Source organism: Parafrigoribacterium humi, assembly GCF_040227205.1.
In the GTDB taxonomy this organism is placed as follows: Bacteria; Actinomycetota; Actinomycetes; order Actinomycetales; family Microbacteriaceae; genus Parafrigoribacterium_A; species Parafrigoribacterium_A humi.
Map to the genome: position 1 here is coordinate 1 of NZ_JBELOA010000012.1, position 57,671 is coordinate 57,671.

Genomic DNA, 57,671 nt, shown 5'->3' on the forward strand with positions numbered 1-57,671 from the left:
GCCGTTTGACACCCATCGAGTTCGAGACCATCATGACCACAACGACCGCAAACGCGGCCTAAGAATACGAGTAACCGAAACCCTCAGCAGTCCCATCCGACCCGGTTTCATGCCGCCTTGGATTGTCGGCGGCTTGGGCGGCTCACCAAAACGACTCTCCCGACGCCCATACACCCCTCAGGATGCCTTACGGAGCTTCTTCCTCTGTGTGACGATCCGCAGTCCTGTGTAGGCGGCTATCACCAAAAGCGTCCAAAAAAGGCCGTGGTCGTAAAATATTGGGCCCTCTCCCGGCAACTGCGAAAATTGATATCCGGCCAACGCTCCCGTGATAGCCAGCGCCCCGATGGTCGCGCTCGCGGTTAGTGGCATACAGGCAAGCAGAGCAAGGATAAGCGAAGCAAGCACCAGCGCAATTATCGCTAGCGGCCACCCCCCAAGCGAATAAGCAGAAATATGCACCGCCTGTGGGGAGGTCCCCTGGCCTTGGAATCCGTCCTGCCCGAAGATCTGCGTGTAGATATAAGTGCTTGGGCGGCATTCTGGGCCCACTCTGAGCTGCGCGATGAGCCCTCCACAGAGCGGCCCCTGCTTGTCATAACTCTCGTAGTAGTAGGGGTAAATCAGCGCCATTCTGTACACGGCGAACAGCCCAAGTCGTGGCCCATACTCGACAGCTGCCGCGGGAATTCCTAAGAGGCCAGAGGAGCCGCTTTGGCGCGCGGGGACCGGCTGCGAAGTGGGTTGGGCCGTCTCACCATCCGAGGGAACTGCAGCACCGGAGTGGACGGGGGCTGGCTGCGTTGTTCCAACTTCGGGAACGGCAACATTCTGCGTCGGCTGTGCCCTCAATACGTGCACAGAAATCAGCAAGAACAACATGCAGAGCAAAACCAATGTCACTAATGCCTTGAGGTATGGACGCTTTCGAGAAAAAGTGAATATGGTCAGACCGAGCCCGATATAAAAGAGCAAGATCGGCCATTTCATGTTCAATGCGATCAGCAGTACGGACATCAGGGCCACATTCACGACCGTAACTATTGCCCAAAATTTTTCGCCAGACTTTAGCCAGCGCACAAGCGAATAAATGGAGAGAAAGACAAGAACTGACTGCAGAGTGGCCATCGGGGCAAAACCGAGGTTTGACAGCAAAAGAAATCTGGCTTGTACGGAAGAAAGTGCGTTAGTACCTGCGAAGGCCAGGTCTAGGGCACCGGCTTGCCAAAACGAAAAGAGCACATAACCAAAGCACACCGACGTGAGAACCAGGTAATCAACGCGTCGAAAATCCGGAATATGACTCGACACTCGAGACACCCAAGTCGACGCTAGTTTCCGGACTCCGACGACAACAACTGGGACAACGACGAATGGCATAGCGAGGAGTAACCAATACCCTGGTGAAAACAGCGTACTGAAACGAAATACAGCCGTGGGTAGCGCCAACCACTTCAGGGACGCCTCCCCGAAAGGCAACGCCAGGAAGAGGTTGCCAAGAACAATTGTGAAGAAATATGCGACCAAAAATGCCAGCGGCTGCAGATTCCTAACGATCCACGCTCGAGAAATCTCGCTAAAGCCCCTTTTCACGGATGCGCTATCAGGGCCTGGTTTCAAATCAAGGGATCGGCTCATAGTCAATCTAGGACTTTCGGCTAGCTATGTACGACACGAGGGCTTTCCCCTGTGCCCCTGCAGTCTTACACGACGCCAGATACTCGCGACCTTCACTCGCCCTGGATCGAGTGAGTGTTCTGTTCACGTGTGCGAATCTCAACGCGGCCGCAAGCGCCTCAACTGTGCCATCTCCACCATCAACAAGAAAGGCGAAATACTCATCCGGGATCGCAGGCATTCGAGTACAGATGACGGGAACGGCGGTCATCATTGTTTCGTGTATTTTTGACGGGAAAACGAAGTGCGACTCGACTAACTTTGGATTTCGTGGTGCAACGAGGAGATCTGCCTCAAGATACTTCTCCAGGATCTGATCTCTATCAATCCTGCCTCCGAAATATATGCCATCACTTTCTGAAGCTGCGCGCTTTGCCAAATCTTCAAAATGGCCAGCTCCGTAGATCTCCAGTCTGAGATTGAGCTCGCTTAGCTCTTCGACCGCCGCGATCAGGGTATTCACGCCCGAATTCTCATCAAGCGTTCCCGCATACATGATTCGAAACGGCGATACAGAGTGTGCTTCTTTTGACCAGTCACTTTTCCAAGGCTGCGAGTCATCGACAAACCCGTTGAGCACAAAAGAATTTCTCCCTTTGAAGAATTCCTTCTGAATGAACCCGCTCACGACGATTTGACCCGAGAATCCGGACAGGAGGAGCCGGACAAATTGGCGGTCAAGCTTCTTCAACCATCGACGGACAAAACCATCAGATTCCAACACGACACCGGGAGGGTCCGTGAAAATGACGATCGGCACAAGACCGTAAGCAAACCGAGCGAGAACTCCATAAAGCAGAAGAGCGGAATTGACTGAATAGACCAAAACATGGCTTGCACCGAAACTGCGAATGGCCGGAGTGGACCGAAACACAAGAGAAACAAATCGAGAGAGGTGCTTGATGACAGGCAAATTAATGAACCCACGCGTAGACCCGGCACTGGCGTATTGGGAGAATGTTTGTCCTCTAACCAAGACGCGCGGCGACAGGGGGTAATCCCGTATCGGTAGGAACGATTCGAGCCGCACCGAGGCACCAGCAGATTCAAGGCTCTTGAGCAGGCTCGATGAAAATACTTGCGTTTGGATGGCGCCGCTCGAGCTCGTTGCCTCAAGCTGCGCCGATAGCTCATCGCTCAAAACAAAACCCACCATCGCCAGGCGAATCCGGTCGGAGTCAGGTTTCATTGCAGATCTCTTTGTGAACCATAGATAAGAGTGAATTCCTTGGCGATGCTTCAAAAAGTAAGCCCCGACTATTCCCGAGGCCACCGAGACGGTGACCATCAGGAATGAAATACCACTCGCCCCAAGCAATTGCCCAGCAGCAAAGCCCAAGAGTATCCAAACTCCCGCGCCCACAACTGCTATTTGCAGTGCCGTTCTTTCTTGCCCCGAGATCTGCAAGATGTGGAGTGACGTTCCCGTGAAAAGGGCAGCATAGAAACCGACTGCCAGAATTACGACACTTCCCATGGCTGGCTGGTAATTCGGGCCGTATGCAAGGTCCAATATCTGCCCAGGAAATATCACGAATAGGAGAAGCCCTGGGAGGACCACAACGAGAGAGAAGAGAATCTTCCGCTGAAGACTCAGGTTCAGCGAACTAATACTGCCTCCGTGGAGCGCACTCGCCACTTGCGGCCCGATTGACGTGATTTGCAAAGCAGGTAGGAGGAGGATCACTCCAGTTATTTTTTGTGCAACGGAGAAATAGGACACTTCTTCTGTGCCCGAGGTAACAGCAAGGATGAGCGGAGGTGCAAGCGCGCTGAAATAGAAAAGGCTCGATGCGGACCCCGTCGAAAACAACGCCTTCCCGTGACTCCGCAAAAACTGCGGGAAGGTCTGCGCCTTGCCAACTTGTGGCGGAGATGAGCCTCGAAGTGTTATCGCCACTGTGACGAGGGCAACAATCGCAACGCCCCACGACGCGGCAAAAAAATCGATGAGAACGGTCAGCGAATCGGGCTTACCACCCAGACCCTGGGCCAATAGAAGCAGCAGTGCAACAAATTGAACAAGCCCGGCTTCGAGTGTCGTCCCGATCACCAGTTTGCCGGTTCCTCGGAGGAACGCCCCCGCCGTCACTGACAGTGCCTGTGGTAGGACGCTAGCGACAAGGAAGAAAATTATGAGGCCTTCCGGCTCACTTCCATTTCTAAAAAGCTGAAATATCCAAAGTCCGATAGCAAGAGGCACGGCGGCGATAACGGACGCGAAGAGGACGACTAACGCAATGAAAGCAGCGTCCCGGTTTACATGCGTGCTGGATACGGCCAGCCTGAGCACCAGGAAATCAGTCCCGAGCCTTGAGACCGTAGCTCCACCCAATATGATCGCCAGCGCTAAGAAGAACACTCCAGATTCCGCCGGCGGCAGTATTCGCGCAACGGCTACCGCAAAAAGCAGGTTAATGCCCACAGCCATCAAGCGGACGACGGCAGCTAAAGACGATCTTCTCATCGCCGCACTAACCGCATAACTGCTCCCAAATTTGCCCCGTCCCAGACCACAGCCTGAACGTTGTGATCGTAGAACCTGTCACTTGCTCACTCGAAGCGCCAGACGGTGAGCATGGGTAGCAACTGTCGAGCGAATGAAACTCACCGCCCGTCGCGAAGCATCGGTACCGCGGTAGTCCACCGGAATAGAGGCAGGCCCATCGGTTTCGAACTGGCTCAGAGTCATCGCGACTGAATCCAGGACGCTTGCCGCTTCGACCCCCGCTGTCATCGTGACACCCGTGTCGATCGCCTCCGGGCGCTCGATGGCATCGCGAAGCGAAACCGCGGGAAATCCAAGCAGAGAAGACTCTTCGCTGATGGTTCCGCTATCGGAGAGCACGAGCTTCGCCGACTTCTGCAGGTGCACGTAATCGTTGAACCCAAAGGGCGCATGAAAGATCAGCTTGTTCTTGAGTTCATCCGACTGGTCTTCAAGGCGCTTACGAGTGCGTGGGTGAGTAGATACCAACACCGGCAGGGCATAATCATCCGCGAGTTGACCCAGTGCACCAAGCACCGAGGCAAGGCGCTCGGGATTGTCGACATTCTCTTCGCGGTGAAGACTAACGAGAAAATAGCCTCCCGCTTCGAGGTCCTGTCGCTCAAGAATGTCACTCGCGTCGATCGCATCCGCATTTGCTTCGAGCACCTCATGCATGGGCGAGCCGGTAAGCAAAATACGCGAAGGGTGCACACCCTCTGCCAACAAATTGCGACGCGCGTGCTCCGTGTAGACGAGGTTGTAGTCAGAGATGTGGTCGACCATTCGGCGGTTCGTCTCTTCTGGCACATTCTCATCGAAGGAACGGTTACCCGCCTCCATGTGGTACACGGGTATTTTCATCCGCTTCGCCATCAGCGCCGAGATGCAGCTATTGGTGTCGCCCAGAACGACCATCGCGTCTGGCGCCTCGGCCTTCAGCACTGCCTCGACCTTGGTCAGGATGGAACCCAGCACCGCCCCGAGAGAGCTGGTATCTGCGTTGAGAAAATGATCAGGCTTACGCAGCCCCAGGTCTTCGAAGAAGACCTCATTCAGCTCGTAGTCATAGTTCTGCCCCGTGTGCACGAGCACGTGGTCGGTGTATCGGTCGAGACGTTTGATCGTTGCCGCGAGGCGGATGATCTCCGGCCGCGTGCCAACAACGGTCATCACCTTCAGTCGATCAACCATAGTCACACTGTCTCCGCAATCGTGTCGGGTGCCAAAGGGTCAAAAATATCGTTGGTCCAGAACGAGGTGTAAAGAGCGCCTGAACCCGTGTTCGTGATCTTGTGTACCCACATGGTCGGCATGTCGACAGCCATGGGCTCATCACCAGTAACCGCGAACTCGTACAGGGTATCTGTGAAGAGTCGGCGGAGCGTTATCGTCGCCGATCCCGCCAGGACCGTGAAACGCTCGATCTTCCTTCGATGAAAGTGATCTCCACGGCTGATCGACGGCGAGGTCGTGGAAAAAGACGACTGGCCACTTCCCCCGTGCGAGCGAATGATCTCGAAGAACGATCCACGCGAATCGGCATGCCGCGTCAAACGGATGGGCGCTTGCTCGGGAAAGGTGTAGGAACGGAATGTATTGAACAGGTCGCGATCGAACTTGCCGGCCACGTCGGGGATTTCGCCGCGACGATAGACGGACGCAATTTCGCTGAGACGACCGAGCAGGCCACCGACTGTCTCGCGAACTGGGGCCGCCTCATCATCTGCCGTGCCCAAAAGTAAGTCCGCCGCGTCTTGGGCGTGCAGGAGTGTTAATTCCTTGTCGCGATCCACCGTCGGCACTTTGCCCTCGGAAAGCAACTGACAGAACGTAGAAGTGACCGCGTTGTAAAAAGGGCGCCCGTGCTCGCCAAACAGGTTCGGGAGGATCACATCGTGAAACTCAGCGCCAACGGCTCGCGCCGCGGCACCCAGTGTCGCGGCCGCCTCGGCCTTGGCATCACCGTAAATGCTCCCGTTGGTCGCCTGTGTGGAGTTCGCAAAGACCACAACGGCAGGAGGCTCCGGAGCGCGACGAAGCGCTTCAGCCATCTGGTCCGCAAAGCCCACATTCCCGTCCCGGACCTCGTCATCCGAGCCACGATTGACGCCCGCGATGTGAAGCAGTCGTGATGTGCCTGATATCGATGCCGTAGCTGAATCCAGGTCGAAGCCGGAACCAACCTTGACGGACCGAACCCCCGCGTTGCTCTCACGAAGCGCAGCACGAGTGTGCCAGCCGAGAAAACCGTTCGCCCCGGTCATGGCAACATCGGTCATCGGTTAGCTCATCCTGATAGTCGGAAGCCCCGCGCTGACGAGCTCAGCGCGCAGCTTCGGCAAGGTCAACAAGAGGTCTTCTACCTCGCCCACCGTCATTCGCTCAACCGTGTGCGAGTCGTAGTCCTTGTACTGCGTCTGAGTCACGTCACCCTCATCGACATAAGTGCTGTAATTAAGATCACGACTATCCGCGCGAATGCGGAAATAGTTGCCCATGTCTTCCGCGCGAGCCAACTCTTCACGACTCGCGAGCGCCTCGGAGAGCTTCTCGGCGTGCCGCGTACCGATCACGTCTACGGTGGCGGAAGAGTGGAAGAGATTGATAACGGCCTGGGCGAGATCGCCCACCGTGCATGCCCTTGCCTTGCGAATGAAAAGGTCGCCCTGATCAGCGTTGTGGAAGGCAAAATCGACAAGGTCGACCGAGTCTGCAAGCGACATCATGAACCGCGTCATCGCGGGGTTGGTAACCGTGAGGTTCTTGCCCTCCTTCAGTTGCCCGATGAACAGCGGAATGACGGATCCGCGCGAGTACATGACATTCCCATAACGAACGCACGAAACATTAGTCGTCGCGTTCGGGTTGTTCAGCCCGTGGGAGCGCGCAACTTTCTCCATCATTGCCTTTGTCATCCCCATAGCGTTGACCGGGTACACCGCCTTGTCCGTGCTCAAACACACGAGAGATTTCACCCCACAGTTCTCCGCGGCGCGCACGACGTTCTCGCTGCCGAGGATATTCGTGCGCACGGCCTCCATGGGGAAGAACTCGCACGATGGAACCTGCTTAAGTGCCGCTGCATGGAAGACGTAGTCCACGTCGCGCGTCGCTCTCTCCACACTGAGGTAATCACGAACGTCGCCAACGTAAAAGTGCAGACGTGGGTCGTGCATCTCATGCCGCATGAAGTCCTGCTTCGCTTCATCACGGCTCAGGATTCGAACCTGGTCCGCGCCCTGTGAAAGGAGCTTTGCGGCCACCGTGTGCCCGAAGGACCCGGTTCCTCCTGTGACGAGGATCTGCTTGCCTTTATAGGCTTCTGGCATTACTTTTCTTTCTGTTCGAGAGATGGACGGCAGACGCCAATATCCTCTCAATTTTGTCGACTCCACTCGACTTGGACATGACAGCGTTATAGTATGCGCGCGATTTCTCACCCATGCGGCTTCGCTCATCAAGCGATAATCCATAGGCGCGGGCGAACGTCGCGGCCAGGGCTGCAACGTCTCCTGGTGCGCTGACGAGCCCGAGACCTTGCTCGACGACGATATCGCTGACATCTCCTGCAACCGTCGTAATCACAGGAATCCCATTTGCGATGCTGTTTTGGAACTTCGACGGTATGGTTCCACGAAAAATGGCGAGATCCTGGAGCGGGATTATTTGAAAGTCCGACTCAGCGTAAATTTCACCCATTTCACTGGGCAACACGCGTCCACGAAACAGAACATTTGTCGCGCCAAGCTCTGCAACAAGGCGAACCAGTCTGCGACTGGCCACCCCAGCACCAACCAGGGTCAACGTGAACCCATCTAGATCTTTGGCCAAAGCCGCAGCTCGCACTACTGTTTCAAGATCCTGGAGCTCACCTAGGTTGCCCGCGTAGACTACCGAAAGTCGGTTCACCTGACGAGGCGGTTCTTCAGATGCTGATATCCCTCTTGGGGTGCTGTCTTCCTCAGCCCAGTTGAAAACCATGTGAAGCTTGCGCTCGTCCACGCCACGATCAACAAGCATCCCCCGCATCGTCGGCGCGATCGCAATAATTGCAGCTGAGCGGCGATAGATGGTCGAGAGCCAAGGCTTGAGAATCAAGTTGAGGGAATTCTTTAGGTGCTTGCCTTTAACCATTGACGATCCGGTAATGGAGTCGGGCCACAAGTCCTGAATGTGCAGAACGAAGGGAATCCCACGCGTTCTCGTCCATACGCTCGGGCCAAATGCTGCCGTCATTTGCGTGGCGTACACGTAGATGACATCAGCATTGCGTACGAAGCGTCCCGCTAAGAGTGTGCTGACCGCAAAAGATGCGTAGTTAGCGAACCGCGCAATGGAATTCTGAGAATGACTAATGACGAGAGGAACACGACGTACACGTACGCCGCCATCATTTTCATAGTGAACTAGGCGCTGACGAAAGCCAGCATAGAGTCTGCCCTCTGGATAGTTCGGGTAACCAGTGACAACTCGAACCTGATGCCCCCGCCGCGCGAGTTCCTGGGCGATCCCATTAGGGATCTTTGCGTCCTCCGGTTTGTAGTACTGAGTGACTATTGCAATTTGCAATTGCCCATCACCAGTTCTGGTTCGAGTCGGCACGCATTATCACCAATTGACTACCAATCCACCCCATGACAGACCCACCCCGAATCCAAGAAGCATTACTCTCATCCCTGGCTTCAGAATTCCCTGTCTGACGGCCTCGGTGATTGCGATGGGAATTGTCGAGGAGACTGTATTTCCGAAGTCAGCAAGCGAAACGAAGAATCGCTCTGCGCTAATGCCCAACTTCTTACGGAGGTGCTCAAGCATGAAAGCATTCGCCTGATGGAAGATAAAAAGATCAACCTGCTCCATTGTGAGCTGAGCTTTCTGCAGGATGTTCACAACAGTCTCGGGGACGACCTCCAACGTGAAGTTGAAGATTGCGGGACCATCCATGTACAAGTCGAATCCGTTTGAGACCAGTCCTCGAACATCTGCCGACGATCGAGGCGCAAGATCTTCCCCGGAGCGTATTCCTCCGTTTGGAACGACCAACGCCCCACCACGATTGCCATCCGTCCCATAACTAAAGGCGTAGAGACTCTCCGGGCCTTCAACTCCGCTCACAAGGGATGCCGATGCCCCGTCTCCGAAAATTGTACGAACCGACTTGTCCCCAGCATTCACAAACTTGCTATAGGTGTCGGCCGTGACAACGAGCACATTCCTGGCCATAAGGGACTCAACTAGTCCCTTGGCCAGCCCTAACGCGTAGATATAACCCGAACAACCCAGATTCATATCAGTGGCACCAATGCCCGCTCGAAGCCCAAGCCGACGCTGGACCTCTTGTGCCGTGGATTGCGTAGAGAAATCGGGACTCTGCGTGCAAAGAATGAGGAAATCAATCGACTCCACGTCGGCATTGCTGCTGGCAAACAGAGCGCGGGCAGCACCAACGGCTAGATCTGAGGAGAATTCATCTACACTTGCGATATGCCTAGTGTTGATGCCCGTTTTCCCTGCTATTTTTTCAACAGACCATTCGGGAAACTTTAAGGCCAGATCTTCATTCGTCAGCGTCATCGAGGGCACGAAATAATCTACTGCAACGATTTTTGCGGTCACCATGTGACTAAGGCCCCTCCCCAAGTGAAGTCGGCGCCGACACCCACCAGTATGAGCCTGTCGCCTGCCTTGATTCGAGCGCCTTGAACCGCGTCCGCCAGCGCTATAGGGATCGTGGACGACCCAACATCTCCATAGCCTTCAAACGGAACGATGAACTTCTCAGCCGGAACACTCATTTCCTTACTCAGGCGATCAATCGACCGACCGCTTGCGTCTTGCACTACAAACAAATCCACATCAGCCATTGCCAGTCCCGAAGTGCTGAGTACCTCATTCACGCAAGTGGAAACGAGCCGAGCTTCGACTTCGACTTCGACTTCGACTTCGAACAGCTCAACGCGATTCGCGTCCGCATCGTAACCGTTCGGCTGAATCTCACGAGTGCGTACCGAAGCCTCAGGAGACATAATTCCGCCGGGACGCAGTCCTCCGCTTGGGACGAGAGTGCCCGGCCCTACGTCGCTATACGCTCCAAACGCGACACCGTTGAGTCCGTCATGACTCGCATCTGCAACGATGAGTGTCGCTGCAGCGCCATCGCCGAATAACTCAGCGCTCCCTGAAGACGCAAACCTGCTATGCGTCTCGGCAGTGACTACCAAGACATTGCGAACTTGCTCCGATTCGATCAGACCTTTGGCGAGGCCCAGAGCATAAGCGAACCCAGGACCGCTTAATGTGATGTCGACTGCTCCAACATCCGTGCGCATCCCAATCTGGGCTTGTACGAGGCAAGCTGTGGTCGGTAAGAAGTAGTCAGGGCTCTGAGTGCACAGAATCAAGTAGTCAATACCGGTGGGGTCGATGTTGTGAGTTACCAACAGCTTGCGGGCAGCCGAAGTCGCCAGGCCCGAAGTAAATTCATTCTCGCTCGCGACCGGATGCATGCGAGTTCCAGCACCCTTCGTAAGCTCTTCCACCGCCGCATCCGCGCGATCATTTGTTGGCTTCCTGCGAGCAAGTACTGCTCTTGGCAGAACGTAGTCTGTTGCAGCTATTCGCGATCTGATGTGGGCCTCTTTCCAACGACTACGCTCGGGTTCCCGAACGTAGTCACACGTGTAGGAACGTCTTTTACGACGATGCTGCCCGCTCCGACTATTGAACCCGTGCCAATCCGCTTGCCAGGAATGACACTCACAGCAACTCCTAAAAACACGCCATTCTCCAAGACATCTTGGCCTGTGAGGTTGCAGGCTGGGCTCATAGTGACAAAGTCACCTATGTGAACGTCGTGACCGACCGAGCAACCAATGTTCACATGGACATGGCTACCAATCCGCACATCGCTCGTTATCACCACATCGGGGCATATAACCGAGCCCAGCCCGATCTCGACGTTGTCTCCTAATAATGCTCGATCATGGATAAAGGTCACCATGCGAGCATTCTTGGTCTCGAGCACGGCGACCACGTGCTCGCGCACGCTCGGCGACCCAATCGCGCAAACTACCAGGTCGCTCTCCTCGGGAACGTAGTCAAGCAGTGTCGAAACAATTGGGGCCTGCACCGCAACCTTCGGAACATTGTCATCGACAAAGACGATATCTTCGACACCAAGAGAATCCCGCCATCGCGGTGACGTATTCACCCAGCCGTGTACCTCGCGACCGAAGCCGCCTGCACCGATGATGACGAGTCGATTGTTCATTTGGCGGTGTACCCACCGTCAACGACCAACGAACTGCCAGTTATCCAGCGCGATGAATTTGAAAGGAGAAAGAGTATTGCGTTCGCGACATCACTAGGCTCTCCAAGCCCAAGCGGATGCGCGTCAGACACGGTCTGAAAGCTCTTTGCACCAATCTGCTCTTGTAGCCCCTTCGTCATTTCGGTGCGAACGATGCCTGGACAAACACAGTTGACGCGGATATCTTCGCGAGACAACTCAAGCGCCAGAGATTTCGTCACTGTAACTAGTGCGCCTTTCGCTGCGGAGTATGCACTTACCCCCGACTGCCCAACTAACCCCACAGCAGACGACAGAAAAACCAGGCTCGCTGACGGTTTTCTGACCTGTTTCTGCCTGAAACCTTTCGCCAACATAAGGGCTGCTGTGACGTTGAGGTCCAACATCCCCTGGATATCAGCCGTTCGAATCGATCGCAATGAAGAGACCTGGTGAGTGCCTGCGGAATGCACCAAACCATCGAGGCCGCCTAGATCTTGCGCAACTCCACGAACCACACCCGAAATGCCCTCTGTGTTGGACAGGTCATAGGGGACAACGAGATGCCCTGAACCATGCAGTTCAGTTACAACCTCCTCCAAAACGGTGGCCCGTCTAGCTAGCAATGCGACCCGCGCACCGTACCTGCTCGCACGGATTGCGGTTTCTTTACCGATACCCGAAGACGCTCCAGTGATTAAGAGAGTTTTCTGGCCAAGACCCAGAAAGTCCTCGGAAATCACGCGACGGCGACCGAGTCCGCGAATAGCTTGTATAGATCTGAGACGACTTGGCCTTGGCCGAGTCGATCAGCGTCCAGAGTTACACCAAACCTCGTGTCGACCTCTGCGATAAATGTAATGTTCGCGAGAGAGTCCCAATCAATGTCCTCGAGCCTGTCCGAAAGGGCCAGCGTGCTGGCATCGACCTCAAGGATCTCCGCTACGAAACTGATGAACTCTTCCTTTTCCATTTCAACCACTCCGTCTATCGATTTGGGTTTAGTCAGATCATGCATTGTCACCGGAGTGTTTTACTACTGCAACCGAAGTCGCTGGATCCTGCTCCCCAGTAAATTCGGTCATTGTCGCCTCTCCAGCCGCACTGATTCCTTGACGTCGGATCGTAGACCCAACTGTAAGCCAGAGAATTTTTGCATCCAACACGAAACTACGGCCCTGAACGTATTGGACATCAAGCGCGAGCTTTTCACCCCAAGAAAGGGAATTCCGGCCCATCACCTGGGCAAGCCCGGTAACACCCGGGCGTACTTCATGCCTCCGAGCCTGCTCCGCCGTGTAACGGTCGAGATACTTCACGAGCAACGGCCGCGGTCCCACCAAGCTCATGTCCCCTTTTAATACGTTTACGAGGGTGGGAAGCTCGTCGATACTTGTCGATCTCAGCTTTCTCCCGAACGCCGTTAGGCGTTGGGCGTCAGTGTTCAAGTCATGCGCGACATCGACGTTCTTCATCGAACGAAATTTGTACATTTGGAAAATCTGGCCGTCTTTGCCTGGCCGCTCCTGCTTGAACAACACCGGCCGACCCAACTTCATCAAAACCAATACTGCAACAACAGCCAACGCGGGAGACAACACAATAAGACCAACGACCGCGCCGAAGACATCGAGCCCCCGCTTCACGCCGTCATAGCGTCGCCGCTCCCGCCGACTTTTCATGGATGCCTACCCACGAAGGTCCGGACTCGCGTAAGTACACGATCAATTTCTCCTCCGCCAAGCGCAGACCCGCTCGGTAGAGTCAGCCCGGTCTCAAACAGCCTCCCCGAGTTGCCGTTGATCATCGAACGGGCGCCTTCGAACACAGGCTGGAGATGCATGGGCTTCCACAGCGGGCGACTCTCGATGTTGTCTTCCAGAAGTGCAGCGCTCAACTGGGCAGGAGTCCAACCGGTCACAGACGAATCGACGACGATCGAGGTCAACCAGCAGTTGTCGTCTGCATCGTTTGAGCCGCCGAAAATCTCCACCCCGTTGACCTCAGAGAACAGCTCGCGGTAGCGCTCGCGCAGCGCTCGGCGGCGGGCGATCATCTCGTCCAGCCTCGAAAGCTGTGCACGACCCAATGCAGCCAAGAGGTTGCTCATGCGGTAGTTGTACCCGATGTCGACGTGCTCATAGTGAGAGACGGGCTGACGAGCCTGCGTCGACAAATAATGCGCGCGTGCAGCGAGGTCGTGATCGTTGGTGAGGAGCATTCCGCCCCCCGATGTGGTCATGACCTTGTTTCCGTTGAACGAGACCACCGATGCCCTGCCAAAGGATCCGGCCTGTTTGCCGAGGTGTGACGCACCGAGTGATTCCGCGGCATCCGCCAGCACCGGAATCCCGTACTCGTCTGCGATCGCGAGGATCTCCGTGTAGTTGACGGCCTTGCCCAGCAGATCGACCGGCACGATTGCCGCAACCGTTTCTCCGGCATCCGTCAGCTGCTTGAGGGCCATGCGCAGAAGTTCCGGATCCATGTTTCCGGTCTCCACGTCGCAGTCGACGAAAAACGGCTCGGCTCCGGTGTAGGTGACCGCATTGGCGGTGGCTGCAAAGGTCATCGTTGACGTGACGACCACGTCGCCGGCGCCGGCCCCGAGCCCGAGGAGCCCGAGATGGAGCGCGGCCGTACCCGAGCTCAGGGCCACACCGTATGCCACCCCTACTCGAGTGGCAAGTTCTTCTTCGAACGCATCAACGTCTGGTCCGAGAGGTGCGATCCAGCCGGAGCGCATCGCGCGAACGACCGCTGCTTCCTCCAACTCGCCTACGTCGGGCGAGGACATGTATATCCGGTCACTCATCGGGAGGTGACCTGCGCATCCCATCGCGCGTGTTCGAGTTCCGACGGATCGAGTGCGGGAACGGCTGCGTGCGAAATCTTGGGGTGAATGGGCCGCTCGTCAGATTCGTTCTCGCCCATGAGCACCTCGTGCAGCTTTTCGCCCTCACGGAGGCCTGTGAACGTAATGCCGACGTCGCGCCCGGAGCGCGCGATCATGCGCTGGACGATGTCAAGGATCCGCACGGGCTCCCCCATGTCGAGGACCAACACCTGGCCAGGACTCCCAATACCGCCGGCCTGAATCACAAGGTGGCTTGCCTCTGGAATGGTCATAAAGTATCGCGTTGCGTCTGCGTGAGTAACGGTGACAGGTCCACCAGAGCGAATCATGGAAGTCACAAGTGGCAATAGTGACCCCCGGCTGCCCAACACGTTGCCAAACCGCACGGAAAGGAAGCGCTTGCCACTCTTCTCTGCAGCCCACGCCGTCAGCTGCTCTCCGAGGCGCTTCGAGTAGCCCAGCACACTGGTTGGATCCGCCGCCTTGTCAGTAGAGACGTTGACGAATATCTCCACATCGACCGCCAGTGCTGCTTCCAGCACGTTGAGCGTGCCGAGCACGTTCGTCTTCCACCCCTCTTCCGGGTAGCGCTCGAGCACTGGCAGGTGCTTGAGCGCAGCTGCATGGAAAACGACGTCGGGCCGACGCTCGGAAAAGATCTTCGCCAGTGCCTCTGTGTCACGAATATCCGCGAGTACCGTTTCTTTGGTTTCCATGAGGCCGTGGCCCAGGATGAGAAACTCCGCCGTCTGCAGACCGGTCTCGTCGTGGTCGAGCAGAATCAGCTCCGCCGGGTTGTACTGCGCGATCTGCCGCGACAGCTCGGACCCGATCGATCCACCCGCCCCCGTGACAAGCACACGTTTGCCGGTCAGGTAATCCGCAATCGCCTCCACCTGGGTGTCGATCGGGTTGCGACCGATGAGGTCTTCGATCGCCACCTCACGCAGATCGCTCAGCCGCGACTTGCCGTCGAGAATCTCATGCAGAAGCGGCATGACGAGAACGCGCAGTCCCTGCGCCTCCCCGGCATCCGAGATCTTGCGAATCAGCGGGGCATCGGCCTTGCCGATACTGATGATGAGCACGGTAGCCCGAGTCTTTGCGACTATTGCGTGGAGGTCCTCCCCCGTGCCCAGGACCGGCACCTTATCTATGGAGAACTGCGATTTGAACTCGTCATCGTCGATAAGAGCCACTGGGATATAAGGCGAGTGAGCGTCTGTCAGCATGCGGTGCACAAGATACCGGGCGAGATATCCGGCTCCATACACGATCGTGCGCTCGGCAGATTCCCCGGGACGCGACAGTCCTTCTACATAAACGCGTTGGGCGTAGCGCAATGCCCCCATGAACACGAGAGCAAAGGGGATCGCCACAAAACCACTGCTTCGAGGCGTTGCTAGCGCACTCCCTCCCAGCAGCACCAGAAGTCCAAGGACCGCTCCGACGATGAGAGTGGAGACGGTGAGCGCCTGCATTTCGTGAAAGCTGCCCAGAACAAAGCGACCGGAATACAGCCGGAGCCACCAGCCGACCAGCAGCTGGAGGAGCGCAGCGACCGCGCAGATGACGAGCAGCGGCAACCAACGGACCTGGGTGACATTGAGGTCGAAACGAAACAGCACTGCGGCCGCAATGGCGATCGCCCAGGCAGCCGAGTCCATGGCGTACTGGTAGCGACCCCTGACAAGCGAGACTATGGGTCGCCTTGCTCGAATGCCCTCGCCTGAGGTCGCAACCTTTGGTCTGCCCATAGTTCCTATTGCCTCTGAATTCAGTCCGGGCTACATTCGCAAATCTAGCTTGCGCTCCACGCTGGACGCGATCACAGTCACCACGAACGTTACTGCTCACGAGCGCACTCGGGTTGAGCCGAAACCCGCGGCCTTATGTCCAGATTATCTCATTGAGAGCGACTCACTGTTGAGGCCGCCCAGCGTTCACACTAGTTCCCCCACACGACATTCAGCTACGCCACCACAGAACCGCACCGACTAGCCTCTACACATGAGTTCGCCCGAGCACCGCCCCGCCCACCTCTGGTTCGCGGGCCTCGTCCTCTTCACCGGGCTCGCCGGGGACTTCTGGCGTAACTCGCTCAGCTGGTACGGGTTCGGCGCGGTCGTGCTGGTGATCTTCGTCGGCTCGATACTGCTGCTGGTGCAGGGCCGCGATCGCGTGAGACTGGGCCGGATGCCGTACCCGCTCATCGCGTTCCTGGTGCTGGCCACGGCATCCATCGCCTGGTCCTTCTACCCGGGTTCCTCGGCGCTGGGTGTGACCGCGCAGTGGGTGACGACGATCGCGGCGCTGCCGGTCGCGCTTCTGCTCAGCTGGGACGAGTTGCTGCGCGTGCTCGGCTGGGTACTGCGGCTCATCCTGGGGATGTCGTTCCTGTTCGAGTTCGTGGTCTCGGCGTTCATCCGCCACCCGATCTTTCCGGTGTGGGTGACGCCCGACAACCCACACCACGTCGCGAAGCTCCTCTACTGGTCGCGCGACCTGCTGTTCTCGGGCGGCAAGATCCAGGGCATCGTGGGCAACTCGAGCCTCCTGGCGATGATCGCCCTCATCGCCGCGATCGTGTTCGCCGTGCAATTGGCCTGTCGCACCACGCGCTTCTGGGGCTGGTTCTGGCTCCTCGCGGCCCTGGCCGCAATAGGCATCACCCGCAGCGCAACGATCTTCATCGGAGTCGTCGCCGTGCTGATCGTCGCCGCGGCAGCGATCATCGTGCGGCGGGCGACAACCGATCGGGCCCGCACCGTCAGGTCCACGGCACTCGTCGCGGTTGTGGTCATCGCCGCCGGTCTCGGCGTGATCTTCCACAGCCAGGTGCTCGAGCTGCTCGGCAAGAGCGGCACACTCACCGGCAGACAGGGCATCTGGGATGCCGTGATACATCTCGCACAGCAACGCCCGGCGTTCGGGTGGGGCTGGGTCAGCTACTGGACGCCGTGGGTCGAACCGTTCAAAGACCTCATCATGCGGGGCGGGGTGCAGGTCATGCACGCGCACAACGCGTGGCTGGATGTCTGGCTGCAGCTGGGCATCCTGGGCCTCGTGGTCTTCGGCTTGCTCGTCGTCTCGACTCTCGTGCGCTCCTGGCTCATGGCAACGGATCGCCTCGCTCGCGTCGACGCAGGGACCACGGTCGGCGCGCACACCGGCTATTCCTGGGTGGCCATGCTGCCGCTTCTCGTGCTCACGGCGGAACTCGTGCAGTCCCTGGCCGAGAGCCGGCTGCTGATCGAGGGCGGCTGGATCCTGCTCATCATCTTCGCGGTGAAGACCAAGCTCCGCCCCCTCAGTGTCGAGGTGGAGATGGCGCGGTGAGCACGGTGAAACCACCCTCGGTGGTCACGGAGGCGGGGCGCTACTTCTTTGCCGCGCCTCGCTTCACCGCGGCGCTCACCCACCTCATCATCGCGACGGAGCTCGGCTCGCTCTTCCTGCAACAACTGATCGGATGGCCGGGGCTGCTCGGCATCATGTCCACGCTCGTGCTTCTGGCGGCCCTGTCGCTCGTCGCGAAGCAGCGCGAGATCGAATGGCACGGGCTCCTGCCGATCTCGCTGCTCGTGTTTGTGACGTGGGCGGGAGCATCCGTCTTCTGGAGCCAGTACCAGTGGGCCACGTTCGGCAGCGTCGTCTATTTCGGCGCGGTGACGATGCTCGGGATCTACGTCGCGCTCGTGCGCGACACCATCCAGATCGCGCGGGCATTCGGCGACATCCTGCGCATCGCGCTCGTGCTCTCCCTGGTGCTGGAGATCGTCTCCGGGCTGCTCATCGACTCACCGATCCGGTTCCTGTTCGTCCAGGGCAACCTGGACGTATTCGGCCCACTCCAGGGCATCTTCGGCAGGCGCAACCAGTTCGGCATCATCGCTCTCATCGCACTCGTCACCTTCGCTACGGAGCTGCGCACCAAGTCGATCCCGCGATGGCTGAGCATCTCGTCAGTCTGCGTCGCGGCGATCTGCCTGATGCTTGCGCGCTCCCCGATCGCGGGTGGCGCGGTCGTCGTGCTCGCGCTCGCGGCCACTGCCCTCACCGTGGTGCGGCGCATCAAGGTCGAGCACAAACCGTATTGGCAGGCGGGAATCGCGATCGCGACGATCGCCGCCATCACCACGGCCTGGACGCTTCGCACCCCGATCATCGCCGCGCTGGCGGGCACCAATGAACTGTCCCTGCGCCTGAAGCTGTGGCAGCAGCTCCGGTCGCTCATCCCGGTGAACAACCTCCAGGGCTGGGGATGGGTCGGGCACTGGAGAAAGGACGTTCACCCCTTCGAGGCGTTCCTGAACTTTGGCGACAGCACCCCGACATCCGGCCTGAACGCCTTCCTCGACGTCTGGTTCCAGGTGGGGTTGATCGGCCTGTTGCTCTTCATCGGGCTCGTGGGGCTGACGTTCGTGCGCTCCTGGCTGCTGGCGTCGAAACAACGCAGCATCGTCTACGCGTGGCCCGCGCTCATCCTCGTCGTGCTCATCTCAACGGCGTTGTTCGAGAGCTCGATCCTCTACGAGTTCGGCTGGCTCACCTTCGTGATCTGTTGTGTGAAGGCCGCGAGGGAGCTGAGCTGGCGGCGGGCGTTCGCTGCCACCGAGCCGCAGCTGACCCCAGAACCTAAGCCGACTGATTAGAGCTGCAACGCCCTCAGCTGCGCTTGTAACATGTTTTGCTCGGCCAGATCAGCCTGCACCATGATGCGGATGAGGTCCGGGAAACCCACGGTCGGATTCCAGCCGAGCGCCTGCCTGGCTTTCGTCGAGTCGCCGACCAGGTGGTCAACTTCCGCCGGACGCAGCAGACTCGAGTCCTGGTGCACCAGCGCACTCCAGTCGTCGATCCCCACTTCGCTGAAGGCAATGTCCAGCAGCTGCCGAACCGAGTGCGTCTTACCGGTCGCGATCACGTAGTCGTCTGCGGTCTCCTGTTGCAGCATCAGCCACATCGCTTCGACGAAGTCTCCTGCGAATCCCCAGTCGCGCTCGGCGTCAAGGTTTCCGAGACTGAGGCCTTCTTGAAGTCCGAGGGAGATTCTAGCGACCGCGCGGGTCACCTTGCGGGTGACGAACTCCGCGCCACGGCGTGGTGATTCATGATTGAACAGGATCCCGCTGGAGGCATGCAGTCCATACGATTCCCGGTAGTTGACCGTGATGTGATGCCCGAAAGCCTTGGCTGCACCGTATGGTGAGCGCGGCCAGAACTTCGTCGCCTCGGTCTGCGGAATCTGTTGCACACGACCGAACATTTCGGAGCTCGATGCCTGGTAGAAGCGCACCCCCGAGAGGTCATCGCCTGCCCACAACCGAATGGCCTCAAGGACGTTGAGCACTCCCTTGCCCGTTACCTCACTAGTGAGACCCGGGTTCTCCCACGAGTACGGCACGAAGGAGATGGCTGCGAGGTTGTAGACCTCGTCTGGCCGCGAAATCCGGAGCGCGCGCACGAGACCCGAGATATCCATCACGTCCGCTTTTATCAGCGTGACGGTAGGAAGCATTCCCCGCACCGTAGCGTACTTGGGGTTGTCCTGGCCGCGGACGATGCCGAAGACCTCGTAGCCCTTGGCAAGGAGCAACTCGGCAAGGTAAAGACCGTCCTGGCCGGTGATGCCGGTGATGAGGGCTCGCGTCATAATTACCTCACTCTATAAAGCAGACGAGCGGAGTCTACCGGCAGAACGCAGAACATGAGGATTAAACCTCTGGGGTGTTGAGGGCCGTGACTCGCCTGGGCAGCCCAGCATTAATACCTCTTGAGGTCTCTGGCATCACGATACGCCGACAGATGCGAGTCCGTGCACGCCGTCCAGGTGAACTTCGCCGCATGCACGACTCCAGCCAAAGAGAGTTCGTCGGTCCGCGCAATCGCACTGGAGATTCCCTCCACAATCGATTCAGGATCGAGAGGGTCGAAGAACACGGCGGCATCGCCGCAAATCTCGGGAATGGATCCGACGTTCGATACCGCAACTGGGCATCCCGAGGCCATCGCTTCAAGCGGGGGAAGCCCAAACCCTTCATAGAGACTCGGGAAGACAAGCGCAGCGGCAGACCTGTACAGGGTGCGGAGCTCTTCCGTGCTCACAAGGCCTTTGCGCTCCACCCAGTCCGGCACAGGCCCGAGCGCGTCCAGGCCGCCGCCTGTCAGCACAAGCCGAAGCTCCGGGTTTGTCATGCGTGCGATTCGCATCGCTTCGATCAGCCGCGAGTGGTTTTTGTGAGCCCATCCCCGTGCCGGATACAACACGAAGTTCTCACGTGGCCCATGCTGAGGAATGAAGCTCGCGGTGTCGACGCCGAGGTAGGCCACTCGCACCTTCTCCTCCGCAATACCCAACAGTTCTACGATTCTCTGTTTCGCAAACTCACTTATGGTCACGATAATGTCTGCACGTCGGGCACCGGCCTCATAGAAATAGCGTCGATACAACAGCTCGGCCTTGCTGAACAGGTGCGGTAGATCGAGGTGCTGCACATCGTGAAGGCTTTGCACAATAGCCTGGTTCCTGGCCGCTTTCGGCGCCTCCACGGTGAACGGATAATGCACAACATCCGCGGACGACATGGCGGCCCGAATCGACGGGCCGTGCGTTATTGCCGCTGCAACGGCCTGCAGCCTTGCGCGCGTAGACACCCCACCCCGTACTGACTCGATAACTGTTTCTGCTGCCCCCTCGCTGAATCCCGCAGCAGGCCCCGGCACGAGAGCCGTTGCTGTGAAACCGGGGATGCCCACCAGATGACGAGTGAGCGCCCGCGCGTAAGTCTCGCTGCCGCCCATGCCGCCCGGAACAAGCGTCAGCATCGACAAGGCGACCCTCAGCTCAGGCTCTCGCGTGGTGCTGCTCATTCGTTAAGATCCACTCCCTGCGCCAGTTCGTCTCGACCACATTCGAGCGCCCACGACCCACCAGATGCCCATCGAAGGCTAGCAGTCCAGGCCTTCGAGGCTCCCGTACAATGACGAATGCCAACTCTATAGAGCACCGAATATGGGCTCTGGCAACCCCTCGTCCTGGAGCCTCATGCACGAAAGCCAGACCGTACCGCCGCGCAGACCGGGCAACAGGTGGAACACTCTTCGCCCCCGTTATCTGGTCGCGATCGAGCCGCGCACCGATGGCCTTCCCCGCTATCGTGTGCTGCTTAGTTTCCCCGCTCTCTTGCTCATCTTCGGTGCAATCCTCGTGGGAGTCGGGCTTAATGGAACATCATCGGGCGCGATGCGTGATCTCATGTACACGAGCCAAGATCCGCAGCTTGTCGTGGGGCATCCGCAGCTCATCCGCTCGGACGAGTGGTACGTCACTACGGCCTGGTCGATCTCGCAAGTGCAGCTGGGCTTGCCAGAACGCAACTCTGTAATGCCTGGAGGGATGGATGCCGCCCTGCCACAAAACCTTCCCAGGCTCGACTGGTCTGTGGCCTTACAGCCGCAGCTCTGGGGCTACATGATCATGGACGTGGGCCATGCCACCGCCTGGAAGTGGTGGATGCCTGCTCTTGCCCTGATGGCAGCCGCATTCTGCTTCCTCGTCACTCTGCTTCCGCGTCGGCCCATCCTGTCTGCGGCACTCGCCGTCGGGTTCTTCTACAGCCCTTTCTTCCAGTGGTGGTTTCAGTCGGTGATGTTCTGGTCCGTCGCCTGGGGACTGACGACTATGACAGCGTTGATCTGGGCGATCAAGAACCACTCATCGCGCTCCCGCTGGGGATGGGCTGCGGTTGTCGCGTTCCTGACTACCACGATGGCTATGGGTATCTATGCGCCTTTCATCATTCCCGTCGTGCTGGTCGTTGCCTTCTTCTTCATCGGATTTCTAGTCGAGCGCAAGCAAGACGGCCCCCCTTGGCTCGAGCTGCTCAAGAAGGTCGCACCGTTGCTGTCGGGCGGGGCGGCGGGGGCCCTCGTCACCTTCGGTTGGCTCCAGTCCGAACGTGTGACCGTCGACAGTTTTCTCTCCACGGCATACCCCGGGGAACGGCTCACCCCCACGGGGGCCAGCAACCTTCTCTCGCTGGCGCGCGCGATTGGCTCCTCATTTTCAGAGTCACTCAGTCGAGGAGGCGGTTTTCTCGGCACTAATTCCTCCGAAGCCTCGACGTTCTTCTTCATCGGCGTGTTCATGTTGCCAATAGCGGGCTGGATAGTGTGGCGCGCGGCACAGCAGCGAAAACCCCTGCCTTGGGCCCTCATCGGTTTATGCGCCGCGGTCGTGCTGTTCATCGCATTCTTCTACATACCAGGGTGGGACCGGCTCGCCCACATTCTCTTCCTCGATCGCACGACCGAGGGTCGAACCCGCATAGGGTTCGGACTCGCATCGTTCGCCATTCTCGGATATATCATCCGATCGCTCGACTCGCACAGAGCCAGGGCGGGCGTGGCGATCACGGTCATCACTGCAGGGCTCTTTCTCCTTTCGCAAGCGGCCATTGCCGCGGCCATCGTCGTCGTGGCAGGCCCCGGGAAGCTCTGGCACGATTCCCCTCTGTGGTGGGCATACGCAGTAGTTTCAGCAGCAGCGATATTCTTCTTCTCCCGCAGGCGCTTCGCGCTCGGTGCCGTCGCGTTTGCTTTGGTGACGGTGACGGCGACCATCGCCGTCAACCCGGTCTACCTCGGCGTTTTCGACCTGCGCACGACGCCGGTGGCTAAGGAGATCGTGCAGGTGCAAAAGGCTGACCCGGGAACGTGGGTCGGCATGGGAGGCCCTGAAGTGACGGCGCTACTGCTCGAAACAGGAACACATGCCCTCAACGGCACGCAGGGCGCGCCGTCACAGAAGATGTGGCGCGAGATCGACCCCACAGGTTCATCCAATCTCGTATGGAACCGCCTTGCCGGGGTCAACTGGGAGGCAGGCACCGGCGAGCCGACCATGACCAATCCCGCACCGGATCAGATCCTCGTGACCTTCGATGCCTGCTCGTCGTTCGCACAGAAGAATGTCGACTACGTGCTCTCCGATCACGTCGACCTGAGTTCGCCGTGCCTGGAGGAGACAAAGAGTTTCGATCTTCCGGTGACCTCCCTCACGATCTACCGGGTGGTGGAACGCACCCCCTGACGCTGGCGGGCGACTAACGACGGGTATGCTGGTCGATCGTGACGCTCGACATCATGATGCCCTTCTATGGACGTTTTGACCACTTTAGAGAAGCGGTGACGAGCGTGCTGGCCCAGAGTGACCCTGATTGGCGCCTGACCATCGTGGACGACGTCTACCCGGATACAGAGCCCGGCGAGTGGGCCAAGGCCATTGACGATCCCCGTGTGACGTACATCCGCAACGACCAGAATCTTCGCCCGAGCCGCAACTACAACAAATGCGTGAGCCTCACGCAATCCGAATTTGTCGTGATCATGGGTTGCGACGATGTCATGCTCCCCGGATATGTCTCGCGAGTACATGAACTCATTCGGCAGTTTCCCGACGCCGACATTATTCAGCCCGGGGTGTCCACCATCGACGAGAACAGCACACCCTCGAACCCACTCGCCGACGTGGTCAAGCGCCTGTACCGTTTCGCAGGCACGGGCGCCAGAAAGTTCAGTGGAGAGCCACTGGCGCTCAGCCTGCTGCGCGGAAACTGGACGTACTTCCCCTCCCTGGTCTGGCGCACCTCCCAACTCTCACGATTCACCTTCCGCACCGACCTAGACGTTGTGCAGGACCTGGCAATGCTCCTGGAGATCACCAAGGCCGGAGGCAGCCTCGTTCTCGACGACGACATAGTGTTCAACTATCGCCGCCACTCCGGCAGCGTGTCGGCCCTGACGGCTCCGGACGGGTCAAAGTTCATGCAGGAACGTACCCTTTTCTATGCAGCCGCAGAGGCGTGCGATGCTCTGAGCTGGCACCGAGCGGCGCGCGCGGCGCGTCACCATTTCTCCTCACGTCTCAACGCGCTCACAGAGTTGCCCAGCGCAATCGCACACGGCACTCGAGCGGGGCGACGAACGCTCCTGGAACACGTACTCAGACGCCCTTACAGTAAATCCAAGCCATAAGAGGCACTCGATAAGATCATGATTGTGCCCAGCATGCGAAACCAGACGCTAATTGTGATGCCGGCCTTCAACGAAGAAGCATCAGTCGGCGACGTCGTGCGCGAAGTTTTCGCGAAGCTCTCCGGTGTTGATGTGCTCGTTGTAGACGATGGATCGAAGGATGCAACGAGCCGGGTCGCCCGCGATGCTGGCGCACACGTTGCACGGCTTGCGTACAATCTCGGCGTGGGCGGCGCGATGCGATTGGGCTTCCGCTACGCGCTCGAGAACGGCTATGACACTGTCATCCAGATCGATGCGGATGGCCAGCACGACCCGGCAGGAGTTCCCGAGCTTCTTGAGGCGCTCGGCGAAGCAGACCTCGTACTTGGAGCCCGTTTCGCGGGCGAAGGCGAGTATGCAGTGCGCGGGCCGCGCCGCTGGGCAATGGTTGTGCTGAGCAAGATCTTGAGCCGGAGTTCCGGAACAGATCTCACCGACACGACATCGGGGTTTCGCGCCTCGGGTCCACGAGCGGTCGCAGTCTTCGCGGAGCACTACCCCGCCGAGTACCTGGGAGACACCATTGAAACCCTGGTCATCGCATCCCGGTGCGGGTTGGTGATTAAACAGGTTCCCGTGGCGATGCGGTTGCGCACTGCGGGGGTACCGTCGCATAACCCTTTCAAGTCGGCTGCCTATCTTGGTCGCGCGGTGCTGGCGCTCACCTTTGCGTTCATCCGACCAGCAGCGGCATACCGGGTTGGAGGTGTCTCATGACGATAACCAGCTACGTCTTTGGAATAGTCTCCGCGCTTGTGGTGCTCGCGATCGTGATCGAGTTGCTGCGGCGCAGAAGTCTGCGCGAGCGCCACGCGATCTGGTGGCTGGTCGCCGGGATCTTCACGCTGGTTGCCGGAATCTTCCCCGCGACCCTGACCTGGGCAGCGAATCTCATCGGCATCGAGGTGCCGATCAACCTGGTCTTTTTCGTCAGCATTGCCATCCTGTTCCTGGTCTGTCTCCAGCACAGCTCAGAGCTGACTCAGCTGGAGAGCAAGACCAGAGCGCTGGCCGAGCGTCTCGCGCTGCTCGAGCTCAAGCTCACTGAGCAGGAGCCTCAAAGCCCCATCGACGAGTCCTGAGTTTCGTCGACGGGCTCCCCGCGTGAGGCGACCAGCCAGGAGAGATGAACCAGCAGGCCCGCGAACGGGCCGAGCAGCAGCGCGAGGGCCACTCGTGGGAGAAAATCGATCGGCGTGATCATGAGTCCGATCGTGAGCAACGCTGCCGCCACCCACCCCAGAGAGTAGACGCGGTGCTGTGCCCGCGCGAGAACAGCGGGTCCGGTGACAAACAGGGCACCGACGAGAGCGGATGATGCAACCAGAACCGCAATCAGCCCGCCGCCGAGCGAAAAGGGCTTGCCGGAGACCCACTCGAACACCCCTGGTCCGAGCCACCATCCAAGGGTACCGAGCACCGCACCGCCGGTCACGATAACGCCAAGGATCCCGAGGAGGAGCCTCCACCACCCGCTGCGATGGTGACGAAAGTGTACGACGAAGTAGCTCTGCAGCGACATCGCGGTGACGATGAGAGGGGCCCTCGTCAGGGTGATGGTAAAAATGAGCTGGCCTACCAGCACAGTGGACTCGCCCCGAGAGGTCACGCCGAGAAGCAAAGGAAACCCGCTGACCAACACGGCGGTTGCCATGGAGGCGAGTACGGTTCTCGCGGAGTTCCAGGCGAGCGTGCGATAGCTCGTATCCAGTTCGTACCTGCCCACGATTCCCGCACGGATGAACGGCCAGAGGACCATGAGCGTCAGGGGAAAGGGCACGGCCACGACCCAGGCGAGCGCGACGACGTTCTGCGTGAAGATCAGGACGATCATCACGAACCCGAATCGCATCAGACCGTCGACCACGATCATCAAGAAAAGCGAAGGCCACCGCCTCACGCCATAGAGCGAGCCGGCCAGCACCGCCACCAGTACGTATCCCCCGGCGCCGACGGCAAGCGGCCAGACAAGGGCCCACCCGTCGGCGGGAAACACCGAATCGACCCAGAGCGGTGCACTGCACACTATCGCGGCAACGATGATCGCGGCGGCCACGAGCGCAAAATTCCGAGCACTGGCCGAATGCGTAGTGCGCAGGGAGCCGATCGGACTGGTCGCCCGCGTGATCTCTTGCTGCACGCCGGAGCTGGCGCCGATAACGAGATATAGCGTGGCCCAGAAGATCGCAAACACGGCATACGCTGCTGGTCCGATGAAGCGGTAGACAACCAGCGTGACAAGGTATCCGGCAACGCCAGCCGTGACAGTGGCAGCGAGAATCAGCAGAGCTCCATTGGAGTTCCATCTGCGCGCTGTCGATACCACCGCTAGTCCTGAGCTGCTATCCACTCCTGGAGCGCGGCAATGCCGTGCTCGACATCCCACGACGGCTTCCAATCGAGCGTTGCCACGGTACGCGTGATGTCGCACTCCGCGTGCCGTACATCGCCATCACGGTAGGCGGCGGTGATGTGGGGGGCCGGCGCATCGTGGTATTTCGCAATCTGGCCGGCAAGCTCCATGATGGTCGTCCCGACACCGGAGCCGACGTCGAAACGGGTCACATCGCCCTTCGGGGCATCCACGATCACCGCGGCGAGGGCCTTGGCGATATCAGTGATATAGACGAAGTCACGCGTGATGCGGCCATCTTCGTAAACCGGGATCGACTTGCCCTCCCGCGCCCACTGCGAAAACAGGGACACGATGCCGGTGTATGAGTTGATCAGCGACTGGCCGGGACCGTACACGTTCTGGAAACGCAGGATCGTCAGCTGAGCATCATGAGAGCTGGCCCAGGACGAGAGGATGTTCTCCTGCGCGAGCTTGGTAGCGCCGTAGACACTCGTGGGCGCAGGCCAGGTGCGGGACGCTTCACTCGGTAGGGGAACGGCACCATCGAAGTCCCACTGTGCGCGTTCGAACTGGCTGTGTGAGCGCTGACCAGGGAGGAAAGTTGAACCGTCCACACGCTGCCATTCGCCCTCGCCGTAGACTGCGCGACTGCTGCTCAGAACGAAGCGCGGGGGAATGTGCCCCACCCTGCCGAAAGCATCGAGCATCTCGGTGGTACCAACCACGTTGACCTGAGCATGACGAGTGGCCTCGTGGAGCGACTGCGCCGTCCCTGTCTCCGCCGCAAGATGCACGACCAGACTCGGGTGAACGTCGCTGAGCAGAGCGTCCCAGACCGCGGCATCCGTCACATCGCCCACGACGAGTTCCGCCGCCTCGTGGAGGTCGGCCGGCCGTTCGCGGGACGGGTGAACCTGCGGATGAAGGTTGTCGAGTACCACCCATCGTTCAGCGCGAGAGGCGAGCTCACTCGAGAGAGCGCAGCCGATGAAGCCTGCTCCGCCGGTCACCAAAACGGTTCCGATAGCTGATCCTGACACGAACGTCCTTCTTCTCAGGCGCCTTTCGCGGCGCATCCGACTCTATAAAACGGCACACGTGCCCCTACTCGGAAGTAGAAGCAGCACGCTCCTGCCTGTGGCCACGGGAAATGAGACCCCGTGACCGGTCATACCAGAAGCGAAGTCCCTTGCCCGGGCCGAAGTCCTTGAGCGCAAGCGCCCATTTCTCGAGGCCGTGCCAGCTCAACCACGCGCAGCCTACGGTAATGGCAAGGCAGACCAGAACCCACGGAACGTACCCCCAGCGGTTCCAGCCGAGGAAAGCAGTGAACTGCTCCACGAGAAACCCATACACATAGATCCCATAGGAATAGTCGTTTTTGGCGCCTATCCACTGGAAAGAACGCGGGAGCGCGGCAGCAAGCCACATCACGAAGTACGCGATTGCCGGATACCCGAGGATGTCCAATCCGCCATAGCGCAGCGTCACCAGAACGACGACGGCCGAGAGCGCGGCCAATCGTGCATCGAGCGGCACCTTGTGCGAGTACAGCGCAAGGCACGCCCCGAACAGGAAGATCAGCGGCAGGCTGACCCGATACGGGTCTGCGAAGTACGGAAATATCTGGCCGGCGGCACCGGGGACAATCTTCGAGGCGACCTGGAGCAAGAAATAGAACGCCGTCACGACCGGCACCAGGATGCGCGCACGCTTCAGCACTCCGAAGATGACGAACGCCCAGACGATGAGATAGCTACCCCACTCATAGGCGAGCGTCCATAGCGACCCGTTGAACACAGAGCCGGCGCCGGAGAGCCCATAGGGAGTCGTTGTCTGGAAGATGTCGTAGATGCTGTACGTGCCTACGGTCAGCTTCCAGTTGGCGACAAAGTAATGCACGGGCCCACCGATCCCGGCACCGAAGTAGTCACCCAGGTTGCGGCCCATCATCAGCCAGGCCGCGGGCCCCACGATGAGCGCCGCGACCAGCAGCACGAGCCAGAAAGCCGGGAAGATGCGCAGGAACCGCCGCCAGATGAACTGGAGCGCATCTGCGCCGGTTCCACTCTTGGTGATGAGATAGCCACTGATGGCGAAGAATCCGAGAACGGCCATCCCACCCAGGTTTTGCTGATGCCTCACCAGGGTGACAAACGGATCTTCACCCCATCCTCCGAGCGGGAATGCGTGCGAAAAGATGACCGCCGCAGCCAGAACGAGACGAATGACCCCAAAGGAGTTCTGATGGCCGGCCAGGCCTTCTTTGAGGCTGCGCCGCGGCTGCGCGGAAAGTGCCACTACGCCACGCGTCGGCGGCTGGTTTTCTGCCTGGGTTACGGTTGAGCTGGTCATGACGCAGGGGTCGCACTCTCTGATCGTGGTAATAGGAACTCTAAGGGACTGGCCCCCAAAGCCGCCGCAGCACACATCCCCGCAAACCCAGTCTCTCGTCGCCCCTCTCGGCGCCGGTCACCATGCCCGTCCTCGGCGCTGGCCATCAACGACGCCGAAGGCGATTGCGTACTTTCCCAAACACAACCCGCGGGCCGCCGTTGCTCAGGTAGTGCCGCACGAGGTGCAGATTATGGCGAAATCCATACGGCTTGCGCCGTTTCTTGCGCGCACGGACGGTCGCGTTGATGTCCTGCGCGGCCATGCGGCGTTCTACGAGGTCTGCGGCGCGGCGCGGGTGGCGCACAAACTCGACCAGAGGAGCGAGCGTCCGCTCCCATAAGAAGGCCTCCCGCACCCGATGAATGTTGGCCCGGCTCACAGCAATGAACTCGTCGTCGAAGAGGATTCGCTCAATTGCCTCCGCGAGCGCCTCCACATCGCCAGACGGCACGACCACGCCGAGGCCCTCGGCCTCTACCAGCTCGGCAAAGCTGTCGCCCTCTGTGACCACCATGGGCAACTCCGCCCAAAGGTAGTCAAGTATACGGGTGCGGAAGGAGAAGGTGGTCTCGACGTGGGTGAAGTGCGTGCTCACCCCGGCATCCGCCTCCGTCAAGAAGTTCTCCCGGTCGGCATAGTCGACCCAGGACGCATTGAAAAAGACCGTGTTGTCGAGCGCGCCGAGTTCCGCGGCAAGTGCGCGCGACTCGCTCACGATCGCCATCTCCGGAACCCCAGGGTGTGGATGCTTCGTGCCTTGGAAGAACAGGCGCACGTTCGGATGCTGCTCCGAGAGCATTGCAACGGCTCGAATCAGTCCCTTGGGGTCAAACCAACTGTAAAGCCCTCCTGACCACAGCAAGACCTTGTCATCCGCCGCAATCCCCGGAAGCACGCCCTTCAGCACAGCCTTGCGATGTGCCGGCGGCGTGCTATCGAGGCCGAATGGCACTATATCGATCAGCCCGCTGAGGTCGGAATCGTTCTCATAGTTGGCGGGGTTGATCCGACCCAGAGCCGCAAGCTGGCCCAGATAAAAGAATTTCTGCCGTTCCGACGCGCAGACAAGAAAGTCAGCGCGGGACAGCTGATTGTTCAACACCTCGGTGGCATCGGTAACCTGCTTGTCCCAGGTCGCTACAGGGAGTTCGCGCCCCTGCTCAAGTTGCTCGAGGTGCATGGGGTCGTAGATGTCCGCAACGATGATCTTCTCGGAGAACTGCAATGCCTCGAACACGGCAAAGGCATGACCCTGAAAGACGATCACGTCTGCCCAGGCTTCGTGCGGCGCGAAAGCGCGATTGTCACCGGCACGAACGTGCGCCACAGCAAATGGTGCGTCGATGGCCTCGAGAGCAGACATCGTGACGAGCCTCACGTCGTTGTCTGCCGAGAGTGCCTCCGCCATGTGCCAGGCACGGATCGCCGGGCCAGCCATCTTGGCACCGATTGGATCTCCGGTGACGATGAGCACCTTCGTATTCTCCGGACGCTCCAGCACGTCGAACGCCTGCACGATATTTTCGTAGCCTTCGAGATAGTCCTCGTCGTCGTTCGATGGGGCGTCGACACGACGGAACAGCGACCAGATCGCGCGGTCGGAGATGACCCTTGTCGCCTGGATCCTGTCGCGGGAGGCCGTCATGGTGGCGAGCTCCTGCACGAACTGGTCCACGCCATACGCGCTCGCGAGCAGTTGGCGAGACACCAGCTGCTGCGGCTCGGAGTCGCCTTCCGGGTTCCGGAAGTCAAACTCTGTGGAGTCGGATCCGCCCTTGGCTATGCCGCGCCTGATCGACAGGGCGATAGCGGCGGGAAGTGCCTCGTCGAGCCGTTCCTGACCAAGATTCTTGTACAGGGTGAAGAGGGCGTTGCGTTCCAGGTAATAGTCCTCTCGGAACGACCCGAACTTGTTCACCGACCCGTGATGCTTGTGGAAGGCAACGGAGTCCGGCTGGTATCGATAGCGATAGCCGAGAAGGTTGAGCCGCCAGCCGAGGTCCACATCTTCGAAGAACATGAAGAATCTTTCGTCGAAACCCTCAAGGAGTTGATAGACGCTCCGGCGCACAAACATTGCCGATCCGGTGCCGAACAGCACATCGGTCGCGCGATGTGGGTACGAGGCTTCCCTCTGACCCACGAACGGCTTATATCCCATCCCGAACCAGGTCATCGCCGCGTCGACGTAATCGACCAGATTTCCTTCCCAGTCGAGGACCTTGCTCGCGACGGCTCCAATCTGATCCGACTCACCGAAGGTGTCGACGGCAGCGTGAATCCACTGGGTGTCGGGCTTCGCATCACTGTTCAGGAAAGCAATAAACTCTCCCGTGCTGTGCTCGACGCCCAAGTTGCACCCGCCGGCAAAACCACGATTCTCCGTCGACTCAACGAGTTTGACCCACGGGGCCGCCGCCCTGATTTTCGCCGCACTGTCATCTCCCGAGGCGTTCTCCACCACGATGACTTCGAGCCGATCTTCAGGCCAGTCAACTTTCCGAAGCTCGTTTACCGCTTCTATCGTCAGCTCCGCGCCGCGAAAATTAACGAGAACGACGGACACAACGCCCGGCCTGGATTCGGCCATGTCGAACCTCTCTCTGGCACGGATTGTGGTCAAGAGTTTATCGGCTATAGCTTGCGACGCAGACCGAGGAGCTTTCTGACGCCGTCGGTGGTGGCCCTCAGCGGCGCGGTTATCCGCCAGGACAAACTGGCCTCCAGACCCGCCACACGCGTGGTCAGCCTTCGCACCTGATAACTACTCGCCGGCTCGATTCCCAACGAGCGATCCTGCGCCTGGTGCGGGTTCATGCAGAACTGGATGAGGGGCTGCAGTGCGATCGCCCAGGTCATCGTTGCGGCGAACTCGGTGACGCGCGCGGAAACTCGCGCATTCTCGGCGTCGTCGTACAGGACCTCGTCAATTGCCTGCACGAGGGCATCGACATCTCGTGGTGGCACCGTGCGGCCGAGTTGCTGCTTTTCCACGATCTCTGCGAAGGTATCGCCCGTTGTGCTCACAATGGGCAACCCGGCCCAGAGATAATCGAGTATTCGGGTACGAAAACTGAACGCAGTCTCGAGGTGCTCGAGGTGGGTGCTCACCCCGACATCGGCATCGAGAAGGTAGTCTGCACGTTCCTCGTAAGGAACCCATCCTTCGTTGAAGAACACCACCGAATCGAGGACGCCGAGTTCGCGGGCGAGCGTGTGCGCCTCAAAACTCATCCTCATCGTCGGCACGGCCGGATTCGGATGCTTGACTCCGAGAAAGAAGAGCCTGAGATCCGGGCGCTTGATAGATAGCTTGTGGACGGCTCTGATGAGGGTGAGCGGATCGAACCAGTTATAGATTCCACCACCCCAGATGATGACCTTGTCATCGGGCCCGATTCCCGGCACGGTGCCCTTGATCCCATGCCTCCGCTGAACCGGTGCACTATCGGCAACCCCAAACGGTGCAACGTCAAGAAGCGCTCGCAGGCTCGCGTCCTGATCGTGCGTTGCGGGATTGATACGCCCCACAGCGGCAAGCTGGCCAAGCCAGAAATCACGCTGCTTCTCCGACGCGCACAGCATGTAGTCCGCGCGTTCGATCTGTTCATTGAGCAGGCCGACAATGGACGCGGAAGCAAGGAAGCGCTCCTCCGTCGGAAGATCACTTCCCTGTTCCAACTGTTCCAAGTGCATCGGATCGTAGATGTCGGCAACGATGATCTTCGAAGACTGCTTCATCCACGGGTGGCTGGCCAACAGGTGCCCCTGGAAGATGATGACATCTGCCCATCGCTCCTGCGCGTGCAGCTCGGGAGGCGTCGCGTGCAGGACCTCGAAGTCGGGATGTGTCAGCGACGAGTACGTTGTCGACACGAGGCGAACTGTTGTGACCTTGGATATTGCCTTGGCCATCTCGAATGCCCTGATGGCCGGACCGGCCATGCGCGAGCCCAGGGTGTCAGCTGTTACGACGAGAATGTTGGGGGTCGACGACATCGCGCGCGATTTTCCTTGTCAGTGTTGTGTGTTCATGCTGTTAGTCGGTCGTGGCTACGCAAGCGCAGAAGTCGTCCACGCGGAACGTGGGTAATCTTAACACCGCCCCGCTCGGACAGGCTGGGAGCAGCACGACACCGGCAGAGGAAGGGGTACCACTGTGGCAGAACCATCGAAGACAGCCATGACAGCGACACCCGATGGCCCCGCTCAGGCGCCCAAACGTTCGCGACGAGAAACGTTTGTCGCCTGGTTGAGGCGTTCCTGGGTTCCGTTGGTGCTAGTCGCTGCGGCAATGGCGATGTGCGGCACGGTCACAGTGCAACATCACCAGCAGTTCTCCCCCTACGACGAATGGGTCTACTACGACTACGTGATGAAGATTCCTACCCAGGGAATCGTCCGACAGGGCGAGTATGTGGGCAGTGCCGCCCTCGAAGCGATGGCCTGCATCGGGGACGGGTACGGCCCGAGGGGACAAGTCTGCACTGGCCCCAAAGGCCACTATAAAGCGCCAGCCCACTACCCTCAGGAGGGGAAGACGACGGCTGACGCATACACACCGCTGTACTTCGACGTGACCTGGGGTCTCGGCACGGCGATCAAGTTCGTGACTGGGCTCGACTTCCTCACCGCAGCGCGGCTCAGTGGATTCTTTTGGCTCGCCGGGGGACTGATCGCTTTCAGCGCCTTGGCACGCGAGTTGAAGTTCAACAAACTTCTCACGGTCGGGCTCGGCCTGGTACTGGTGGGCTCCGTTGCTTCGAAATATGCCTTCACCTACATCAGTACCGACGCATCCGCTTTTGTTTCCGGGGCAGTCTTGCTCCTGTTTGCTCTGCGCTTCATTCGAGGCAAGACATCCGGCTGGTGGCTTGTCCCCCTAGCCGTCGTCGCTGTACTGCTCAAGATAACCAACATCTTCGCAGTGGGGCTGGTCGCGGTATTTCTGCTGACCTTCGCGCTCCTGAAGTGGAGGCAGCGATCGCACTGGCCACCTGACCGTCCATCGCCGCTCAAGATCGGGGTCCTGACGACGACGTTCATTCTCGCGTCACTCCTGGCACAGGGGGCCTGGCTCGTCATCCGTGCAGCTATCGCCGTCGGCGACGGACCCAATCAAGGCGTCGATGTGCCGATCTCGATCCGGGGCATCGCGGCTACAGTCACAACGTTCATCGGATTACCTGGAACCCGTACCGTGGATGGACTGTTGACGTTACCTCTCGCCATCCTGACCATCGTTGGCATATTCGGCTTCTTCCTCCAGGCCAAAGGTTCTGGGGAAAAGCGAGCATTGAGCATCGCTACCGTCGTGTCGGCGACTCTCTTCGGCCCGCTACTCCTCGTTGTCATGGGGATCGTGTTGGGCGCGGCATTCCCCGTCGTGCCGCGATATTCACAATCGCTGGTGCCCGCATTCTTCGCCGCAATAGCGTTCACAGCGCATAACAAACTGTCGCGCTACCTCGTACTCGGCTACGGCATAGCGCTTACTGTCGCCGCGATCGGCCGCGCGTTCTACCTGCACTGACCCCGACACGTCCGAACGGAGATCAGTCCGTTAGGTTCAGCAAACCTTTGAGGTAAACGCCGTACCCGCTCTTAGCCAGAGGTTCCGCAAGCTTTTCAAGTTGAGCATCATCGATCCAGCCTGCACGCCAGGCGATTTCCTCGATGCATCCGACCTTGAAGCCCTGGCGGTCCTCGATCACGCGCACATATTCCGATGCCTGCATCATCGACTCGAAGGTTCCCGTGTCGAGCCAGGCCACCCCGCGGTCGAGAACTTGCACACGAAGTTTGCCGGCCTGGAGGTAGCGATCGTTCACCGTGGAAATCTCAAGCTCCCCGCGGGCACTCGGCTCAATTGTTTTGGCGATCTCGATGACGTCATTGTCGTAGAAGTACAAGCCGGGAACTGCGTAATTGCTCTTTGGTCTTTCCGGCTTCTCCTCGATGGAGACAGCAGTCATGCGCTCATCGAATTCAACGACGCCATACGCGGTCGGGTTGGAGACGTGATACGCGAAGATCAACCCGCCATCAATTGCCCCGTGCGCGCGAAGGGAGCTTCCGAGGCCGGCTCCGTGAAAGATGTTGTCACCCAGAACCAACGCAACGCTGTCATCGCCAATGAACTCTTCACCAATGATGAAGGCCTGCGCGAGGCCGTCCGGCGACGGCTGCACCGCATATTCGATCCGAATGCCCAACTCACTGCCATCGCCCAAAAGCGCTTTGAACTGCGCGTTGTACTCCGGGGTGGTGATGACGAGAATCTCGTTGACTCCCGCCATCATCAATGTCGACAGCGGGTAGTAGATCATGGGCTTGTCGTAGATGGGCATGAGTTGTTTTGAGATGCCGCGCGTGATCGGCCACAGCCTGGAACCCGAGCCACCCGCCAGAATTATTCCGCGCATCGTCTACCGTCCAGCCTGATTCAGAGAGTCGTAGAAGCGACGAGCCTCGTCCCAACTCGGCAGAAGTCCGCGTGCCGCCGCCTCAGCCAGGGTCGGAGCTTCAGTGTCTTTGGGCGAGAGCAATGGCTTGCCGGCCTCCGCAGGAAATATCAATCCGACTTCAGCGTCGAGGGGGTCGATCCCATGCTCGTGCGGGGCGTTATAGGTATCCGAGACAAGATAGCTCACGGTCGCGTCATCGGTGAGTGCGACGAAGGCGTGGCCGAGCCCTTCCGCGAGGTAGATGGCCTTGCGGTCGACGTCGTCGAGGCGAACCGAATCCCACTGCCCGAAGGTCGGCGAGCCGACCCGGATGTCGATCACATAATCCAGCACCGCACCATGCGTCGCCGTGACGTATTTGGCCTGCCCTCTCGGAATATCCGCGAAGTGTATGCCGCGAACCACGCCGCGCTTCGAGACGGAGGTGTTCGCCTGGCGGAGATCGAGCGGATGGCCCATGGCTTGCTCGAGAAGATCGAAACGGTACCACTCAAGAAACACTCCGCGATCGTCACCACGAAGAATGGGGGTGATTTCGTAGGAGTCCGGGATAGAAAGTTCACGGATCTGCACGTGGTCGATCCTACCTGTCGCGCTCCAGGGGCTGGAGCAGGTCACGGGCGGCATCCACTGCTCCCCGGCCAAACTCTGAGTACCTACCCGTTCCCAGCTCCCTCAGTACGGGCAGGATTCGAAGCATTCGATTCGCCGCAAGTCCCTGCCTCATCCGCTCGTGCACGACCTTGTGTCGGGCCGCATCTCGCCGCGCCTCTGATACCGCTTCGCCCAGCGAAGGAAGGCGGTTGGCGAGAACCGTCGCACGATCCAGTAGTCGTCGATTGCGTCCGGTGCCCGGTTCCATCAACCTTCGGAACTTACCAAGCACGGAAAGCCGGCGCGCACCGATTTGATTCGACGCGTGCTGGCGGTATGAGATGAGAGGGTCAGGGAGCACCTCAAGTTCTCCGACCGCCGCCGCAACGATCGCCAGCCACTCATCGTGCACCCATTCCGCCGGGAAGGGAATCGCCCAGTCCAGTAGCCTGCGGCGGATCATGGTGGTTGCCCCGGTCACCAGGTTGCGCTTCATCAACTGCTCGAACGCCGCGCCACCATGAATGGCACCCTGTACCGAATCGCTCACCTCAAGGGCCTGCAGGAGCGTGGCATCGAGCCGCCCGCCAGACTCATCGACCAGAAATGCATCGCTGTGCAGCAGCAGCAGGTCAGGGCGCAGATCGAATACTGCGACGGCACGCTCGAGCCGCGAGGGCAACCAGATATCGTCCTGATCGCTCAGCGCGATCAACTCGTTCGCGCACGCGAGTATCGCCTGCTCGAAGTTGCGTGCGACCCCCAATGCGACCGGGTTCTCTAGTACCCGAAGCCGGACTGTGCTTTCCGGCCGTTCGGCGCGGAACCTCGCGACGACGGCCCGCGCTCGCGCTACCGTCTCATCACCGGAGGCATCGTCCGAGAGGACAATCTCCGCCGGCGGATGTGTCTGGTCGAGAATACTGGCCAACTGCTCGCCAATGAAACGCTCACCATTGTGCGTGCATAGAGCGACCGAGACCGGGTTAGCCGTGGTCACAGCACCTAACCTACTTATTCCGTGTCGCGCGAGAGGGAGTTCAGGTAGGCCTGAATGGTCGGGCGCGCCTCGCCGACTGCCTTCAACTCGCCATGGCTCAACCATGCAGCATGATCGCACATCGAACGCACGGTATCCATGGAGTGGCTGACCAGGATGACCGTTTTGCCCTCGGCCTTTAGGTCACGGAATTTCTGGAAGCACTTCTCCTGGAACTCAGCATCTCCGACCGCGAGAACCTCGTCGACGACCAGGATGTCGGGATTCACGTTGATCGCAATGGCAAAGCCCAGCCGGACATACATCCCGGAGGAATAGTTCTTGACCGGCTGGTCAATGAATTCCTCGACGCCGGAGAAGTCCACGATCGTGTCGAACTTGTTCGTGATCTCCTTCTTGGACATCCCGAGGATCGATCCATTGAGGAAGATGTTCTCACGCCCCGAAAGCTCGGTATGAAATCCGGATCCGACCTCGAGCATGGCCGCGATCCTGCCGAAGTGGGTGATCGAACCCTTGTTGGGATAGTAGATATTTGCCAGACACTTCAGCAGTGTGGACTTGCCCGAACCGTTGCTGCCGATCAGTCCGAAGGTGGATCCGACAGGAACGTCGAAGGTGACGTCCTTCAGCGCCCAGAAATCCTCGTGCACAGACGTGCGACCACGCATGATCGCAGCCTTGATCGTCTGATTGCGCTCCTTATACATTCTGAAACTCTTGCTGACGTGATCGATCGTCACGGCGGTCGCGCTCATAGCATCTCCGCCAGGTTTCTCTCATTTCGGCGGAACACTACGAGACCGATGACGAGAGATGCAACAGCCCAACACGCGCAGATCAGCCATTCGCTTCCGTCAGGCCAGCGATTGTCATAGATGAGCTGACGGAAGACGTTGACGAAGTGCTCCATGGGATTCAGATGGAATAAGTCGAGGATCGTGATGGGCGTTCCAAACAGGCCGCCGTGCTTGTCAGACTCGGTCTTCACCAAAGAAACCGGGTAGATGATCGGGGTCAGGTACATCCACATCTGAAGCACGATTGTGAGGAAGTACTGCGTGTCCCTGAAATAGACGTTCGCCACGGCGAGCATGAACGCGATGCCCGCGGCAAACATTGCGAGCAGGACCATGATCACGAGCAACAGCGGGATCCATGGCACGACAAAGCCTCCGACGAAGGAGAGCGCGATGAGAAGCACGGCCATCTCGAACAGCCAGTTGTACCCGGTCGATCCCACCGCCGAAAGCGGGAGCACAATTCGATTGAAATACACCTTCTGGATCAGATTCGCGTTGGTGACCAGCGAACCGAGCCCGAGACTGACAACGTTCGCGAAGAACGTCCAGGGCAACAGCGCGCACAACAGCCAGAGCGCATAGACATCAATCCCGCTGGGATCTCCCGGATCCGGCCTGCTGCGGAAGATGATGCCAAAGACGAAGGTGTAGATGAGCATGAGAGCGAGCGGGTTGGCGAGCGACCACAGTTGCCCAAAAACTGTTCTCTTGTACTTACCCCGCACCTCACGCATGGTGAGGTTGAAGAGGAGCTCACGCGAAGCCCACACTTCTTTCAGGTAGTTCATTCACCCTCGCTGGAATCGCACTGTTCAGACTCGAAACAATCTAGCCTAGGAGACAGTATCCCGAGTCACTGAGACCCGCGAACTATGATTGAGCACCTATGGCCACTTTGAGACCTTCGACCGATTCGCCGACTGTGGCGGTCATCACCGTGAGCTATGGCTCCGAGGCTGTTCTCCCCGGTTTTCTTGCGTCGATCTCCACCGCCAGCACTGAACAATGTCAGATCGTGGTGGCAGACAATAAGGCTGGCAACGAGACCCCTTCTATCGCCGCGCTCGCAGCCGCCACGGGCGCCGAATACCTGCCACTCGACGAGAACCGCGGCTATGGCGCCGCGATGAATGCCGCAGCCTCGACGCTCTCCCCCGACATCCGCTGGATCCTGATCAGCAATCCCGATGTCGTGCTCGCACCGGGTGCTATCGATCGCTTGGTCGAGGCGGCAGAGCAAGATGCGCGGATCGGCTCGGTCGGACCGCAGATACTCACGGCCACGGGGCAGGTCTATCCGTCCGCGCGGTCCGTGCCCTCCCTTCGGAACGGCGTGGGTCACGCGCTCTTCGCCAACCTGTGGATCGGCAATCCCTGGAGTCGTGCCTACCGCAACGACTCGGAACAGCCGCCGCGTCGCCGAGACGTCGGCTGGCTTTCGGGAGCTTGCGTCCTGGTGCGGCGAACGGCGTTTGTCGAGGCCGGCGGCTTCGACGCCGACTACTTCATGTACTTCGAGGATGTAGATCTCGGCTATCGGCTGGGCAAACTCGGCTACCGCAACCTCTATGAACCGGCCGCGGTGGTAACCCACACCGGCGCACACTCTACGACCGCCGAATCAACGCGCATGGTCACGGCCCATCACGACAGCGCCAGGCGGTTCCTCAACAAGAAGTACTCCGGCTCCTGGCTGTGGCCGATCAGGGTCACTCTTAAAGTCGCATTGTCGCTTCGCTCTGCTCTGGTCCGTCGCAGAATCTCACGCGGGTAGGTCGCCGTGCCGGTTCGCTCCACTATGGTCGCGCTCATCCGTCGACTTCGACTGGAGCCGCTGGCCAGGCGATGCCTGGCGGTGGCTCGACGCGCACGCGCACTCACGACGACTGGTGCCTCACGGGCCTCCCGCAGTGCACGTCGGATTGCGCGACTACCCGCACAGTGGGCACTCGCCACCCGCTTCCGACAGTTGCTGCGGCGGCGCATCAACTTCGACGAGCTGCGCGGCATACCTGATGCCGACGCACTGGCCATCGTCGTCTGCCTGTGGAACCGACCGGGACGCCTGGCCGACGTACTGCGCATCGTCGACGCGCAACAGAGTTCTCGCAGACTGCGACTCATCCTGTGGAACAACGATCCGCACCAGCGTGAGCACTATCGATCCACCATCGCCGGTTTCACGCCACAGGGTGCGCTCGACAGCGTGGAGTTCTTCAACTCACCAACCAACATCGGTGGAATGGGACGATTCGTCGCAGCACGAGAACTCGTCACGCGCGGATACAGCGGCCCATATCTCATGATGGATGACGATCAGGACTTCTCCCCGACCTTTGTGGAAGATTTGCTCGCGAGCGCTCATCCCGGCTCATTCGCAGGTGTCTGGGCCTGGAACAACAATGGCGCTTACTGGAATCGAACGCAGGTGCAGACGAGCGGCGCCTCTGCCGATCACGTCGGTACCGGCGGGTCCATCTGCGATTCGGCGCTGCTGACGGACAAGACGTTCTTCACTGCGATCCCGATCCGATTCCTGTTCATGGAAGATATCTGGATGAGCCACTACGTCCGCCGCAACGGGGGCCAGCTCACCATGGTGTCTTCGCCGTTCGAATTCACGTTGAGCGAACTCGATCAGGGCCACGCACTCTTTGACTACAAGGAGGATTTCTATCGCTGGCTGCAGCAGCCGGCCCGCATCCCCCTTCGAGCAAGTGGCGTTGTCTGAAGACAGTGCCACCGCCCACCACGCAGAGCCTAGATTCGCCTGAACAGCTGCGCCAGTGCACGAAGCGGTTTCGTTATTCTCCACGACCAGCTCGACTGGAAATCCAGCCGCACACTCTCTCTCTGTCGCTCGAGCGCTGGCTCCAGCCCCGCCGTAAGAGACTCGACCTCGGCCTGAAGCTTGGCTGTCAGGTTTTCCAATCTGCCCAACTCTGCCTGGGGTATTCTCAATGCATTTGCCAGTCGGTCCTGTGCAAGGTCCCATTTCTTTTCGACTCGCACGGGCCACTGGTGCCACGGCGAACTCATATTGTCGATATCGAGCCCGTTGACAGCCAGGCCAAGAACTCCAAGCACGAAGTTGATAGACAGCTGATCCCGTCGCGAATACCGCAGGATGTGGTCGTACCACAGTTGCATTGCTTCCGTCACCGGCGCTGTGTGACGGCGAGCGAGCAGGGCCGTCCAGTATGGATGCTCTTCGAGAGTGCCGGGGCGCAGCGCGGAATACTGGATGAGCTGCTCGTACACCCGAGCCGGGTCGTCATAACCATCGACGGCAACCGCATCGAATTCGCCCACAACCGTCGTGCGGTAACCGTGTCTCGGAAGGGCAAAATCTGCGGAAGCGAGCCAGTTGTCTAACAGCAGGTCCGGTGCTGCCCGAAGCAGAACGCTATTGTCGATCCACAGCGACTCGTCGTAGTCAGACAAGAGTTCCGTACCGCGCACCTTGAGATAACGTGCGCTACGGATCGTGTCCATCGGAAAACGCAGATCAATACGACGAATTGTCCATGTCTCGCTTGTCAATTCAGGGTCGTCGGTGAAGCAGATGAACTCAACATCGGTGTCATGCGCAACGGGCTGTTCGTTGAGCTTTTCATAGCGACCGGTCAATGCTGAAAATACGACTCGCCTGGGGGCAGAGGTCACGTCATCGTCCTCTCGGGTTCATTCCTGACAATCTACTGAATGACGACGCGAGATAGCGATTCGTGGATCGCCGTTAGCTGCACGGTGTGAACGAAGCCACTCCAGCACCCAGGGCCTGGGTTCCACCCAACAGGGTGACAGACTTCGTGTGAGCAGACGCAAATTGGCTGAGCACGGCGGACGGGACACACGTCGACGGAGCAAGGTAGAGGGGCATACCGGAACGCCCGGCGAGGGCGCCTCCGGTCAGCCCGTCTGCGTAAGTGTTGCCCGTCGCCACATACCCCGCGGCTGCCGCCGGAAAGACGGACGCGTTGATGGCGCTCGAAGTTCCGTAGCGGTCTGTTCCGGAGATACGCGTGACAGTGATTCCCCCTGGAAGTGCCTTGAGAGACGCCTCGAATGCGGACGACAGGGCCTCCGGCCCGCCAATCAACGTCACCTCGGTGACACCCCACCTCGCCAAAGCGGCCGCGAGCGAGGCCGGGACGGCACCCGCCGTGCCGTCCGCCAGAACAAGAGGTGCGTTTTGGCGCGCAGCAGCGGCTGCCGCCGAGAGAGCATCAGGGAAATTCGCGCCCGTGGCAATATAAGCGCGACCCGATTTCGCGTCACCCAGCAGGTTGCCGACGTTCAGGGATGTCTGATACCTGTCCACGCCGTCGATGCGCGTCGTCGGTGCAATGGTTGCAAGGTCTGCCGCGACTGCCGGGCCGATCCTCGCGGTTCCGCCGACGACCACAATTTTCGCGGGCTTGAGCCTGACAAGCTCAGCCTTCACCGCTGCAGGAACACTGTTCTCGGTGACGAGGAGAAGTGGAACGCCCTGCCTGCCCGCGGCAGGCACCACACTCAACGCGTCGGGAAAATTCTCGCCGGACGCGACGTACGCGACGGCGACTCCCGGAGCGAACTTCTGCGAGATCTTGACGGCAGTACCGTAGCGATCCGCGTCACTCAGTCGCTCGGACACGACATAGGCCGAGGGCACCGTCACGGTTGAACAACCCAGGGTCACAATTGAACCAGGGCCATGGTTGAGGGCATCCACGCACACCTGCTGCGCGCCCACCGAGGCAGGCAGAGTTGCATTGAATCCGTGCTGGGTACCGGATCCGGCAATACCCTGCTCAGACTCCGGGCTGCTGCCGCTCGTCTGGGAGCCACGGAGGGTGTAGCTCCAACCCGCCCCACGGACGCGGACATCGACCGCCCAGGTGGGTACGTCGGGATCCACCGCCCAGCCAGTGACAGTCACCGTGTTGTTGCTGGCCGTCACGGACTGGAGCGCACCCGTCGGGTCGCCGTTGGGCGGGCCAAACCAGTTTGAGTAGTACACCCAGAAGTTTCGGTTGCCATACGAGCCGCAGGGAGCGGTGCCCGTGAGATTGGCGAGAGCCCCGGCGTTCGGTGTGTATGGGGTGTAATTGTAGAGTGCCGCCGTCGCGTAGTTTCCGACGGCGACAGTCTTCGTACCACACGCAGGACTGGGGTTGTACAGAATGTTCCACAGGCCGGGCTGCTTACCAAACCGGGCGGCTTTGTACGTATTCAGTTGCAGCGCGCCCTGATAGATCTGGTTACCGAAGCCCAGGGAATTCACTGCGCATGGACTGGTGTCGGGGCAGGCGTACCCCATTGCGCGCTTCATTGCGGGGTCTGACGGGCCCAACTTCGTGACCAGACCCTGCTCCTTCTGGAGGGTCACGAGGATCACCTTGGCGCTGATCCCGCAGGCCTTCTGCACCTTGTAGATTATTGCTGCCGCGGTGTCGTTGGTGCCGCCGGTGTACGGCCCGCACCGCGTATTGCCCGTGGAGGTGGATATGACTGCTGCGCGACTCGGAGTTGTCTCTCTGTAATTCTTCAGGCAATAGCCATTCGTGCAGGCCCCGGGTTCCTGCGCCTCAAGAAATGACTGGATCTGCGCCTGGGTCATCGCGTTGGCGTCATAGAACTTCGCATCGTCGATGATGTTCCCCGCGTTGAACTGCGAGCCGTCAAGGGCGTGGGCCGGTTGCGCCGGCTGCACTGCCACGAGGGCGAGCCCCACCATCGCCGCAGCGGCCAGCGTCGCACTTATACGGCCCACCCAGCCCCGGCCGATCGCAGTTCTGCGCCTCGCGATGATGCTCATCCTTTTGTGCCCCCGATAGTTCCCCTGCAGACGATCCTAACCAGCGAGTTAACAATTGCAACACTAGTCACACACATGGCGTTAATGACGCTACTGATTGGGTAAGGGCATTCTCTCCGCCGATTAGGGTAATTTCCGTCGCTGAGAGCTGCACCACGCTGGTGAGAACTGCTTGCGGAACGCACGTCGCCTGCACTACGTAGAGGGGAGCCTTGCGCACGCCGGCGAGAGCGGCACCGGCGAGCGCATCGGGAAACTGATATCCCGTGGCGAAAAACGCTTGCGTGGCGGTCGTGAAGTCCTGGTTGACGAGCTGGGAGGTTTGAAACCGATCGACACCCCCCTTACGCACAACCGCGAGCCCGACGTTCCTCAACGAGGACTCGATGCCCGCCGACACCACTGCAGGCCCGCCGGCTATCGTCACGTTCGAGACCCCGAGCGAGCGGACGAGTGCGAGAGTTGCCGCGTCGACCTGCCCCGCGGTGCCATCCACCAGCAATACCGGAACACCGCGAGCCCCTGCGGCGGCAGCCGCGGAGAGTGCATCCGGATAGTTGTTGCCCGTTGCAATATAGGCACTCGATGCTGTCGAATAGGCGTCCTCGACGATCGTGCGGGCCGTCTCGTAGCGGTCGCTCCCCGCCAGCCGCACTGTGATGGGTGCAAGAAGTTTCAAGCTCGCCTCAACACCAGGCGATACGGCGCTCGGGCCGCCCACAATGACAATCGTTGTCGGTTTGAGCTGCGTGATCGCATCGGCCACCACGGAAGGCAGCGCGGTCGGCATTGTGAGCAACAGCGGGCCACCCTTGAGAGCAGCAGCGGGTGCGGCAGCCAGCGCATCGGGATAGTTCGTGCCCGCAGCGACGTACACGATCGGTGCAGTGCCCGGATATCCGCTGCGGGCCACCTCCGCGGATGTTGCATAGCGATCGGCGCCCGAGAGTCGGCTCACGGCAGGCGACGCAGAGGCCCCTGCGAGCCCGACAGTGATTGTGGCGTTGCCCCCGCCCACCGCGCTGACGACGTTCACCGTGATCCCGCCCGACCGGGTCGAAAGACTCTCGCCAGGCCGGAGGTATTCCTTGTGGCCGTCTGCAGTCGCTCCCGGGGATCGAAGCACCACCGAGCTTCCATCTGCGCGCATCGTCAATACCCGCACCCCGATGTCCGCGCCATACCAATTCATCAGACCTGTCTCGTAGAGTGCGCCGCTGTCTTCGCCACCGCCTCCCCTGAAGTCGACGAAGTAGACCTGTCCGGTGCGCGGATCCGTCAGTCGCACCGCCCGGCGTCCCGATGCTGCGCCGGTCGATGCGAGCGTCACGGTCGTCGACGAACTCGGCACGCCAGACCCGAGGGAGATGTCCTGCACCTCACCGGAATCCACGACGCCCAAGCGCTCCTTGTGCGTCACGTTCAATGCAGGCGGATCGACGTTCGCATACACAACTCCGCCCGCCACGACCGACCAGGCGGCGCCCATCACGTCGTATTCGTCGCCGTATTCATCGTCACTGCACCCGTCTGAAAAGCCCCCCGTGGCGGGGTCAAGGATGCCCTCGCTCACGCTGGGGTCCGGGCAGGAGTGGCCATTCGAATGCATCAATCCGAGGTTGTGCCCGAACTCGTGGGCGACGACATCCAGGTCGTTGATGCCATCAGAAGAGATCCAGAGCGCGCCACCGTTCGCTGTATTCGGCGTCCCGGCGGGGCCCGTCCCGACACTTCCGTACCCTGCCGTTGTGCACCCACCCGCGAACGCTGGGCCCGGAACAATGATCAAGAGGTGATGGGCCGCGGTCGAGACGTAATAGTCCAGGGTGGAATGGCCGAACTGGAACGCCCCCTCATTCCACATCGCGTCTCTCTGCGAACAGCCGAAGGAGCTCGAATACCGCTTGGTCGCCAGAGGCTGCACAAGAGACCTGAGCTGTTGGTTCGTCTGCGTCTCCCAATAGCTCGCCGTCTTCGCAATGAGGGACGACACTGCGCTGTCGGTGATGAAAGGTGTGGTTCCGGCGTACCCGGCCGGGAGAACAACGGCGACATCGATGGTGTGATCAGACTGGACCAGGCCGGCGACCGGAACGTCGAGAGGCGCCACGAGCTGTCGTGAGCTCTCGCGTGCATCCGTGCCGAGCAGGTCGTTCGCATTGACCATATCGTCGGCACCGACACCGGCGGCCGACACGGTGGGGTGGTCCTGCGTGGCAGCGGTCGCTCCGGGCGCCACAGTGAACGCGAAGGTACACACCGCCAGGAGAATCGCAAGGGTTGCGGCTAATCGCCTATTGATAGCCCTGACCCACCGCATACCACAACCTCTCGCTCCGCGCTCGAACGTGACTCCTCACTCAACGAGGTGTGGAATGCACCCCCGCGAAGACGATCCTGCCATCAACAGTCGGCACGTCACATGGCCCCGTTAGAATCATCACGGCCACAGAGAGAAAGAAACAGGTTCCATGAAACTCCTCGTCACCGGCGGAGCCGGCTTCATCGGCTCGAACTTCGTCCGGCGCACGCTGCAGGATGCCTACCCCGGCCTCGAGGGCGCAGAGGTGGTCGTGCTCGACGCACTCACATACTCCGGCAACCTCGAGAACCTCGCCCCCGTCGCGGACTCCGCGCGTTACGGCTTCGTGCACGGCGACATCCGTGACTCGGCCCTCCTCGACCAGTTGCTTCCGACCGTGGATGCCGTGGTGCACTTCGCCGCGGAGTCGCACGTCGACCGCTCGGTGCGTGACGCGTCGATCTTCGTCGAGACCAACGTTCTCGGCACCCAGAGGCTGCTCGACGCCGCCCTGCGCGCGAACCTCAAGCGCTTCGTCCACGTGTCGACGGACGAGGTCTACGGCTCGATCGCTGAGGGCTCGTGGGACGAGACCCGGCCGCTCGAGCCCAACTCCCCCTACTCCGCGTCCAAGGCCGGAAGCGACCTCCTCGCACGCAGCTACTTCCGCACCCACGGACTAAACCTCTCGATCACGCGCTGCTCGAACAACTACGGCCCGTACCACTTCCCCGAGAAGGTCATCCCGCTGTTCGTCACGAACCTCATCGACGGCAAGCACGTTCCTCTCTATGGGGAAGGCAACAACATCCGTGACTGGCTGCACGTCGACGACCACTGCCGCGGAATCGCACTCGTGCTCACCCGAGGTCGCGCGGGCGAGATCTACAACATCGGCGGCGGCACCGAGCTCACCAACAAAGAGCTCACGCAGCTGCTGCTGGACGCGACGGATAAGGACTGGTCGTACGTTGACCGGACCCCGGACCGGCTCGGTCACGACCTGCGCTACTCGGTCGACATCGCCAAGATCAGCGCTGAGCTCGGCTACGCACCGCAGGTTCCGTTCGAGCAGGGGCTCGCGGATGTCGTGCAGTGGTACCGCGACAACCGCGCCTGGTGGGAACCGTTGAAGGAGCGCGCGGCGCTGTAGACGCTATTCGATCCGTCGGACGACGCAGACGACGTTTGACGAAGACAGCACGACCGGAATGTTCGGAAAATACAGCAGCCGCTTCAGGAACGCGACGGCGTCGACAATCGGTCCTACACACACCGAATAGAGTCCGTGCCAGAATGACGTGGCAAATCCGTGGCGTGACGCGGCGCGAAACACCTCAATCTTCAACTTCGAGCGCAGGGCAAAGTTGGTCATTTTGAGGTATCCGATCGCAGTGACATGCGTCGGGTCACCGAACTGAAGTGGATTCCCGAGCCAGCTGTCTGCGTTCGGAAAACGAAAGATCATGGAGCCATCGCTCCGCAGCTTGGTGGAAAGAGTCTGCAACAACGCGACAACGTGTTCCTGGGGAATGTGTTCGAGCACGTCAAACGCCGCGACCAGATCCAGCGAGTCATCCGGTATCTTGTCGATCTCCGCCGGTGAGTATGCCGTGAAACCCTGGGCCCGGGCGGCCTTGATGAGCTCGGGCTCAATTTCGGTGCCCGTGACCTGCCAACCGCGACCGCGGCAATATTCAAGGAAGGCACCATTTCCGAAGCCCACCTCGAGCACGGTGCGAATCGGACGCGCCTGGCGAGTCAGATCACGAAGCTCCCGGCCGAAATATGCTTTTTCACCGCGAGGCAGGTCTCCGAACGGGACCCCAGTGACCCAGCCCTTCCACTCAATATAAGCATTGTCCTGGGGTACGCTTTCGTCGTTGTTGGCTGCCACAGATAATCTCCGGTTACGAGGGAGAGAGCACTCGAATAGCTCGCTTTCATGCTGTCACACGACGGCCACGAGAGATTCCCGAAGTTCGTGCAGAAGTGTGAAGCCCCACCAAGGGTACCGTGGCAACCCACCGTCGCCATGACGACGGGCGAACGCGAGAGGGCAGATTCCTCGAATAACATAACCGCGTACCGTTCACTCCCCGGAAGAGGCAGACCTTGGCGTCACGATTCGCGCGAGCGACGTCCACGCTGTACCGACGGCTCCGGGGTTCCGCCCTTGAGTTCGGCGTGATCGCGGTTGTCGGGATGGGCATCAGTCTCCTCTGCCTGCACGTCTCGCACTACGTTCTCGGCGTCACCACGCTGCTTGCGGACAACATCTCCGCGAACGTGATCGGCCTCGTGCTCGGGGCCGCATCCCGCTTCCTGCTCTACCGCTTCTGGGCCTTCAGTCCGCGCCGCTACGACGGTCTTGCCGCACGGACCGCTCGCGCCGAGAGCGCAGCGTCGTCCCAGTCCGTCACACTCTAAGAATGCCCAGGCCATCCACCGTGAGGAACCACATGAAATACCTGATCACCGGAGCCGGCGGGATGCTCGGCCAGGACCTGCAGCAGGCGCTGGACGGACGCGAGGTGACGGCACTCTCGCGCGCCGAGTTGGACGTGACCGACGCGCGGGCCACGCTCGCCGCGGTTGCGGGGCACGACGTCGTCATCAACGCCGCGGCGTACACGAAGGTCGACGACGCAGAATCACACGAGGACGAGGCGTATGCGATCAACGCGACCGGCGCCGAGAACCTCGCGCGTGCCGCGGCAGCGTACGGGGCGATCCTGGTGCAGGTCTCCACCGACTACGTGTTCGACGGCACCGCCACCACGCCGTACGCCGAGGATGCGCCGCCGGACCCGGTGTCCGCCTACGGCCGCACGAAAGCCGAGGGCGAGCGCCTCGCGCGCGCGGCGAACCCCGACCGCACCATCATCATCCGCACCGCCTGGCTGTACGGGGAGCACGGCCCCAACTTCGCGAAGACCATGCTGCGACTGGCCGCGTCCCACGACACGGTGAGCGTCGTGACCGACCAGGTCGGACAGCCGACCTGGACGCTGGACCTCGCGAAGCAGATCGTCGCGCTGCTCGAGACGGGCGCGACATCCGGAATCCACAACGGCACGGCATCGGGTGAGGCCAGCTGGTACGACTTCGCACGGGCGATCTTCAGCGTCTGCCGACTCGATCCTGATAGGGTCAGGCCGACCGATAGCTCGCAGTTTGTGCGACCGGCACCGCGACCGGCCTATTCCGTGCTGGGCCACGACTCTTGGCAGCGTGTCGGTCTGAACCCCTTGCGGGACTGGCGTCTCGCACTCGATGACGCGGTGGCACACGGAGTGCTGGATCAGCAGTGACGACACACAGATGACGGAGCAGGAATGACAACACTGCGAGTGATCGTCGACCGAATCGTCGGCCCGACCCCCGGAGGAATCGGCCGCTACACGGAAGAGCTCACCCGACAGCTCATCGCCACCGCCCCTGCCGGCTGCGACGTGTCCGGAATCGTCTCCGCCTCCCCCGAGACCGACTACGAGACCATCACGACCCTGTTGCCCGGCCTCGTCGAACTGCACAAGACCGCGCTCGATCGCGGCCAGCTGAGCCTCGCGTGGCAGCACGGCTTCACCCGGCTCCCCGGCAAGGGGATGCTGCACGCGCCGAGCCTGCTCGCCCCGCTCGGCAAACATGACCGCCTGAATGACGTCGGCGACCAGGTGGTCGTCACCGTGCACGACACGATCCCGTGGAGCCACCCCGGAGTCCTCTCCTCGCGACGGGCTGCCTGGTACCGAGCGATGGCGAAGCGTGCCTACAAGTACGCGGATGCCGTGGTGGTGCCGACGCACACCGTCGCAGCACAGCTCGCGGACATCCACGATTTCGGCGACAGGATCCGAGTGATCGGTGGCGCTGTCTCCTCGAAGCTCGAGGTGCCGGTCGACCCCGACGTGCGCGCGCGGCGCATGGGGCTTCCCGAGCGATACGTGCTCGGCGTCGGCGGCCTCGAGCCGCGCAAGGGCATCGGTTCCCTCATGCGCGCGATGGCCGATCCGGCACTCGCGGACGTGCCGCTGCTCATCGCGGGCGCCCCGGAGATGGATGTGCACGCCGCATCCCTCGAGGCCGGTCTCCCCGAGGGCCGCGTGCAGGGCCTCGGATTCATTGCGGATGCCGACCTCGCGGTCGCGTTGGATCGTGCAGCCGTGTTCGTGTTCCCCAGTCTCGCGGAGGGATTCGGTCTTCCCGTGATCGAGGCGTTCCACTTCGGCACCCCCGTGGTGCACTCGGACGACCCCGCGGTCGTCGAGGTGGCCGCGGGCGCGGGAGTCACCGTCGAACGCGGCGACGCTGAGGGCTACCCGGAGCGGCTGGCCGAGGCCATCCGTTCCGTGCTGGACGACCCGGCGCTCGAGCAGCGGCTGCGATTCACCGGGCTCGACCGCTCAAAGAACTTCAGCTGGCGCGATTCCGCCGAGAAGGTCTGGCAGCTGCACGCCGACCTGTGACGCGGGCCGTCCTCAGCCGAGGTCGTTGATTCGTGCCAGCAGCTCGGCGAGCTTCTCCAGGTCGCCGATATCCCAGTCGCGCAGCTCGTCGTACATCACGCCGCGCTCTGCGGCCCGCACCGCGGCGATCCGCTCATCCGCCGCGGTCGATACGGCAAGAATCACCGCGCGCTTGTCGGCAGGATCGGCCTCGCGCGTGACCAGGCCCAGCCGTTCGAGCGACCGCAGCTGCCTGCTGAGCAGCCCCTTGTCGATCTCGAGTTTTTCGGCGAGCACGCCGGCGTGGGTGGGTCCGCAGGTGCCGAGGGTGCTGAGGATCATGTAGCCCATGACCTGCAGCTCCGGATGCACCCGCTCGGCCCGCCTGCGCATGCTCACCTTGATGCGACGGTACATCGCACCGAACTGTTCCTCGACCGAGGCGATCGCCGCATCCGCCTTCTGGTCCCGTTCGCTCACGGCACCCATTATGACCGAGTTACCCGCTCACCGGCCGTCTCGCCCTGCGAGTGCGCGGCGTCGTCGATCGACTCCTGGGCCACGAAGCCCTCGCTCACCTCGGCGAGGATCTCGCCGGTCTGCTCGGTCCCCGACTTCTCCCGCTCGGCGATCTGCTCGAGAGTCGTCTTGGAGCCGAGCGTGATGTTCGGCAGGAAGGCGATGGCGATGAGACTCACGATGGCGAGCGGGGCTGCGACGATGAAGATGTCTGCGACGGATTGTCCGTAGATCGACTCGACAATGGTTCGTACGCTCGGCGGCAGGAGGTCAACCTGCGGAATGGTTCCCGCCTGGAGTGCCTGGCCGATCTTCGCGCCCCCTGCGCCCAGCTTCACGAGCGCTGCCGTGAGGTCATCCGAGCGCTGGGTCATCAGGGTGAGGACCTGGTTGCCGAGGATGGAGCCCATCACGGAGACCCCGATGGTTCCACCGAGACTGCGGAAGAACGACACGGACGCGCTCGAGGTGCCGATGTTCTCCGGCGAGACGGTGTTCTGCACGATGAGCACGAGGTTCTGCATCACCATGCCGACGCCCGCGCCGAGGATGAACATGTAGACGGAGACGAGAACGTAGTTCGTGTCGTAGCGGATGGTACCCATGAGGTACATGCCGACGGTCAGCGCGGCGGCACCCGCGACCATGTACGACTTCCACTTGCCGAACTTGCTGATGAGCGCGCCGACGACGGTGGAGGAGACGAGCAGGCCGATGATCATCGGCAGCGTCAGCAGACCGGACTCCGTCGGCGTCGCGCCACGAGCGAGCTGCATGTACTGGCTGAGGAACACCGAGGTGCCGAACATCGCGACACCCACGGAGATGCTCGCGATCACCGCGAGGGTGAAGGTGCGGTTCCTGAACAGCGTCATCGGGATGATCGGTGCGGAGACGTTCAGTTCGACGACTACCGCGGCGATGAGCAGCAGTACGGAGCCGCCGACCATCCAGGCCGTGTTCCAACTCATCCAGTCGAACTGGTTGCCGGCCATCGTGACCCAGATCATGATGAGCGAGACGCCGCCGGCCAGCAGCACCGCGCCGAGATAGTCGATGCGGATCTTCTGCGTGCGCAGTTTCGGCAGGTGCAGGGTGCGCTGCAGCAGGATGATCGCGGCGAGCGCGACCGGGGCCCCGACAAAGAAGTTCCAGCGCCAGCCGATCGAGTCGGTGATGAGCCCACCGATGAGCGGGCCTCCGACGGTGCCGAGCGCCATGACGGCGCCGAAGAGGCCCATGTACTTGCCGCGCTCACGCGGGCTGATGATGTCGGCCATGATGATCTGGCTGAGCGCCGTGAGGCCTCCGGCACCGAGCCCCTGCAGCACGCGGAACAGGATGAGCGTTCCCGTGTCTTGCGAGAACCCGGCGAGCGCGGAGCCCAGAACGAAGACGACGAGCGAGAGTTGGATGAGCAGCTTGCGGCTGAACAGTTCGGCGAACTTTCCCCAGATGGGCGTCGACACGGTCGTCGCGAGCAGCGTTGCCGTGACCACCCAGGTGAAGGCGGCCTGGTCGCCGTGCAGGTCGGAGATGATGCGCGGCAGGGAGGTCGAGACGACCGTGCCCGCGAGGATCGAGACGAACATGCCGAGGAGGAGGCCGGAGAGGGCCTCGAGCACCTGGCGGTGTGACATCGAGTTCGTGTGTTCTGGTGCGGCAGCGGTGACCGGGGTGTCGGCAGAAAGCGCCATGAAGCGACTCCGAGATGGAAGAAGGTGGATATCGGCTCGCCACGGGGCCGATGGTTGACAGAGATCAACTATATGCAGTTAGTTGATCTCTGTCAACTACTTCTGTCGGTCAGGGCGCGGGTGTCTTGCTCCTTGGTGCGATCGCAGCCTTCACCGCGGCATGTATCTTGTCGAAATCCGGATATGCGGGGTTGTAGTCCGGGGGCACCAGCTCGAGTTGGGTGACCGGCAGCTTCCGACCACGGTCGGCCAGCTCCACGAACGATCCGAGCATTTCCGCGGGCACATCGGTCTTCACGACCTGGGCCCCGGCCTTCGCGATGTCCTGGAACTTCGCGAGCACAACCGCGGGCTTGAACTGACTGATGATGGCCTGCTGCACCTGGCGTTGGCGCGCCATCCGCTCGTAGTCGTTCGAATCATACCGGGACCGCCCGTACCAGAGCGCCGTCGGGCCGTCCATATGCTGAACGCCGGCCTCGATCCAGCCGATCGGATGCTTACCGGTCACTCCCCCGATCGGGGTGCGCTCGGGCACGTCCACGGTTACGCCACCCAGGGCGTTGACCAGGTCAGCGAACCCCTGCATGTCGATGAGGGCATAGAACTGGATCTTGATCCCCAGAACGGCCTCCACGGCATCCTTCATCGCCTCGATGCCCGGGTTTCCGCCCTGCTTCATCGCGTCGGGGTAGAGGCTCGCGTGCTCCTCACCGTAGGTGTAGAGGTAGTCGATGAGGCACTGGTCACCACAGTTGTAGCCGTTCGGGAACGGACCCCACAAAGGAGAACCCTGGACGAACGGGACCTGTTCGAGGTTGCGCGGGATGCCGATGATCGTGGTTGCACCGGTCACGGCGTCGACGCTCGCAACCGAGGTGCTGTCTGGCCGCAAACCCATCCGGTCAGAACCGGCATCCCCCCCTAGCAGGAGGATGTTGTACCTGCCGTGCGACGGAGCAACATAGCCCTTGCCCACGCTGAACACCGAGGAGATCGATGAGCGTGCCGTTCCGGCGATGACCGCGCCGTAACTCGCGGTGCCCGCCGTCGCCACGAGGGCGAGCACGGCGAGCCCGGCGACGAAACCTCGCGCGAGCGGCAGGGTACGCACCAGACGCACGAGACGCATGGTGTCGAGGGTGAGCACGACCCAGAGCAGCGCATATCCGGCCAGCAGTATCTGCGCGATCGTGAGACCGACCACGTTGGTCACGATCGAGTAGATCACCGTCGGAGCCAGCCAGAACACGAGCAGGGCGGCGATCGCCATCGCCCAGAGCGCGAAGGTCGTGGCCACTCCGAGACGCCCGAGTCTCCTGCTGCCGGCGAGAAGTTGGGCGGAGCCCGGAATGAGAAGGTTAAGACTGATGAGCCACCAGGCGCGCTTGGTCATCACGGGCTGCGAGGAGAGATCGGGGAAGCGAACGGGCTGCGCGGCAGAAGACACTGGTCGGCTCACAGCTTCGACTTGAGCGACCGGTTCTTCTCGTCCACCATTGCCTCGAGACTCGCGGCGAACGTGGAGAGCGCTTCGGCAATGGCCGGATCGGATGACCCCAGGATGCGAACGGCGAGCAGCCCCGCGTTGCGTGCACCCCCGATCGAAACCGTGGCAACCGGAATGCCCGCGGGCATCTGCACGATCGACAACAGGGAGTCGAGGCCGTCGAGCTTCGCGAGCGGCACCGGGACACCGATCACCGGAAGCGTCGTGACCGAGGCGAGCATGCCGGGCAGGTGAGCGGCTCCGCCTGCCCCGGCGATGATGACACGGATGCCACGGGACGCCGCCTCTTTGCCGAAGGCGATCATCCGCTCTGGAGTGCGGTGGGCGGAAAGCACCTCCACCTCGTGGGCGACGCCGAACTCGGCGAGCGCGGCAGCGGCATCCGCCATCACGGCCCAGTCGGAGTCTGAGCCCATGACGACGGCAACGAGCGGGGCAGGCATGGGCACCATGCTAAACGTCAACCCTCAAAATGACCGGCAGTGACCCGCGCGCGCTGCAGGACGTCGTCGAGCTCGTCTCCACCTGCCGTGACATGACCGACCTTGCGACCGGGCCGCGGTGTCTTGCCGTAGTTGTGGATCTTGACGCCCGGCTGGTCGGCCATCGCCACCGGGTAGCGGTCAGCGAGCGAAATCTGCTGGTCCGGCCTGTCGAGACCGGGGCCGCCGAGGATGTTGACCATGACCGACCACGGCTCGCGGCACGCGGTGTCGCCGAGCGGAAGGTCGAGTACCGCCCGCAGGTGCTGCTCGAACTGGCTTGTGACCGAGCCATCGATGCTCCAGTGGCCCGTGTTGTGCGGGCGCATCGCGAGCTCGTTGATGAGCAGGCGTCCGTCGGTGGTCTCGAACAGTTCGACGGCGAGAACGCCCGTCACTCCGAGGTTCTCGGCCACGGCAACGGCAATCTCCCTGGCCTCGTCTGCGAGTCTTCCCGTTGAATCCGGCGCCGGGGCGACGACCTCGGCGCACACCCCGTCGCGCTGCACGCTCTCCACCACGGTCCAGGCGGCAATCTGGCCGGATGGCCTGCGTGCGACAGACTGCGCCAGTTCGCGCCTGAACTCGACGAGCTGCTCGACGAGGAGCGCGTCGCCGGTGAACCAATCGGCGGCGTCCTCCGCGCTCGTCACGACGCGAACGCCGTGCCCGTCGTAGCCGCCGCGCGCCGTCTTCACCACGGCCCGTCCACCGTTGTCGTCGATGAATGCCTGCAGTTCGACCGCCGTGGTGACGCGCGCCCAGTTCGGCACCGGCAGACCGATACCGCCCAGCCGCTCGCGCATCAGCAGCTTGTCCTGCGCATAGAGGAGGGCATCCGGTCCCGGGCGTACGGCGACACCGCGCTCGACGAGCGTGTGCAAGATCTCCTGCGGAACGTGCTCGTGGTCGAAGGTGATGACGTCGGCGCCCTCGGCGAAGCGCAGCACATCCGCCTCGTTCAGGTGGCTTCCGAGCATTGTCGTGGCGAGATCCGCCGACTCTCCCGCGTTTTCGGCAAGCACACGCAGCTGGATGCCGAGGTTCACCGCCGCAGGGATCATCATGCGAGCGAGCTGCCCGCCACCGATCACGCCAACAGTGAGAGTCATCGTTTCTCCAGGGATCGAGAGGGAGCCATGTGGCGGAAGCGGATCATCGGGGCATCAGGCGTGCCCCAGAGCCCGATAGTCCCACCCAGCGTCTCGCCACAGTGCCGAGTCGAGGCAGTTACGCCCGTCGATGACGACTCTATGCGAAACGATCTCGCCGAAGACGACCGGGTCGAGAGCACGATAATCGTCCCACTCCGTCATGACCAGCACGGCATCGGCTTCGCGCGCGGCGTCCGTGGCCGAGGCGACATAGTCCAGTTGTGGATGGCGGGCTCCGGCAGTGGTGTTGGCTGCGGGATCCGTGGCGACCACCTTCGCACCGAGCGCGTGCAATCGCACCGCGACGTCGAGCGCCGGGGAGTCACGCACGTCATCGGAGTTCGGCTTGAAGGCCAGCCCGAGCACGGCGAACCTCTTGTCGGCGACTGAGCCGCCAACACTCTCCACCGCAAGAGTCACCATCCGCTCCCTGCGGCGCAGGTTGATGGCGTCGACCTCGCGAAGGAAACCGAGACTCTCCTCGAGCCCCAACTCGGTTGCTCGCGCCTGGAACGCCCGGATGTCTTTCGGAAGGCAGCCTCCCCCGAAACCGAGTCCGGAGTTCAGGAACCGTCGACCGATACGCGCGTCATGGCCGAGAGCATCCGCCAGCTGCGTGACATCCGCCCCCGTCGCCTCCGCGATCTCGGCCATCGCGTTGATGAACGAGATCTTCGTCGCGAGGAAGGCGTTGGCAGACACCTTCACGAGCTCAGCCGTCGCGAAGTCGGTGACGATCTTGGGCGCCCCGCCGGCCAGCGGCGTCGCATAGATCTGGTCCAGGATGCCCTCGGAGGTGACATCACCGGCGCCGATCCCGTAGACCAGCCGATCCGGCGCGAGCGTGTCCTTCACGGCGAAGCCCTCCCGCAGGAACTCCGGGTTCCAGGCCAGCTTCGCCTCCGGCACTCGCTCCCGCAGGTGCTCTTCGAGTCGGCCGGCGGTTCCGACGGGAACCGTTGACTTGCCGATGACCAGGCTCCCCGGCTCCAGGTACGGAATGAGTGCGTCGAGGGCGGCGTCGACGTAGCTGATGTCTGCGGCGAAGCTGCCGGGCAGCTGCGGCGTTCCCACGGTGATGAAGTGCGCGGCGGCATCCTGTGCTGCGGAGAACTCTGTACTGAACGTGAGATTGCCCCGCGCAATGGTCGAGTCGAGCAACTCGGGCAGGCCCGGTTCGAAGATCGGAGCCTGGCCGCGTGAAAGCGTGTCGATCTTTGCTTCATCGATGTCGATTCCGATGACCTCGTGGCCCAGCGACGCGAGGCATGCCGCGTGGACGACCCCGAGGTATCCACAGCCGATTACCGAAATCTTCATCTATTGATTCTCCATTGCGCAGCCCGAGCGGACCCCTCCACACACTAGCGAAAAGCACTCAGCGGGATCCCCAGGCCGTCGTCTCGTCCGACGGGCGGGAATCCGCGGCCTGCCGCCGTGCCGCGATCGGGTTGATGCTCGCCTCCATGAGGTCGTGCAGGGCTCCCTGCACGAGATCGGCGTTCGGAGCGTCTCTGAGCACGACCGGATGATCCAGCCCCGTGTTCACCTCGACATCCCCACTGCCGAAGATGCTCTGCATCATGCTCTTGCGCACCGTCACGTCGTAACCCCTGCTGTGCAGCAGCTCCTGCCGCACCCGCACGAAGAAGCCGCGGCGAAAGATGATGCGCCTGGTGGTGATGATGTAGCGCTTGCCGAGCCAGCTCAGCAACGGCAGCAGCCACAGCAGGATGATCAGGAGTG

50 protein-coding genes (1 of these 50 running past the window's edge) are annotated in these 57,671 nt (G+C 60.8%); 13 read left to right on the forward strand and 37 right to left on the reverse strand.

From position 1 onward, the window contains the following. Positions 1 to 177: 177 nt before the first annotated feature. From ABUA28_RS13755 to ABUA28_RS13820, 14 genes are all read right to left on the reverse strand, one after another. On the reverse strand, positions 178 to 1,638 hold the full coding sequence (locus tag ABUA28_RS13755) for a hypothetical protein (RefSeq protein ID WP_349904856.1): 1,461 nt from the start codon (positions 1,636 to 1,638) through the stop codon (positions 178 to 180). A gap of 7 nt (positions 1,639 to 1,645) precedes the next feature. After that, a complete protein-coding gene (locus ABUA28_RS13760; protein WP_349904857.1) occupies positions 1,646 to 4,102 on the reverse strand; it encodes a glycosyltransferase in 2,457 nt (818 codons plus the stop codon). A 120-nt stretch (positions 4,103 to 4,222) separates the two neighbouring features. Next, on the reverse strand, positions 4,223 to 5,359 hold the full coding sequence (gene wecB, locus ABUA28_RS13765; protein ID WP_349904858.1) for a non-hydrolyzing UDP-N-acetylglucosamine 2-epimerase: 1,137 nt from the start codon (positions 5,357 to 5,359) through the stop codon (positions 4,223 to 4,225). A 2-nt stretch (positions 5,360 to 5,361) separates the two neighbouring features. Continuing rightward, a complete protein-coding gene (locus ABUA28_RS13770) occupies positions 5,362 to 6,447 on the reverse strand; it encodes a polysaccharide biosynthesis C-terminal domain-containing protein (RefSeq protein WP_349904859.1) in 1,086 nt (361 codons plus the stop codon). Between the two features lie 3 nt (positions 6,448 to 6,450). Further along, entirely contained in the window at positions 6,451 to 7,497 is a 1,047-nt protein-coding gene (locus ABUA28_RS13775) for a polysaccharide biosynthesis protein (protein WP_349904861.1), read from the reverse strand. Continuing rightward, positions 7,481 to 8,770, reverse strand: coding sequence for a glycosyltransferase family 4 protein (locus ABUA28_RS13780; RefSeq protein WP_349904862.1), 1,290 nt, complete (start codon positions 8,768 to 8,770; stop codon positions 7,481 to 7,483). The genes ABUA28_RS13775 and ABUA28_RS13780 overlap by 17 nt, the downstream gene beginning before the upstream one ends. 6 nt (positions 8,771 to 8,776) lie before the next feature. After that, entirely contained in the window at positions 8,777 to 9,787 is a 1,011-nt protein-coding gene (locus ABUA28_RS13785; RefSeq protein ID WP_349904863.1) for a ketoacyl-ACP synthase III, read from the reverse strand. Further along, positions 9,781 to 10,707, reverse strand: coding sequence for a 3-oxoacyl-ACP synthase III family protein (locus tag ABUA28_RS13790; protein WP_349904864.1), 927 nt, complete (start codon positions 10,705 to 10,707; stop codon positions 9,781 to 9,783). Before ABUA28_RS13790 ends, ABUA28_RS13785 begins: the two co-directional genes overlap by 7 nt. 74 nt (positions 10,708 to 10,781) lie before the next feature. Continuing rightward, on the reverse strand, positions 10,782 to 11,438 hold the full coding sequence (locus ABUA28_RS13795; RefSeq protein WP_349904865.1) for an acetyltransferase: 657 nt from the start codon (positions 11,436 to 11,438) through the stop codon (positions 10,782 to 10,784). Then, positions 11,435 to 12,199: an SDR family NAD(P)-dependent oxidoreductase gene (locus tag ABUA28_RS13800; protein WP_349904867.1), complete on the reverse strand. Its 765-nt coding sequence runs from the start codon at positions 12,197 to 12,199 to the stop codon at positions 11,435 to 11,437. The genes ABUA28_RS13795 and ABUA28_RS13800 overlap by 4 nt, the downstream gene beginning before the upstream one ends. Further along, positions 12,196 to 12,429, reverse strand: a complete 234-nt coding sequence (locus tag ABUA28_RS13805) for an acyl carrier protein (protein WP_349904868.1) — start codon at positions 12,427 to 12,429, stop codon at positions 12,196 to 12,198. Before ABUA28_RS13805 ends, ABUA28_RS13800 begins: the two co-directional genes overlap by 4 nt. 37 nt (positions 12,430 to 12,466) lie before the next feature. Further along, a complete protein-coding gene (locus ABUA28_RS13810) occupies positions 12,467 to 13,138 on the reverse strand; it encodes a sugar transferase (RefSeq protein ID WP_349904869.1) in 672 nt (223 codons plus the stop codon). Further along, positions 13,135 to 14,253, reverse strand: a complete 1,119-nt coding sequence (locus ABUA28_RS13815; RefSeq protein WP_349904870.1) for a DegT/DnrJ/EryC1/StrS family aminotransferase — start codon at positions 14,251 to 14,253, stop codon at positions 13,135 to 13,137. Before ABUA28_RS13815 ends, ABUA28_RS13810 begins: the two co-directional genes overlap by 4 nt. Positions 14,254 to 14,267: 14 nt before the next feature. Further along, positions 14,268 to 15,980: a polysaccharide biosynthesis protein gene (locus ABUA28_RS13820; RefSeq protein ID WP_349904871.1), complete on the reverse strand. Its 1,713-nt coding sequence runs from the start codon at positions 15,978 to 15,980 to the stop codon at positions 14,268 to 14,270. A 343-nt stretch (positions 15,981 to 16,323) separates the two neighbouring features. On the opposite strand from ABUA28_RS13820, the gene ABUA28_RS13825 reads away from it, so the two are divergent. Together ABUA28_RS13825 and ABUA28_RS13830 are read left to right on the forward strand one after the other, a co-directional pair. Next, positions 16,324 to 17,652 (forward strand): O-antigen ligase family protein, encoded by a 1,329-nt coding sequence (locus tag ABUA28_RS13825; protein ID WP_349904872.1) that lies wholly within the window; start codon positions 16,324 to 16,326, stop codon positions 17,650 to 17,652. Beyond that, positions 17,649 to 18,968: a hypothetical protein gene (locus tag ABUA28_RS13830; RefSeq protein ID WP_349904873.1), complete on the forward strand. Its 1,320-nt coding sequence runs from the start codon at positions 17,649 to 17,651 to the stop codon at positions 18,966 to 18,968. Before ABUA28_RS13825 ends, ABUA28_RS13830 begins: the two co-directional genes overlap by 4 nt. Here ABUA28_RS13830 and ABUA28_RS13835 read toward each other — a convergent pair. Together ABUA28_RS13835 and ABUA28_RS13840 are read right to left on the reverse strand one after the other, a co-directional pair. Then, the gene (locus tag ABUA28_RS13835) at positions 18,965 to 19,969 is read right to left on the reverse strand and encodes a GDP-mannose 4,6-dehydratase (RefSeq protein WP_349904874.1); all 1,005 of its coding nucleotides are present in this window, start codon (positions 19,967 to 19,969) and stop codon (positions 18,965 to 18,967) included. The genes ABUA28_RS13830 and ABUA28_RS13835 overlap by 4 nt on opposite strands. Before the next feature lie 110 nt (positions 19,970 to 20,079). Beyond that, entirely contained in the window at positions 20,080 to 21,186 is a 1,107-nt protein-coding gene (locus ABUA28_RS13840) for a glycosyltransferase family 4 protein (RefSeq protein WP_349904875.1), read from the reverse strand. A 175-nt stretch (positions 21,187 to 21,361) separates the two neighbouring features. On the opposite strand from ABUA28_RS13840, the gene ABUA28_RS13845 reads away from it, so the two are divergent. From ABUA28_RS13845 to ABUA28_RS13860, 4 genes are read left to right on the forward strand one after another with little or no spacing between them, the layout of a single operon-like run. Further along, a complete protein-coding gene (locus ABUA28_RS13845; RefSeq protein ID WP_349904877.1) occupies positions 21,362 to 23,407 on the forward strand; it encodes a DUF7657 domain-containing protein in 2,046 nt (681 codons plus the stop codon). Positions 23,408 to 23,445: 38 nt separating this feature from the next. Beyond that, positions 23,446 to 24,351, forward strand: a complete 906-nt coding sequence (locus ABUA28_RS13850; protein WP_349904879.1) for a glycosyltransferase family 2 protein — start codon at positions 23,446 to 23,448, stop codon at positions 24,349 to 24,351. 33 nt (positions 24,352 to 24,384) lie between these two features. Then, positions 24,385 to 25,110, forward strand: a complete 726-nt coding sequence (locus ABUA28_RS13855; protein WP_349904880.1) for a glycosyltransferase family 2 protein — start codon at positions 24,385 to 24,387, stop codon at positions 25,108 to 25,110. After that, positions 25,107 to 25,475 carry a DUF2304 domain-containing protein gene (locus ABUA28_RS13860; RefSeq protein WP_349904881.1) on the forward strand — a complete coding sequence of 123 codons (369 nt, stop codon included), beginning with the start codon at positions 25,107 to 25,109 and terminating at the stop codon, positions 25,473 to 25,475. Before ABUA28_RS13855 ends, ABUA28_RS13860 begins: the two co-directional genes overlap by 4 nt. Here the strand turns inward: ABUA28_RS13860 and ABUA28_RS13865 are convergent. The 5 genes from ABUA28_RS13865 to ABUA28_RS13885 form a co-directional block, all read right to left on the reverse strand. Continuing rightward, positions 25,451 to 26,719, reverse strand: a complete 1,269-nt coding sequence (locus ABUA28_RS13865) for a polysaccharide biosynthesis protein (protein ID WP_349904882.1) — start codon at positions 26,717 to 26,719, stop codon at positions 25,451 to 25,453. The two genes, ABUA28_RS13860 and ABUA28_RS13865, sit on opposite strands and share 25 nt — an antisense overlap. 2 nt (positions 26,720 to 26,721) lie before the next feature. Next, positions 26,722 to 27,789, reverse strand: coding sequence for an NAD-dependent epimerase/dehydratase family protein (locus ABUA28_RS13870; RefSeq protein ID WP_349904883.1), 1,068 nt, complete (start codon positions 27,787 to 27,789; stop codon positions 26,722 to 26,724). Between the two features lie 64 nt (positions 27,790 to 27,853). Continuing rightward, on the reverse strand, positions 27,854 to 29,104 hold the full coding sequence (locus tag ABUA28_RS13875) for an acyltransferase family protein (RefSeq protein ID WP_349904884.1): 1,251 nt from the start codon (positions 29,102 to 29,104) through the stop codon (positions 27,854 to 27,856). A 145-nt stretch (positions 29,105 to 29,249) separates the two neighbouring features. After that, positions 29,250 to 31,736, reverse strand: a complete 2,487-nt coding sequence (locus ABUA28_RS13880; RefSeq protein ID WP_349904885.1) for a glycosyltransferase — start codon at positions 31,734 to 31,736, stop codon at positions 29,250 to 29,252. 44 nt (positions 31,737 to 31,780) lie between these two features. After that, positions 31,781 to 33,145: a glycosyltransferase family 4 protein gene (locus ABUA28_RS13885; protein ID WP_349904886.1), complete on the reverse strand. Its 1,365-nt coding sequence runs from the start codon at positions 33,143 to 33,145 to the stop codon at positions 31,781 to 31,783. A 184-nt stretch (positions 33,146 to 33,329) separates the two neighbouring features. Between ABUA28_RS13885 and ABUA28_RS13890 the strand changes: the two genes are divergently transcribed. Beyond that, positions 33,330 to 34,679: a hypothetical protein gene (locus ABUA28_RS13890; protein WP_349904887.1), complete on the forward strand. Its 1,350-nt coding sequence runs from the start codon at positions 33,330 to 33,332 to the stop codon at positions 34,677 to 34,679. 22 nt (positions 34,680 to 34,701) lie between these two features. Here the strand turns inward: ABUA28_RS13890 and rfbA are convergent, their stop codons facing one another. From rfbA to ABUA28_RS13915, 5 genes are read right to left on the reverse strand one after another with little or no spacing between them, the layout of a single operon-like run. Beyond that, complete coding sequence (gene rfbA, locus ABUA28_RS13895) at positions 34,702 to 35,571, reverse strand: glucose-1-phosphate thymidylyltransferase RfbA (RefSeq protein WP_349904888.1); 870 nt, start codon at positions 35,569 to 35,571, stop codon at positions 34,702 to 34,704. 3 nt (positions 35,572 to 35,574) lie between these two features. Beyond that, the gene (locus ABUA28_RS13900; protein WP_349904889.1) at positions 35,575 to 36,186 is read right to left on the reverse strand and encodes a dTDP-4-dehydrorhamnose 3,5-epimerase family protein; all 612 of its coding nucleotides are present in this window, start codon (positions 36,184 to 36,186) and stop codon (positions 35,575 to 35,577) included. Between the two features lie 10 nt (positions 36,187 to 36,196). After that, entirely contained in the window at positions 36,197 to 37,207 is a 1,011-nt protein-coding gene (locus ABUA28_RS13905; RefSeq protein WP_349904890.1) for a glycosyltransferase family 2 protein, read from the reverse strand. Positions 37,208 to 37,221: 14 nt separating this feature from the next. Then, positions 37,222 to 37,965, reverse strand: a complete 744-nt coding sequence (locus ABUA28_RS13910; RefSeq protein ID WP_349904892.1) for an ABC transporter ATP-binding protein — start codon at positions 37,963 to 37,965, stop codon at positions 37,222 to 37,224. Then, complete coding sequence (locus ABUA28_RS13915) at positions 37,962 to 38,798, reverse strand: ABC transporter permease (RefSeq protein WP_349904894.1); 837 nt, start codon at positions 38,796 to 38,798, stop codon at positions 37,962 to 37,964. The genes ABUA28_RS13910 and ABUA28_RS13915 overlap by 4 nt, the downstream gene beginning before the upstream one ends. A gap of 98 nt (positions 38,799 to 38,896) precedes the next feature. Here ABUA28_RS13915 and ABUA28_RS13920 point away from each other — a divergent pair, with 98 nt between their 5' ends. Continuing rightward, a complete protein-coding gene (locus ABUA28_RS13920; RefSeq protein ID WP_349904895.1) occupies positions 38,897 to 39,784 on the forward strand; it encodes a glycosyltransferase family 2 protein in 888 nt (295 codons plus the stop codon). 81 nt (positions 39,785 to 39,865) lie between these two features. Then, positions 39,866 to 40,741: a glycosyltransferase family 2 protein gene (locus tag ABUA28_RS13925; protein WP_349904896.1), complete on the forward strand. Its 876-nt coding sequence runs from the start codon at positions 39,866 to 39,868 to the stop codon at positions 40,739 to 40,741. Positions 40,742 to 40,770: 29 nt separating this feature from the next. Here ABUA28_RS13925 and ABUA28_RS13930 read toward each other — a convergent pair whose 3' ends face one another. The 3 genes from ABUA28_RS13930 to ABUA28_RS13940 all read right to left on the reverse strand — a co-directional run bounded on the left by ABUA28_RS13930 (position 40,771) and on the right by ABUA28_RS13940 (position 46,073). After that, positions 40,771 to 41,676, reverse strand: coding sequence for a glycosyltransferase domain-containing protein (locus ABUA28_RS13930; protein ID WP_349904898.1), 906 nt, complete (start codon positions 41,674 to 41,676; stop codon positions 40,771 to 40,773). A 73-nt stretch (positions 41,677 to 41,749) separates the two neighbouring features. Then, a complete protein-coding gene (locus ABUA28_RS13935) occupies positions 41,750 to 43,813 on the reverse strand; it encodes a cell wall-binding repeat-containing protein (protein WP_349904900.1) in 2,064 nt (687 codons plus the stop codon). A gap of 67 nt (positions 43,814 to 43,880) precedes the next feature. After that, a complete protein-coding gene (locus tag ABUA28_RS13940; protein WP_349904902.1) occupies positions 43,881 to 46,073 on the reverse strand; it encodes a cell wall-binding repeat-containing protein in 2,193 nt (730 codons plus the stop codon). Positions 46,074 to 46,284: 211 nt separating this feature from the next. Between ABUA28_RS13940 and rfbB the strand changes: the two genes are divergently transcribed. Then, positions 46,285 to 47,268 (forward strand): dTDP-glucose 4,6-dehydratase, encoded by a 984-nt coding sequence (rfbB, locus tag ABUA28_RS13945; RefSeq protein WP_349904903.1) that lies wholly within the window; start codon positions 46,285 to 46,287, stop codon positions 47,266 to 47,268. Between the two features lie 3 nt (positions 47,269 to 47,271). Here the strand turns inward: rfbB and ABUA28_RS13950 are convergent, their stop codons facing one another. Beyond that, positions 47,272 to 48,012 (reverse strand): class I SAM-dependent methyltransferase, encoded by a 741-nt coding sequence (locus ABUA28_RS13950; RefSeq protein WP_349904904.1) that lies wholly within the window; start codon positions 48,010 to 48,012, stop codon positions 47,272 to 47,274. A 218-nt stretch (positions 48,013 to 48,230) separates the two neighbouring features. Between ABUA28_RS13950 and ABUA28_RS13955 the strand changes: the two genes are divergently transcribed. Genes ABUA28_RS13955 through ABUA28_RS13965 form a run of 3 tightly spaced genes read left to right on the forward strand, consistent with a single transcriptional unit; the run spans position 48,231 to position 50,584 of the window. Then, positions 48,231 to 48,545, forward strand: a complete 315-nt coding sequence (locus ABUA28_RS13955) for a GtrA family protein (protein ID WP_349904905.1) — start codon at positions 48,231 to 48,233, stop codon at positions 48,543 to 48,545. Between the two features lie 32 nt (positions 48,546 to 48,577). Beyond that, on the forward strand, positions 48,578 to 49,429 hold the full coding sequence (gene rfbD, locus ABUA28_RS13960; RefSeq protein WP_349904906.1) for a dTDP-4-dehydrorhamnose reductase: 852 nt from the start codon (positions 48,578 to 48,580) through the stop codon (positions 49,427 to 49,429). Positions 49,430 to 49,453: 24 nt separating this feature from the next. Then, on the forward strand, positions 49,454 to 50,584 hold the full coding sequence (locus tag ABUA28_RS13965; RefSeq protein WP_349904907.1) for a glycosyltransferase family 4 protein: 1,131 nt from the start codon (positions 49,454 to 49,456) through the stop codon (positions 50,582 to 50,584). A 12-nt stretch (positions 50,585 to 50,596) separates the two neighbouring features. On the opposite strand, the gene ABUA28_RS13970 is transcribed toward ABUA28_RS13965, so the two are convergent. The 7 genes from ABUA28_RS13970 to ABUA28_RS14000 form a co-directional block, all read right to left on the reverse strand. Further along, complete coding sequence (locus ABUA28_RS13970) at positions 50,597 to 51,043, reverse strand: MarR family winged helix-turn-helix transcriptional regulator (RefSeq protein WP_349904908.1); 447 nt, start codon at positions 51,041 to 51,043, stop codon at positions 50,597 to 50,599. Positions 51,044 to 51,051: 8 nt separating this feature from the next. Next, positions 51,052 to 52,722: an MDR family MFS transporter gene (locus ABUA28_RS13975; protein ID WP_349904921.1), complete on the reverse strand. Its 1,671-nt coding sequence runs from the start codon at positions 52,720 to 52,722 to the stop codon at positions 51,052 to 51,054. A gap of 166 nt (positions 52,723 to 52,888) precedes the next feature. Beyond that, positions 52,889 to 54,241, reverse strand: a complete 1,353-nt coding sequence (locus ABUA28_RS13980) for an LCP family protein (protein WP_349904909.1) — start codon at positions 54,239 to 54,241, stop codon at positions 52,889 to 52,891. Further along, complete coding sequence (gene purE, locus ABUA28_RS13985; protein WP_407075452.1) at positions 54,238 to 54,741, reverse strand: 5-(carboxyamino)imidazole ribonucleotide mutase; 504 nt, start codon at positions 54,739 to 54,741, stop codon at positions 54,238 to 54,240. Before purE ends, ABUA28_RS13980 begins: the two co-directional genes overlap by 4 nt. 8 nt (positions 54,742 to 54,749) lie before the next feature. After that, positions 54,750 to 55,883: a 5-(carboxyamino)imidazole ribonucleotide synthase gene (locus ABUA28_RS13990; RefSeq protein ID WP_349904912.1), complete on the reverse strand. Its 1,134-nt coding sequence runs from the start codon at positions 55,881 to 55,883 to the stop codon at positions 54,750 to 54,752. Positions 55,884 to 55,937: 54 nt separating this feature from the next. Next, complete coding sequence (locus tag ABUA28_RS13995; RefSeq protein WP_349904913.1) at positions 55,938 to 57,245, reverse strand: UDP-glucose dehydrogenase family protein; 1,308 nt, start codon at positions 57,243 to 57,245, stop codon at positions 55,938 to 55,940. Positions 57,246 to 57,303: 58 nt separating this feature from the next. Then, positions 57,304 to 57,671: the 3' portion of a PH domain-containing protein gene (locus ABUA28_RS14000; RefSeq protein WP_349904914.1), read on the reverse strand. It continues 169 nt past the right edge of the window; only the last 368 of its 537 coding nucleotides appear in the window; its start codon lies beyond the right edge, outside the window; its stop codon occupies positions 57,304 to 57,306.

What these genes read in the sequence shown, in the direction of transcription:
- ABUA28_RS13890 (WP_349904887.1), top strand. Translation starts at nt 33,330, where the DNA reads ATGACAGCGACACCCGATGGCCCCGCTCAGGCGCCCAAACGTTCGCGA.
- ABUA28_RS13810 (WP_349904869.1), bottom strand. Translation starts at nt 13,138, where the DNA reads ATGAAAAGTCGGCGGGAGCGGCGACGCTATGACGGCGTGAAGCGGGGG.
- purE (WP_407075452.1), bottom strand. Translation starts at nt 54,741, where the DNA reads ATGGTGCCCATGCCTGCCCCGCTCGTTGCCGTCGTCATGGGCTCAGAC.
- ABUA28_RS13805 (WP_349904868.1), bottom strand. Translation starts at nt 12,429, where the DNA reads ATGGAAAAGGAAGAGTTCATCAGTTTCGTAGCGGAGATCCTTGAGGTC.
- ABUA28_RS13785 (WP_349904863.1), bottom strand. Translation starts at nt 9,787, where the DNA reads ATGGTGACCGCAAAAATCGTTGCAGTAGATTATTTCGTGCCCTCGATG.
- ABUA28_RS13855 (WP_349904880.1), top strand. Translation starts at nt 24,385, where the DNA reads ATGCGAAACCAGACGCTAATTGTGATGCCGGCCTTCAACGAAGAAGCA.
- ABUA28_RS13860 (WP_349904881.1), top strand. Translation starts at nt 25,107, where the DNA reads ATGACGATAACCAGCTACGTCTTTGGAATAGTCTCCGCGCTTGTGGTG.
- ABUA28_RS13825 (WP_349904872.1), top strand. Translation starts at nt 16,324, where the DNA reads ATGAGTTCGCCCGAGCACCGCCCCGCCCACCTCTGGTTCGCGGGCCTC.
- ABUA28_RS13820 (WP_349904871.1), bottom strand. Translation starts at nt 15,980, where the DNA reads ATGGACTCGGCTGCCTGGGCGATCGCCATTGCGGCCGCAGTGCTGTTT.
- ABUA28_RS13920 (WP_349904895.1), top strand. Translation starts at nt 38,897, where the DNA reads ATGGCCACTTTGAGACCTTCGACCGATTCGCCGACTGTGGCGGTCATC.
- ABUA28_RS13990 (WP_349904912.1), bottom strand. Translation starts at nt 55,883, where the DNA reads ATGACTCTCACTGTTGGCGTGATCGGTGGCGGGCAGCTCGCTCGCATG.
- ABUA28_RS13935 (WP_349904900.1), bottom strand. Translation starts at nt 43,813, where the DNA reads ATGAGCATCATCGCGAGGCGCAGAACTGCGATCGGCCGGGGCTGGGTG.
- ABUA28_RS13910 (WP_349904892.1), bottom strand. Translation starts at nt 37,965, where the DNA reads ATGAGCGCGACCGCCGTGACGATCGATCACGTCAGCAAGAGTTTCAGA.
- ABUA28_RS13995 (WP_349904913.1), bottom strand. Translation starts at nt 57,245, where the DNA reads ATGAAGATTTCGGTAATCGGCTGTGGATACCTCGGGGTCGTCCACGCG.
- rfbB (WP_349904903.1), top strand. Translation starts at nt 46,285, where the DNA reads ATGAAACTCCTCGTCACCGGCGGAGCCGGCTTCATCGGCTCGAACTTC.
- ABUA28_RS13770 (WP_349904859.1), bottom strand. Translation starts at nt 6,447, where the DNA reads ATGACCGATGTTGCCATGACCGGGGCGAACGGTTTTCTCGGCTGGCAC.
- ABUA28_RS13755 (WP_349904856.1), bottom strand. Translation starts at nt 1,638, where the DNA reads ATGAGCCGATCCCTTGATTTGAAACCAGGCCCTGATAGCGCATCCGTG.
- ABUA28_RS13965 (WP_349904907.1), top strand. Translation starts at nt 49,454, where the DNA reads ATGACAACACTGCGAGTGATCGTCGACCGAATCGTCGGCCCGACCCCC.
- ABUA28_RS13875 (WP_349904884.1), bottom strand. Translation starts at nt 29,104, where the DNA reads ATGACCAGCTCAACCGTAACCCAGGCAGAAAACCAGCCGCCGACGCGT.
- ABUA28_RS13975 (WP_349904921.1), bottom strand. Translation starts at nt 52,722, where the DNA reads ATGTCACACCGCCAGGTGCTCGAGGCCCTCTCCGGCCTCCTCCTCGGC.
- ABUA28_RS13845 (WP_349904877.1), top strand. Translation starts at nt 21,362, where the DNA reads ATGCACGAAAGCCAGACCGTACCGCCGCGCAGACCGGGCAACAGGTGG.
- ABUA28_RS13840 (WP_349904875.1), bottom strand. Translation starts at nt 21,186, where the DNA reads ATGAGCAGCACCACGCGAGAGCCTGAGCTGAGGGTCGCCTTGTCGATG.
- ABUA28_RS13835 (WP_349904874.1), bottom strand. Translation starts at nt 19,969, where the DNA reads ATGACGCGAGCCCTCATCACCGGCATCACCGGCCAGGACGGTCTTTAC.
- ABUA28_RS13880 (WP_349904885.1), bottom strand. Translation starts at nt 31,736, where the DNA reads ATGGCCGAATCCAGGCCGGGCGTTGTGTCCGTCGTTCTCGTTAATTTT.
- wecB (WP_349904858.1), bottom strand. Translation starts at nt 5,359, where the DNA reads ATGGTTGATCGACTGAAGGTGATGACCGTTGTTGGCACGCGGCCGGAG.
- ABUA28_RS13815 (WP_349904870.1), bottom strand. Translation starts at nt 14,253, where the DNA reads ATGTCCTCGCCCGACGTAGGCGAGTTGGAGGAAGCAGCGGTCGTTCGC.
- rfbA (WP_349904888.1), bottom strand. Translation starts at nt 35,571, where the DNA reads ATGCGCGGAATAATTCTGGCGGGTGGCTCGGGTTCCAGGCTGTGGCCG.
- ABUA28_RS13915 (WP_349904894.1), bottom strand. Translation starts at nt 38,798, where the DNA reads ATGAACTACCTGAAAGAAGTGTGGGCTTCGCGTGAGCTCCTCTTCAAC.
- ABUA28_RS13795 (WP_349904865.1), bottom strand. Translation starts at nt 11,438, where the DNA reads ATGAACAATCGACTCGTCATCATCGGTGCAGGCGGCTTCGGTCGCGAG.
- rfbD (WP_349904906.1), top strand. Translation starts at nt 48,578, where the DNA reads ATGAAATACCTGATCACCGGAGCCGGCGGGATGCTCGGCCAGGACCTG.
- ABUA28_RS13775 (WP_349904861.1), bottom strand. Translation starts at nt 7,497, where the DNA reads ATGCCAGAAGCCTATAAAGGCAAGCAGATCCTCGTCACAGGAGGAACC.
- ABUA28_RS13885 (WP_349904886.1), bottom strand. Translation starts at nt 33,145, where the DNA reads ATGTCGTCGACCCCCAACATTCTCGTCGTAACAGCTGACACCCTGGGC.